Consider the following 41,653-nt stretch of genomic DNA (forward strand, 5'->3'; position numbering starts at 1 on the left):
GAGTTAGTTGGAAGGATTAAGTGATTAATCATCAAATTTTTGACCTAAAATATTACCTTTAAAATCTGTATAAATTTCCATCATATTGTTTGTTCTGAATTTATAACCATTGATTTTTTTATCTACTTCTACAATAGCTGCATTTGGTTGTGCTGCTTGTACTTTTGCAATAACTTCTTTTGGGATAAATCCTGTTGGAATTGCTTTATATTTTCCATCAACTTCTTTCCAGTCTCCATTAATGATAAAATCAATTTCAGTTCCATCAACTAAATTTACTTCATAAGAATCTACATCTTGCTTTACATAACCTACATTTACACCTTTAAAATGAGTGTTTAAAAATTCTTGAGCCTTTTGAGGTAAAGCATTTGGGCTAACAACCATATCTGCAAACATAGAACTTGCACAAACTAAACTAGCTACCATTAATTTCATTTTCATTTTTTCTCCTTTAGATAAAAATTGAAAGAATGATATTGTTTGCTTGTGAAATTTGTGTGAATTTTAATTTTTAAAGCCAACTATCTTATTTTTATCAAAAGAAGATTCTATTTCCTTTTCTATAGTGTGTAAAAAATCGCTCATTTTAAAAACACCATCTTTAGAAATAGCTGCTTTTAAAGCTGTATTTTTAATCACCATTGCAATTTGAGCTCCACTTAATTCATATGAAGCTAATTTTTTTAAATCAAAACTATCATCAAATTTAGCATTTTTAGGCAAAGCTTTTTGCCATATCATTAAGCGTTGTTCATAATTTGGCTTTTTAAATTCGATTTTATACTCAAACCTTCTTGAAAAAGCCACATCTAAACTTTCTAAAAAGTTTGTTGTAGCTATGATAACTCCACTAAAACGCTCAATTTGCTCTAAAAAAATATTTTGCATTTGATTATGCATTTTATCAGCACCAGCGCTGCTTTCTACTCTAGTACTTAAAAACTGATCCGCTTCATTTAAAAGCAAAATAGGACTTTGCTTACTTGTTTGACAAAGTTCTTTATAAGTATCAAAAATCTTTCTTACATTTTGCTCACTCTCGCCCACATATTTACTTAAAATTTTTGAGCAATCAAAACTTAAAATAGATTTTTTCATAGCTTTTGCCATGCTTAATGCGCTCATAGTCTTACCTGTACCAGCAGGACCATAGAAAATTATCTTAGCTTCTATGTTTTTATTAGTTTTTATACCCCATTTATTTAATCTTTCTAAAACCTTTTTATCTTGTTGTTTTAATATACTTTCTAACAAATCTTTAGTACTTTGGGGCATAATAACATCATCTATATTGATATTTGGCTCGATTAGCTCAAAGATATCTTGTTCTTTAACTAAATTTTGAAGTTTAATTTTTTTATTTTTCTTTGGCTCTTTGAAATTAATAATTCTTTGTAAAATATCATCACTTAAATAAAAAATCTTAGTTATATCACCCAAAGAATTAACAAATTCATCATATTCTAAAAGATTTGAACTAAGTAGTTTAGAATCTTCTTCTAGCAAAGCTTTGTTTTCTTGCTTTTGCGCATCATCTTCACTAATTAAATGAAGTAAAAAATTAAAATCTCTACTATAAGAATTTTCAGTATTTAGCAAATACTCTTCTTTTAACAAACTAATAAATATCAAACATTCATTATCATTTAAAGCATATTCTTTAAAAATATCTGCTAAAACATTAGAAATTTTACTTTTCTTTAAACGCTCTTTAATGTATGCTTCAAAGGTGGTTATATCTTTTTTAATATTCTTACTTTGAGAGCTTTTAGCAAAAAAACGCAATCTTTGATAAAGCTCTATTTTAAAAAATTCATCTTTTAAATACGCAATATGATCTTCATAAATTTGATCTTGCATATAATCTTGTATGGTTTTATTTTCTAAAACTTGTAAGAAAACTTCACTTAAACTTAACTCACATTGTAATAAATTTAAAAGTAAGCTTGAATTTTTACTCGATTTAAAATCAGAAAAAAATTGAACAATAAAACCTTTTTCTATAAGATTTTTAAGATCTTTTAAATGATCTAAATACTCATATTCATCATTTTTAAAAACTTCGCTAAGAAGATTATAAGCATTAATGCTTGCATTTGCTCGCAAATAATTTTTGCATAAATGCTTTAAAATTAAAATTTCATCTTCACTGCATTGTAAGTTTTTATAAATATTGCTTTTAAAAGTATCATTAAGAAAAAGTTTTAAATCTTTCATATTTTCCTTTATATTGATTTTATGCTAAATTTGATTTTGGATTTTTTATCATTAAAACTCATATTTTTATCACAAACCTCATAAAAAATATCATAATTTTTACTTATAATCTTTTGAGTAAAACCACAAGAGGTAATTTGTTTATTTTTTCCATAAAAAATAGGCTTTTTATAGATTAGATCTTGCAAAAAATCATCATAATATTCATTATTAAAAAATCTTTTATTAAAATATGTTTTTGCATAACAAACACCATTAACACAAATTTTATCGCTAATTTTTAACTCAAGTAAGGCTTTAGAAGCGCTATAAAGCTCTAAACTTGTAAAATTTTTTCCCTCATATAAAAAACCATAATCAGCAAATTTAAACTCTGAGGTTTTTAAAATAATATAAGCACTTTGTGCTTGTGTTTTGCTTTTTAAAGCACAAGAGCTTAAAAAAACACACACAAAACACAAAAAAACTATTTGAGGTAAATTTTTCATTTAAGATTTTTAAAACTAAGATTAAGTTCTAAATTGAGTTCTTTTACTATTTTCATCACACTTTGCAAGTCATCAATTTGCTTACCAACTACGCGAATTTCATTACCTCTAATACTTGAAGTTACCTTTAGCTTGCTATCTTTTATAGCTTTGTTAATCTTCTTAGCACTATCAGCATCAATAGCGTCATTAACTTTTAAATTTAGTTTAAAATTTGCCCCACTTTCTCTGCTTAACTCCTTAATACCATTAGGGTTTATCCCTCTTTTAATAAGCTTTGAAATAACAATATCTTTTAACACTTCAAGCTTTGCTTCGCTAGAGCAAATAAGTTTATAAACACTTTCTTTTTCATTTAACTCTATTTCACTTTTAATGCCTTTTAAATCATATCTGCTATCAAGCTCTTTTTTAGCTTGTTCTAAAGCATTTTTTAACTCTTGCTTGTCAATTTCACCACTAATATCAAAACTATGTTCACTTGCCATTTTCTATAAACTCCTTAAGATTATTAAATACAATTTGGACTAAATTTTGTATGGATTCTTCACTTGCCCATGCAACATGTGGAGTGATGATTAAATTTTCTTTATTTTTTATACTAAGCAAAGGATGATTTTTAACCATAGGTTCTATTTCAAGCACATCAAGTCCTACTTTGATATTTTTCTCATTCATAACTTGAGCTAATTCTGCTTCATTGATGATTCCACCACGCCCTACATTAATCAAAATAGCCTCATCTTTTAAAAGCATTAGTTCTTTTTTACTTAATAAATTTTTTGTCTTATCATTTAAAGGCGCATGTATGCTAATTACATCACAAGTTTTTAAAAGCTCTTCAAGGCTTACTTTTTCATATTCATCATTATTATTAGTCCCTGAGGTAGAATAATAACAAATTTTAGAACCAAACATTTGAGAAACCCTAGCTACTTCTTTACCTATAGCTCCAAGTCCTATAATACCATGTTTTTTACCGGTTAAAGTATGCAAAGTCTTACTAAAATCACAAAACATTTTACTCTCACACCATTTACCTTCTTTGCTCCATTTATCATAATATGGAATTTGATTTAAAAAAGCGAAAAGCAAGGCAAAGGTATGGCTTAAAACACTTTTTGTAGAATAACTAGCGGCATTTTTTACCACTATACCTTTAGAATTTGCATAAGCTACATCTATATTGTTTACCCCTGTACCAAGTTGTAAAATAAGCTTTAAATTAGTGTTATCTATCACTTCTTTATCAATGATGATTTTATTTATCATCACAACTTGTGCATTAGCTATTCTTGCAATAACCTCATCTTTAGAAGTTAAGTCGTAACTTACAAACTCGCCAAGACTTTCAAAAACCGTTAAATCCGCTCCACCTAAGGTAGCAGCATCTAAACATACTATTTTCATTAATCTTTTACTATATGTCCTACAAATTTAGAATAATTATCAAGCACCAAACCACCTTTTCTAAAACCTAATCCACAACCCTCATAAGCAAAGAAAACTCCTGCTTGATAATAATCATTTTCATTTTTATTAAACTCAGCAAATTCTTGATATACAAAGCGATTATTTTGATAATCTCCCTTTGTTTCAAAACTTACATCTCCATTAGCTTCTATAATGGAAACATTTGCTCCTTCTCTACCAAAAACAGGTTTTTTAACACATTTTTTACCCACTAGAGGCTCATCACTTGTTTCAAGCAATAAAGGATGATTTGGATAAAGCTCCCATAAAATTTTCATTATACCTTTGCTTTGAAAAAGTAAAGTATAAGCAGGGTTTAAAATGATTGCTTTTTGATTTTGCATGATTTGCGTTAAAAGCATAGCAAGCTCACCCTCTTCTATGGCTATGCTTTCCCAAGGAATGAGCTTGAAAAAATACTCAAAATTTACATCATTTTTAAAAATACCTTCAGGCGAAAATTCAACCTCATCAATATAAGAAAACTCACTCTCAAAACCTGCTTCACTAGCAATGTGTGCTAAAAGTTTGGTTGTAATCATATCCTCATCGCTACCTGCGATTGAAGAAAATAATATCTTCCAACCCTCATAATACTTTTCAAACTCGCTTACATCTTCTTCTAAAGTGATAAGTCTTTTAAAATTATCTTTTAAGGCTTCATATATATTATTAAATTGCGAACTTTCATCTAGGTTATTTTGCTTTAAAATAGCCCATTGTAAAATAGCGCTTTCAAATAAAGATGTTGGAGTATCAGCATTAAATTCTATTAGCTTTATAGGCTTGCCATCAAGCCCACCTGCTAAGTCAAACCTTCCATATAAATGCCAATGCACATCATTTTCCCAACTCATCTTAATCGCATCAACTAAATTAAAAGGAATTCCAAGCTCATCAAAACGATCATTATCAATCACTTCTTGCGCAGCAGCTACAAACATATCATAAAGTTCATTCACTGCTTCATAATATGCATTTGCTTCATTTTCTCTCACACAAACTAAATTAGAATCTAAATAATCACTTCCATCATTATCTGTATGCCATGAAAAACCTATTTGTTCTAAGTAAGATTTTTCTAAAGGATTTACTTTTAAAAAATTCATTTTACACCCTTAAGATCCAAAAGAGCTAGAAGAACTTGAAGTGGCCTTAGAACCACCGCCAAAAAAGCCTGATTTTTTCGCGCTCGAGCTTGAAGTAGCACTTGTACTTGCTTTATTAAAACTATTTACACTTCTTTGGTAAGCACTTTGATTTGAAAATGCACCCCTTTGTTGATTTGCAAAATTTTGGTTATTAAAAAGTTTTGAACCTATCCAGCTACCAAGTATAGCTCCAGCTGCACTCGCAAGCAGTGTTTCACCTAAAGAAAGTCCTCCACTGCTCATTTGAGCATTGTTTGGATTTGTTAAATTTGAAGTACCATTGTCTATTTTAGCAGCTTCTTCTTGGATTAATTTATCCATTTCTTCTTTACTTAAAACTCTTTCTGTACCATCAAGTTGTTTTAAAACTACCCTAGTTTCATCACTTGGAAATTGATCTTTGATTTTGTATTGATTTGGAGCAGTTTCTTCGATGATAACAAAAGCACCTTGAGTATTTGCTGCTTGACTTAATGCATTATTAGAATCACTTGCATTGCTACTACATGCACTTAAAGCGCCTGCACTTATTGCAGCAATACCACTTATCATACTAAGTTTAAGTATAGTTTTAATGTGTTTCATAATCTTTCCTATAATTTAATAAGTTTAACTTAAATAAGATTTTAACAAAAAAAGTATTAATAAAAATTAATTGCTTTAATTTATCATAGTCATTAAATTGCTACTTAAAATAAACACAGCAAAAGCAAAAAATATAAAAGCACTTAAATAATCAATGAGTTTTAAATTCTTTTGATAAATTCTTACCATGAAAGGTTTTGAAAATAATAAAGAAATTAAAGAAAAATAAATTATGGTTTCTAAAATCAAAACAAAAATTAAAACTATCAACATCCACCGCATTTGGGCAAAATCAAAACTTGCAAAAACGCTAGCAAAATAAAAAATAACTTTTGGATTAGATAAATTTGTAATCATCCCACTTAAAAATGCAGATATATGAGTTTTTTGGACTTTTATATTACCTATTTTTGCATTTTTATAAATTCCATAAGCTAAATACAAAAGATAGCAAGCTCCAAAACTTGATAAAGCAATTTGCAAAAATGGAAATTGATGAAAAATCACACTCAAACCAAGTATGGAAAGTATAATCCACACACTCATGGCCAAACTCACACCCAAACTTGCTTTTAAAGCACTTTTAATACCCTCTCTTAAGGCATAAGAACTTACTAAGAAAAAATCAGGTCCTGGTAAAATAAGTCCAAAAAAATGAATGATTAAAATCCAAAGAAACATAAAAATAATCGAAGAAAAGCCGAAAATTCGGCTTTTGGTATTAGAGTCTTGACTCGTAGCGTCTAAGCATATAAAGTCTTTTAAGCATTTTTTTGCGAGCTGAAATTTTTTGTTTTTTGCGAATTTCAGTCATAGGCTCAAAAAATCTTCTTGCACGAACTTCAGTAACAACTAGATTTCTATCTACTTGTTTTTTGAATTTTCTATACGCTTCATCAAAAGACTCATTAGGATGTACCTTAATTCCTGGCACGACCCTCACCACCTTTCTTAAATAAAATTAAAAAAAGGATTATATCACAATTTCACTTGAAAATAAAATTTATTTTTGTAATAATTACATAAATAAAAATTAAACATAAATTCTTAATTAAAACAAAGTTTGGTTTAATTTTTCTAGTACTACAATTAAAAAAATATTTCTCAAGGAAAATAATAATGAGTGCTTGTATTACCAATTATACTAAAAAAAGGTATATAGCTTATATCATTTCTATGATTATTTTCATAGCGTTACCTTTTGTCAAAATCAATGGAAATCATTTCTTTTTATTAAGTTTTGACCATAAAAAACTTAATTTATTTTTTATTGCTTTTGATACCCAAGAGCTTTATTTAATGCCTTTTGTTATCATGGGTATGTTTTTAACTATACTTTTTGTTACCACTCTAGCAGGAAGAATTTGGTGTGCTTGGAGCTGTCCTCAAACCATTGCTAGAGTTATTTATAGAGATTTATTGCAAACAAAAATCTTTAAAATTCACAAAAGCACCGCAAACAAACAAAAACAAGCTGAGGGATTTTTTGTTCAAAAAGTTTTAAGTATTATGATTTTTTATCTTTTTTCTCTATTAATGATGAGTGCTTTTTTATGGTATTTTGTACCACCTGAAGATTTTTTTGTATATATTCAAAACCCTGCTGATCATTTATTGCTTTTGGGGATTTTATTTTGTGCTTCTTTGGCCTTTACTTTTGATATAGTGTATTTGGGTGAAAAATTTTGTGTTTATGTATGTCCTTATGCAAGAATTCAATCTGTAATGTTTGACAATAATACCGTTCAAGTTATCTATGATGATAAAAGAGGCGGTGTGATTTATGATGGACATACCAAACTTTATCAAAAACCACCACAAGGTGAATGCATAGGTTGTGAAGCCTGTGTAAAAATTTGCCCTACTCATATAGATATACGCCAAGGAATGCAACTTGAGTGTATTAACTGTCTTGAATGTGCTGATGCTTGTTCAAAAATTCAAGCTAAATTTGATCGCCCTAGTTTGATTAACTGGACTAGTGCAAAAGCTATTGAAACAAGAGAAAAAGTAAAATATTTTAGATTTAGAACCATCGGGTATTTAGTAGTTTTATGTGGTGTTTTTGCAGCCTTAGTTTTAATGGGTAGCAAAAAAGAAAATATGCTTTTAAATATCAATCGTTCCAGTGAGCTTTATCAAGTAAGAAAAACACATGATGGAGATTTATTAATCACTAATGCTTATGTATTTTTATTCCAAAATACAGATAATAAAACTCATGAGTATTATTTTGATGTGAAATTACAGGGAATTGATGATGGTTTAGAAATCATTAGACCAAAAAAATCTTTTAAATTAAAAGCCGGTGAAAAAGATAAACAAATAGTTGTTTTAAAAGCTACCAAAAAACTAGCAAATAATGATAGAAAAGATACAGTAATACCTTTAACCATTAAAGCTTATGCGCTTGATGATAAAAATATCATTATTACAAGAGAAAGTAATTTTGTCTATCCAAAAAATTCTGTTTTAAAGCACAAAAAACATTAAAAATGAAAAAAAAACTTTCTACTAAATCTCAAGCAAGACTTGAGAAAATCAAACAAATTGCTTCAGAATCATTTTTAAAAAATGGTTATGAAGCAACCAATCTTAAAGACATTATTAAACAAACCGGTGGATCTTTTTCTAGTGTTTATGAGCACTTTAAAAGTAAAGAAGGTTTATTTGAAGATATACTAAATGATTTTGCCGAAAATCATTTCTTAGCTAATTTAAAAAAAAATATGAAAATCACGAATGAATTAAGCTTAGAAGAATATTTATATCAGTATTCCTTGGCTTATTTAAAAATTTTCAACAACAAAAAAACCATTTCTATAGTAAGACTTCTATACTCTCAAATTTATAATGATAAATTTGATTTTTCCTCATGGTTTAAAGGTAATAATCGCAAAGAAGTTGAAAATGTTTTACGAAAAAGATTTGAAATGGAAAATGAGCATTTAGCTAACAATGCTGAATTTTTAAGTGTTACATTTTGTGCTATGTTAAGAGGAACTTTTTTTATGCAAAGTATTTTTGGAAATAAAGTACTAATGAATAAAAAAGAGCAAGAAGAGCATGCATCAAAAATCGTAAAACTTTTTATTAGTGGGGTTATTAACTTTAATTAACTATATATTGATAGAATAATTATGCATATATTTTTGTAATATAAATTACTTTTTTATTGAGCTAAATAAATAATTTTAAGGAAACCAATGAAAACAAAACTTTTAACTCTAGCTTGTGCTTCACTTATCTTTGTAGCATGTTCAGATGATAAAAACGCACAAGTTAAACAACTCCCTCCCCAACCTGTAAGCATTATGACTATGCAAAGTGCTAACTTACCTTTAGAATTTACCTATCCTGCAAGATTAAGCACTGAATTAGATGTGATAATCAAGCCAAAAGTAAGCGGTGAAATCAAAGCAAAATATTTCAAAAGTGGCCAAGCTGTTAAAAAAGGCGATAAACTTTTTCTTATAGAACCTGATAAATATCAAGCAAGCGTAAATATGGCTTATGGAGAAGCCTTAGTTGCAAGAGCAAATTTTGATGATGCTGAAAAAAATTTCAAAAGAGATCAAATTCTAATAGAAAAGAATGCTATTTCACAAAAAGAATTCGATGCAAGTTTAGCTAAATTTAACTCCACAAAAGCTAATTTAGAAAGTGCTAGAGCAAAACTTGCTAATGCAAGATTAGACTTAAAATACACTGTAGTAAGCGCTCCATTTGATGGAGTTTTAGGAGATGCACTGATGGATGTAGGTGATTATGTAAATGCTTCATCAACTGAGCTTGTACGCATTACAAATATTAACCCTATCTTTGCAGATTTTTATATTTCTGATGTAGATAAAATTAATATGAATAAAAATATTCAAAGCGGTAACTGGCAGTTAGAAAATATCCAAGTACAAGCTAATGTCGGCGGTGAACTTTTTAATGGAAAATTATATTTTATAGATAGCGTTATAGACACTCGCAGTGGCGGGGTAAAAGCAAAGGCTATTTTTGACAATAATAACTCAAGTTTAATGCCTGGTTCTTTTGCAAATGTTCATGTTAGTGGTTTTGTTCAAAAAGATGGGTTTGAAATTCCTCAAGTTGCTCTTTTACAAGACGATAGTGCTACTTATGTTTATACTTTAGTAGATGGAAAAGTGGTTAAAACCATTGTTAATGTTATCTATCAAACCCCTGATAGAGCAGTTATTGACAAGGGATTAAAAAATGGCGATAAAGTGATTTTAAATAACTTCAAAAAAATCCGTCCCGGTGCAAGTGTTAGCGTAATGGAGAATAAATAATGTTTTCTAAATTTTTTATAGAAAGACCTGTATTTGCTTCTGTTGTAGCTATTATCATTTCTTTAGCAGGGATTATAGGCCTTTATTCTTTGCCTGTAGAACAATACCCTTCTCTAACTCCACCTGTTGTAAAAGTAAGTGCAAATTACTCAGGCGCTGATGCTCAAACGGTGGCTCAAACGGTGGCTATTCCTCTTGAAGATGCAATCAATGGGGTTGAAAATATGATTTATATGGATTCAACCTCAAGTTCTTCAGGTGATATGAGTTTAAGTGTGTATTTTAACATAGGTACAGATCCTGACCAAGCAACAGTTGATGTTAATAATAGAATTTCAGCTGCTATGGCAAAACTACCTGAAGATGTTAAAAAAACTGGTGTTAGCGTAAGAAAAACTGGTTCAAGTATTTTAGAAGTTGCTACTTTATATTCCCCTGATGGTTCTATGGATTCACTTGAAGTATATAATTACGCTGCATTAAATATCTTAGATGATCTTGCAAGGGTTCCTGGCGTGGGTAATGCTGTGGCTATTGGCTCAAGAAATTATTCTATGAGAATTTGGCTCAATCCTGATTTATTAAACAAATACCAAGTTACTGCAACTGATGTTATCGCTGCAGTTAGTGAGCAAAATGCTCAATATGCTACTGGCAAGATAGGTCAAGAACCTGTAGTAGAAAGATCTCCTTATGTGTATTCAGTAACTATGCAAGGGCGGTTAAAAAATACCAAAGAATTTGAAGAAATTATCATAAGAGCAAATAGCGATGGCTCTTTTTTAAGACTTAAAGATGTGGCTGAAGTTTCTTTGGGCTCAAGAGAATATACATTCAATGGTAGATTGAATGGAAATGATGCAACTCCTATTTTGATTTTCTTACAAACTGGAGCAAATGCAGTAAGTACAGCTGAATTAGTACAGAAAAAATTTGAAGAACTAGCAAAAAACTTTCCTGAAGGTTTAACTTATAAAGTACCTTATGATACAACTATATTTATTAAAGCTTCTATTAAAGAAGTGGTAAAAACTTTTTTTGAAGCACTTATTTTGGTTGTAATTGTAATGTATTTATTCTTAAAAAATTTCCGCTCAACTATCATACCTATGATTGCTGTGCCTGTTTCTATTTTAGGAACTTTTGCAGGATTATATGTCTTAGGTTTTAGTATTAACTTGCTTACACTTTTTGCCTTGGTACTCGCCATTGGTATTGTTGTTGATGATGCGATTATTGTGGTTGAAAATATCGATAGAATTATGCATGAAGATCCTAATATAAGCATAAAAGAAGCAGCTATTAAAGCAATGGATGAAGTTGCTGCACCTGTTGTATCTATCGTTCTTGTACTTTGTGCAGTATTTATACCTGTTTCATTTATATCCGGTTTTGTGGGCGAAATTCAAAAACAATTTGCTATAACCCTAGCAATTTCAGTTACAATTTCAGGTTTTGTAGCTTTAACACTAACTCCATCTTTATGTGCGATTTTTTTAAGAAGAAATGAAGGGGAGCCATTTTATTTAGTTAAAAAATTCAATCATATTTTTGATTGGTCTACTGAAGTTTTTGGAGCCGGTGTAGCTTATATACTTAAAAGAACCGTGCGATTTGTTATAATATTTTTTATTCTAATAGGTGGTTTATATGGACTATTTAAATTAGTACCTAATTCACTTGTTCCGCCTGAAGATCAAGGAAACTTCTTAACTATTGTTAATCTACCAGCAGCATCTTCGCTTAATAGAACTACTCAATCAATGGATGCTATGGCAGAAGAATTGCGTAAAAATGAAAATATAACAAATGTAGTAGGACTTATAGGTTATGATCTTTTTACAGGCTCTTTAAAAGAAAATGCTGGAGCAATGTTTGTAAATCTAAAAGATTGGAGCAATAGAGATACTAGTAGTTTTGATTTAACAGGAATGTATAATAAACAATATTTCTTAAATCCAAATTTCCAAACTTTCTTTGTTAATCCACCACCAATCCAAGGTTTAAGTTTAACCGGTGGTTTTGAAATGTATGCACAAAATCGTGGTGGTAAAAGCTATGATGAAATTCAAGCAGATGTAAATAAATTAGTTGAAGCAGCAAATAAACGTCCTGAACTTAACAATGTAAGAACGACACTTGATACTAATTTTCCACAATTAAAATTAGAAATTGATCGTGACAAAGTAAAACTTTATGGTTTAAATTTAGCAGATGTATTTAGCACGCTAAATGCTACTATAGGAACTTATTATGTGAATGATTTTTCTATGCTTGGGAAAAACTATCGTGTAAATATTAGTGCAATTGGAGATTTTAGAAATACACAAAATGCTTTAAAAAACATCTTTGTTAGGGCAAATGATGGTTCTATGATAGCCTTAGATAGCGTTTTAACCCTTCATAGAGGTGTTGGACCTGATGATGTAAAACGCTTTAATATGTTCCCATCAGCACTAGTGCAAGGTGATCCTGCTCCAGGCTATACCTCAGGACAAGCCATTGATGCTATTGCACAAGTTGCCAAAGAAACTTTAGGAGAGGATTATTCTATTGCCTGGGCAGGTTCAGCTTATCAAGAAGTTACAAGTAGTGGTGCAGGACAAATAGCATTTATGTTAGGACTTTTATTTGTATTTTTGATTCTAGCAGCTCAGTATGAAAGATGGCTCATGCCTTTAGCAGTAATCACTGCTGTGCCTTTTGCGGTGTTTGGTTCTTTACTTCTTGTATGGCTTAGAGGTTTAGAAAATGATATATATTTTCAAACAGGGCTTTTACTTTTAATAGGTCTTTCAGCTAAAAACGCCATTTTGATTGTTGAGTTTGCTATGGAAGAACACCTTAAAAAAGGAAAAAGTATTTTTGAAGCTTCTATTAGTGCAGCTAAGTTAAGATTTAGACCTATTGTAATGACTTCATTAGCATTTATTTGTGGTATTTTACCTTTATATTTTGCTTATGGAGCAGGAAGCGCAAGTCGTCATGCAATAGGTACAGGTGTCATAGGGGGTATGATAGCAGCTTCTACTATAGCCATTTTCTTTGTACCTTTATTTTTCTATTTACTAGAAAGTTTTAATAAATGGCTTGATAAAAAAAGAGGTAAAATCAATGCGTAAGTTAATAATTTTTGCAAGTTGTTTTTTAATAACAGCTTGCAGTTTAAAACCAAATTTAGAAATCAAAGATGTAAATTACACTAAAAGTTTAGATCAAAACATTAGCATTAATAAACAGTGGTGGAAAGCTTTTGATGATAATTATTTAAATACCTTAGTCGATCAAGCTTTAAAAAATAATAACGACTTGCAAATTGCATATATGAATTTACAAAAAGCTTATGAAACTTTAGGTATAGCAAGAAGCGATTTGCTTCCTAAGCTTGATGGAAGTGCTAGTGGAGCAAGAGGAAAAACTAGCATTAATGCTCCAAGTAATAAAAGCAATGAGTTTGCTTATGGTAACGATTTTAATATTGGTTTAAATTTAAGCTATGAAGTAGATTTATGGGGTAAATACAGAGATACTTATGGTGCCTCAAAAGCAAAATTGCAAGCTAGTGAGTTTGACTATGAAAGTGCGAGATTAAGTTTAATTTCTAATGTAGTAAAAACTTATTTTAACCTAGCAAGCTTAAGCGAGCAAGTAAAAATTTTAGAAGAAACAACCCAAAGTTATCAAAAAACTTATGAGTTAAAATTAGAGCATTTTAAACTTGGAGTGATTAGTGAGTATGAGCTTAACAAATTTAAAGCTGAACTTGAAAATTCAAGAGTTTTGCTCACAAATGCTAAAATTCAAAAAGAAGCTAACGCCAAAGCTTTAAAAATATTAACTTCAAATGATATTGATGATATACTTTATAATAGCATAGAGTATAAAAAAATAGGACAATACGAACTTAGCATACCTGAGGGCATTGGTAGTGAAATTTTACTTCAAAGACCTGATGTACAAGCTAGTTTAAAAACTTTAGAAGAAAAAAACTATCTTGTTGGAGTAGCTAGAACTGCATTTTTACCAAACCTTTCTTTAACAGGACTTTTGGGTTTTCAAAGTAATGATTTAGATCTTTTAGTCAAACATGGAAGCAATACTTGGAATGTAGCTGGAAATTTTGCAATGCCGATTTTTCATTGGAGTGAGATTATGAATAATGTTAATATCGCAAAACTTACCAAAGATGAAGCTTTTTTGCAATATGAAAACACCTTAAAAACAGCCTTTGGAGAAATAAGACTTGCTTTATTTAACCGCCAAAGCTATTATGAAAATGAGCAAAATTATAAAAATTTATTTCTAGCTCAAAGTAAAATTTATGAAATTTCTACCTTAAGATATGAAAATGGTGTGATTAACTTGGCTGATTTTTTACAAGATCAAAGAAATTATTTAAATGCTAAACTTTCTTATACTAACTCATCTTATGAGCTTGCAAATTCCATTGTAGATGTTATGAAAGCCTTTGGTGGAGGATTTAACGCTAAAGAAGAATCAAAAGAAAACATCAAAGCTATGGAAGAAAACTTAAAGGAAAACTTTTATAACAACTAAGTCTTTAAGGCTTAGTTGTTAATGCATTTGAATTTGAATTCTTTGATTAAAATTATTATTTCCTCTATCTTTTGGGCTATTATGCTCAAAGCGATAACGCATACTACCTGAAACATTAACATCTTGGAAAATTTCATCTAAAGGCGCAGAATTTGACACGCTTATAAGCCCTAATAAAAATACAAAAAATGCTATAAAAATCTTTTTCATTATAAAGCCTTTGTAAAAATATGATACAATTATAGTCTTTTTAAATAACTACAAAATGAAATTTTTAGGAAAAATATGAATTTTTTACAAAACTTAGCTCTTTCTTACTCACACAAGGCTATGCAAAAATCTTTAGAGAATGGTTTTAATGTTAAACTTTTAAAAGAAGGACAAGAAAAAAAAGTTAATCCAAAAAAATCTTATATGCTTTATGCTCACATACCATTTTGCCATACTTTTTGCCCATATTGTAGTTTTCATAAGTATTATTACAATGAAGATTTAGCAAAAAGATATTTTGAAAGTTTAAGAGAAGAAATCAAACAAATCAAAGACAAAGGATTTGATTTTACTTCTATGTATGTGGGTGGTGGTACTACTTTAATCAACGAAGAAGAGCTTGCTAAAACTTTAGAACTTTGCAAAAAATTATTTAACATCAAAGAAATTTCTTGCGAAACCGATCCAAACCATATTGACCCAAAAAAATTAGAAATGTTTAAAGGGCTAATAGATCGCTTAAGCTGTGGTATACAAAGTTTTGATGATGATACTTTAAAAAAAGTAGCAAGATATCATAAATTTGGCTCTAGTAAAGAACTTCAGGAAAAACTCTCTAAAGCCATAGGTGTGCTTCCTATTATGAGTCTTGATTTGATTTTTAATTTTCCTTCTCAAACTAAAGAACAATTACTCAATGATTTAGAAATAGCCAAAAGTTTAAAACCTCAACAAATCACAACTTATCCTTTGATGAAATCAAACCTCACAAAAGATAATATCGCAAAAACTCTAGGAGTAAGTTTTAAAGATAATGAATTTGAGTTTTATAAAATCATTGTAGATTTTTTCAAAGATTATGAAAGAAATAACGCATGGTCATTTTCTTTAGAAAAAAGTAGCTTTAATGATGAGTATGTAAGTAGCCATCATGAGTATTTAGGCGTGGGAAGTGGGGCTTTTAGTTTTTTAGATGGAGAACTTTTAATCAATGCTTTTAATTTAAATGATTATTCCAAACTCATCAAAGAAAAACAAAATGCAAATATTGCTAAAGCTAATTTTGGTAAAAAAGAAATCATCAAATATGTCTTTTTAACCGAAATGTTTACTGGTAAAATCGAAATTGATAAATTTAACAAAACCTTAGATTGTAATTTAGAAAAAGATCTTTTCATCGAGCTTTTAGGCCTTAAATTAAGTAAAGCTATAAAAAAAGAAAACAATACCTTATATACAAGTGAATTTGGACGTTATTTGTTTATGGTATTGATGAAAGACTTTTACACAGGTATGGATTTGGTGCGTGCTGTATTTAGAGATGATAAACGCTTACAAGATAAAGAACGCATTAATATCATGCAAGAAAATGTTGATCCACTTGATTTTAAAAGTATGGAGTTTAAAGGATAAAAAGCCTTAAAAAAGGCTTTTTATTAAAACGGTCTTACCACCATCATAATAGCGATGATTATAAATAATATCGTTGGAATTTCATTATAAGCTCTAAAGAATTTTCCACTTTTTTGGCAAGTATCATTTTGAAGTTGTCTATAATAATAATAATTTTGCAAATGATAAATGATCAAAAGTAAAGCACAGGTTAATTTAGCATGCATATATCCACCTACCATTAACACATCTTTATTGGCCATCATCATTAAACTTCCAGTGATTGCAGTAGCTATCATAGCAGGAGTTTGGATATAAAAATACAATTTTCTTTCTTGAATTTTCACCACTTCCACAAAGCCTTTATTATCTTTATGTTCTGTATGATAGACAAAAAGTCTTGGTAAATAAAACATTCCAGCCATCCATGAAACAAAAGCCAAATAATGCACCATTTTAATCCATAAATACCATTCATTCAAAAAATCTAACATTTTTCTCCTTTTTTATTAAAAATTTCTTTTATTAAAATCAAAGCTACGCTAATGTTAATCATCACATCAGCAAAATTAAACACAGCAAATTCAAACCACTTGTGCCAAAATACAAAATCCACCACGCCTATATGCATAAAGCGATCAAGTAAATTTGAACACCCAGCAGATAGCATAATAGCAAAAGCAATCAAATGTGTTTTAAAAAACTCTTTTTGATAAAGTAAATACCCAAACAAAGCTAAAATAAAAACAAGCTGTATATATTTTAAATACTCTCCTAAAAATGCAAACATTGAAAAGGCCACACCGGTATTATAGGTTAAAACTAAATCAAAAAATTCACCCTTATACTCAAGCCCTTGTAAAAACAAATACTTGCTTGCTTGATCTAATATAAAAATCAAAGCAAAAACAAGCCAAAATTTTAAAGGCAAGATTTTAAGCATTCAACGCTTTCATAAAAAAGCTTTCCACAACTTTCATTTCTTTTTCTAAAAGCTTAATGTCTTTTGCTTCAAGCAATAAGCGTATTAAATTTTCTGTACCTGAATACCTAAACAAACTAGCAATTCCTTTTTTTTCTAAATTTTTTTTCAACTCTTCCAAACCTGCAAGCTTACTTAAGTCTTTTTTCTCTGAAATTTTAAGATTATGCAAAAGTTGTGGATAAGGCTTAACTTGATTTAAAATTTCACTTGCACTTTTTGCTTCACTTAGCATTAAAGCACTAAATTGTAAAGCAGCTACCAAACCATCTCCAGTTTTTGCATAGTCACTAAAGATAATATGCCCACTTTGCTCTCCACCAAAATTTCCACCGCATTCTTTGAGTTTTTCAAGTACATATTTATCGCCTACATTGCAAGTTTCATGTGTGATTTTATGTTTAGTTAAAAACTCTTTTAAAGCACCATTGCTCATTATAGTGCTAACTACGCTTGATTTTAACTTGCCTTGTTTTTTCAAAAATAAAGCTAAAACACCCAAAAGACTATCTCCATGGGCTACTTCGCCTTTTTCATCCACAACAACCAAACGATCCGCATCCCCATCAAAAGCAAAACCCACATCTGCTCTAAATTTCTTTACTTCCAAAGCCAAATTTAAAGGATGTAAAGCTCCACAATTTTCATTGATATTTAAACCATTTGGCTTATCATTGATCACAATCACATCTGCACCAAGTTCTTTAAAAACCGTAGGCGCTACCTTATAAGAAGCCCCATGAGCCACATCTAAAACAACGCGCAAAGACTTTAAAGTCAGCTCTTTAGGAAAAGAATTTTTTATAGAAACAATATATCTTCCTATCACATCATCAATTCTTTTTGCTTGGCCAATTTGTGATTTTGTTGTTCTTGCTTCTTCTATGAGTTTATCATTAAAATAAATTTCTTCTATTTTTGCTTCTGCTTGCTCATCAAGTTTATTTCCATGTGCATCAAAAAATTTAATACCATTATCATAGTAAGGATTATGCGAAGCTGATATCATAATCCCTGCATCACAACGCATATCTTCAGTTAAAAACGCAATAGCAGGTGTTGGCATAGGACCTATTTCTATAACATTATATCCTATAGAAGTAAGCCCTGAAACGATAGCATTTTCTATCATATAACCGCTTCTTCTTGTATCTTTTCCTACTAAGATATTATTTGTAAGGGCTTTGTCTTTAAAATAAATTCCAGCAGCCATAGCTAAACGCATAGCTAAAAATGAATCCAAAAATTCCCCTGCTTTACCGCGTACTCCATCTGTTCCAAAAAGTTTCATTTTTTTACCTTTGATTTTAAATAGTGCAATTATAAGAAAAAAAGTTAAGTAATGTATAAATGTGAGAATTTTATAAACATTAGTTAGTAATAAAAATATATAATTTTTAAAATTTCACTTAAGGAAAATGAATGAAAAAAATCATCGCAGGGGTTGTAGTAGTAGTTTTACTAGCTATAGGGTTTTTTGCCTCAGCTTCTTACATTAACTCAATCAATGGAAAAATATTTGCTCAAATGAGCCAAGATACAGCATATTATAGTGTTGAAGATGCTAACTATACCAAAGGACTTTTAAACTCCAAAGGAAGTTTTATAGCTACACTAAATGACTTGCCTTATAGTTTTAAAGTGAATGTGGATTTTTCTAATAATTTTTTTGCAAGTAATAATGCTATCGTTTCTATTTTAAATGAAAATGAAGACTTAAAAGGCATTTTCCCAAATGAAGAAATCTTTAAAATCTTAGTTAGTGCAAAAGGTGGAGACATTAACATCGATGCAAAAATAAATGATATTAATTTTACCCGCAATGATACAAATTTAGTTTTAAATAATACATCTTTTAAGATTACAGGTTCTGAGGAATTTGTAAAAAATATGGAACTTAATCTAGGTTATGTTTTATTAGAACAACTATCTCATGAAGAAAAATTAGAAGCAAAAAATATCAAAATTTCTGAATTTCCTATACAAAAATTAAGTTTTAGTGATATTTTTAGCCCTAGTAGAAATAGTGAGCAAAACATAAGCATTGATAGTGCTAATTTTATAAGTTCTATTGCTTTTGACTTTGATAAATTAAAAATTTTTGCAAAAACAGCTCAAAATGCTCAAAATGATTATGATAGTGTTTTAAAACTAGATTTAGCTAAATTTAATCTTGCAAATGAAAACTTTATGCTAAACAACATTAATTTAGATATGAATTTTAATAATCTTTCTAAAAAAGCTTATGATAGCTTAATGCAAAACTCAAATACTGATATTTTTTCTATGATGCTTTTAGCAAGTCAGTTTTTAAAAGCAAACCCACAAATCATCTTAAATAACCTAAGCTTTGAAAAAGAAGGTAAAAAATTTGACGCAAATGGACAAACTATTTTCACTGAAAATAATATAAAATCACAATTTCACGCAAACACAGAAATTCTTCCTAGTCAAATTTGGCCTGATTTTGCAAATTTTGATACTTATTTCGTAGATAATAATGGCTCTTATGTGCTTGATTTTATCTATGATGATTCTAACAAAAGTGATGTTACAACTATCATTAATGGTGAAAGACTAACCATAAATCCACAATGACAAATTTAAGCTTAACTTTTCGTCCTAAAACTTTAGATGAGGTTTTAGGACAAGAAAATTTAGTAGAAATTTTTAAAAAATTCATACAAGTTTCAAAACTCCCTCATAGTGTATTTTTTGGTCCAGCAGGTTGTGGAAAAACCTCTTTTGCAAGGGTTATAGCGTATGAGTATAAACTAGACTTTTATGAGTTTGATGGAGGAAATTTTAAACTTGAAGAGCTTAGAAAAATACTAAGTAATTATGAAAATTCTTTATACAAACCTTTGATATTTATTGATGAGGTGCATAGGCTTTCAAAAACCCAGCAAGAAATGCTTTTAATCCCTTTGGAAAATCAAAAATGCCTTTTCATAGGTGCAAGCACTGAAAACCCTTACTTTACTTTAACTTCAGGCATAAGAAGTAGAAGTATGCTTTTTGAATTTAAAGGTTTAGAGTATAAAGACTTAGAAAAACTTGCCACAAAGGTACAAGAAAAACTCCAATGTAAAATCGATGATGATGCCAAAGACTTTTTAATCACTTCTAGCGCAAATGATGCAAGAAGCTTTTTAAATTTATGTGAGTTTGCTTTAGCTTTAGATAGTACTCATATCACGCTTGAAACTTTAAAAAAATTAAGAGCAAATGTTTTAAGCGATGGCACTTCAAGTAAAGATACACACTATAGACTAGCTAGTTCTATGATAAAAAGTTTAAGAGGAAGTGATGTGGATGCGAGCTTGTATTATCTTGCAAGGTTGATTGATGGGGGCGAAAGTGCGGATTTCATCGCTAGAAGATTAGTGATATTTGCAAGTGAAGATATCTCAAATGCAAACCCACAAGCACTTAATCTAGCCACAAGCACACTCATAGCAGTAAAAAACATAGGCTATCCTGAAGCTAGGATCATCTTAGCTCAATGTGTGGTATTTTTAGCAAGTTCGCCCAAGTCAAACTCAAGCTATCTTGCTATAAATGAAGCGCTAAATTATGTGCAAAACAATCCTGCGTTAAAAATACTCCCTTATCTTGATAATAATAACCCACAAAGAAAAAACTACCTTTACCCACATGATTTTGGTGGCTGGGTTAAGCAAAGATACTTAGAAAAAGATTTGAAATTTTATCATAGTAAAGGCATAGGCTTTGAAGCACAGCTAGACTTATGGCTAAATGATATGAAAAAAATTAAAAAGTGATTTTAAGCACAATGTAAAAATATTTTTATATAATTTTCATTTTTTGGTTCCGTAGCTCAGTTGGTAGAGCACCACCTTGACATGGTGGTGGTCGTTGGTTCAAGTCCAATCGGAGCCACCATTTTTTATTTCTTTCGATTTCTTTTATTTAAAGCACAGATTTAAAACTATTTATAAGATTTTTATTGATGATTTTATATAATATATTATAAATAAAAACAAAAGGAAAACATCATGAATCAAAGTCAATTCCAACCCATTATCAACTTCATATGGAGTGTGGCAGATGATTTACTTCGTGATGTTTATGTAAAAGGCAAATACCGCGATATTATTTTACCTATGACGATTATAAGAAGAGTAGATGCAGTTTTAGAACCTACAAAAGTTAAAGTTCTCGAAACTTACGACACTTATAAAGATAAATTTGAAAATTTAGATTTTATACTAGGTGGAAAACAAGGAAACAACCTAGGCTTTTCTAATTATTCTAAATTTAGCCTACAAACCCTTCTAAATGATCCAAAAAATATCAGAATAAATTTTGAAAATTATTTGGATTGTTTTAGTGAAAATATCAAAGATATCATCTCAAAATTCAAATTCAAAAACCAACTTGACACCCTAGAAGAATCAAACATACTTTTTGGAGTGATAGAGAGATTTTGCTCACCTAGGGTAAATTTTGGCATAGAAGATATCTTAGATGAAAAAGGAAATGTTATCCACAAAGGCTTAAGTAACCTTGGAATGGGATATGTTTTTGAAGAGCTCATTCGTAAATTCAACGAAGAAAACAACGAAGAAGCCGGAGAGCATTTTACTCCAAGAGAGATCATAGAGCTTATGACCCACCTTGTATTTTTACCCGTAAAAGAACAGATCAAAAAAGGGACATGGCTTATTTATGATAATGCTTGCGGAAGCGGTGGAATGCTCACAGAGTCAAAAGAATTCATCACAGATCCTGATGGCCTTATACAATCAAAAGCAAACATCTATCTTTACGGACAAGAAATCAACCCCGAAACCTACGCTATATGCAAAGCAGATATGCTAATAAAAGGCGAAGATCCAGATCATATAAAATTTGGCTCCACTTTAAGCAATGATCAACAAGATAAAAAATTTGATTTCATGCTTAGCAATCCGCCTTATGGCAAGTCTTGGGAAAATGATCAAAAAATTCTAGGCGTAGAAAAGAAAGGTTCAAATTCAACTTGCAATGACCCAAGATTTAGCGTAGGTATGACAAGCAAAAGCGATGGGCAAATGATGTTTTTGCTCAATATGCTTAGCAAGATGAAAACGGATACCCCTTTAGGCTCTCGCATCGCAAGCGTGCATAATGGCTCATCACTTTTTAACTCAGATAGTGGCATGGTAGCCATAAGAAAACACATCATAGAAAAAGACTATCTTGAAGCTATAGTCGCTCTACCTACAAATATGTTTTACAATACAGGAATTCCTACTTTCATATGGATCATCACCAACAAAAAGCCAGAACATAAAAAAGGCAAAGTCCAGCTTATAAACGCTACAAGCGAAGAGTATTTTTCTAAGATGAAAAAGTCTTTAGGCTCTAAACAAAATGAAATGACAAAAGAACATATAGAAAAAATCACTAAGTTATTTTTAGATAATATTTCTAACAAAGACTGCAAAATTTTTGACAATGAAGACTTTGGCTATATTAAAATCACCATAGAAAAACCAAAAAGTATAGAAGTTTTAAAAGATGATGAAAAATTTGCAAAATTCAAAGACAAAGACAAAGACAAAATCTTAGAAAAATTACAAGAGTTAGAGCAAAACCCGCAAGATTTTGAAGATAGAAACGAATTCATAAGCTTTTTAGGTGTAAAACTCAAAAAAAGCGAAGAAAACCTCATCATCGATAGTGACAAAATCAACAACACCGAAAAAATCCCACTCAAAACAAACATACAAAGCTACTACGACACAGAAGTAAAACCCTATGTGAAAAATTCTTGGATAGCTTGGGATAGTGCCAGTGTGGGTTATGAAATACTTTTTAATAAATACTTTTATACCTATACTCCACCAAGAAAGCTAGAAGAAATAAACAGCGAATTAGAAAAGCTAGAAAAAGAAGTACAAGATCTTTTAAAAGAGATCATGCAATGAAAAATTTCAAAGATAGCGGTATAGAATGGCTTGGGGAGATTCCGGAGCATTGGGAGGTGGTGAAAATCAACAAGATAGTAACTTTTGTAAATGGATATGCTTTTGAAAACTTTGATTTAAATCCAACTTTTGAAATTCCTGTGATTCGTATCGGAGATATACAAAAGGAAAAAATTTTATATGACAATTGCTTAAAAACAAAAGAAAAAGAAAAATTGAAACAATTTTTAATTAGTAATAATGATATTTTAATTGCTTTAAGTGGAGCAACCACAGGAAAAATAGCATTTTGTGATACTGATAATAAAGCTTATATCAATCAAAGAGTTGCCATTGTTAGAAGTAAATTAAAACTTGTAAAATATTATTTTTTAACTAGAGGATTTTCATTACTTATTGAGCTTGCTTGTAATGGATCTGCACAACCAAATATTTCAACCAAAGAAATAGGGGAATTTAAAATCCCACTTCCACCATTAAAAGAACAAGAACAAATCGCAAATTTTTTAGATGAAAAATGCGAGCAAATTAAAAATTTCATAGAGAAAAAAGAAAAACTCATTAGCCTTTTAAAAGAACAAAAGCAAGCCTTGATAAACGAAACCATCACAAAAGGACTTGATAAAAATGTAAATTTCAAAGATAGTGGCATAGAATGGCTTGGAGAAATTCCACAGCATTGGGAAGTAGTTAGGCTTGGATTAATATTAAAAACAGGTAGCGGTACCACTCCAGATAGTGGCAATGATAAATATTATAAAGAAGGAAAAATTGCTTGGATTAACTCCGGAGATTTAAATGATGGTTTTTTGAAAGATAGCAAAAGAAAAATAACCCAAGATGCTCTTTATGATTATCCGACTTTAAGAATTTTTGATAAAAATTCTTTAATTATAGCAATGTATGGTGCAACTATTGGAAAAACGGCTATATTAAAAATAAATGCTTGTGTTAATCAAGCTTGTTGTGTATTAGAAAAAAGCCTTTGGTATAATAATTTTTATTTATTTTTTTGGTTTAATGGATATAAAAAAGAACTTATTTCAATGGGTAGTGGGGGTGGGCAACCAAATATTAGTCAAGATATAATTAAAAATCTTAAAATTCCACTTCCACCCCTAAAAGAGCAAGAACAAATCGCAAATTTTTTAGATGAAAAATGCGAAAAAATAGATTTATTGATAGAAAAAACTGAAAAACAAATAAAACTCATAAAAGAATACAAAACCACACTCATAAACCAAGCCGTATGCGGTAGGATTAATTTATAAAAGGAGAAAAGATGGGTGAATTAATCAATAAGTTGTCAAATTATAATATTTTTAACTACTTATTTCCTGGTGTTATTGTTTGCTATTGTTTAGAAAAACTTAGTATTTATAACATATTTCATAAAGAAATTATTGTAAATGCTTTTATATGTTATTTTGTAGGATTATGTATAAGTAGAATATCATCATTAATAATAGAACCTATTTTAATAAAAACAAAAATTTTACCAAGAGAAGATTATAAAAAATATATTGAAGCATCAAAAATAGACAACAAGATAGAATTATTTAGTGAAATTAGCAATTCATATAGAACATTAATGATAAGTTTTCTTGTGATACCAATTATTAATGCATTTATGATTTATCCAAATAAATGGCAAGCTAATGATTGGAAAATTTTAATTGTATTTGTATTGCTTTCAATTCTATTTTTGTTTTCACATATAAAGCAAAACTCATATGTAATAAAAAGAATTAATAACACATTAAACAATAAGGAGAAAAAATGACAATTATAAAATCATTTTCTGTAGGAAATGGCGATATGTTTGCTATTAGACATCATAGCGATAATTTTACGATAATTGATTGCTGTATATGTGATGACAATAGAGAGCAAATATTTAACGATATAAAAATAATGTCTCGCGATAAAACAATCCATAGATTTATTTCAACTCATCCTGATAAAGATCATATTATGGGTTTGGAAAGCTTAGATAAAAAATTTAAAATATTAAATTTTTATTGTGTTGAAAATGAAGCTGAAAAAGAAGATTCCGACAAAGACTTTGAATATTATTGCACATTGCGAGATTCTGAAAAAGCTTTTTATATTAAAAAAGATTGCACAAGGCGTTGGATGAATCTAAATAGCAATGAAAGAAAATCAGCGAATATTAATATTTTATGGCCTGATATAAATGACGAACATTTCATAGATGAACTAGAAAAAGTAAAAAATAAAGAAAGTCCTAACAATATATCTCCCATTATTTTATTAGAAGCTCATGGATTTAATTTTATGTGGATGGGTGATTTAACGACAGATTTTATGGAAAAAATAAATATATATTTGCCAAAAGTTGATGTACTATTTGCACCCCATCATGGGAGAAAAAGTGGAAGAATACCTAAGAAATTACTTGAAATGTTATATCCTGCTTTGATTATTATTGGAGAAGGATCTTCAAATCATTTATTTTATGATTATTCTAAAAATTTTAATACAATTACTCAAAACAATGCTGGTGATATAACATTTGAAGTAGATAATGATGAATGTAGAATATATGTATCAAAGGAAAATTATTCTACGAAAATTCTAAATGGTAACACATTGAAAGCTGATGAAAAATTAACATATATAATAGGAGATATTTTTCTTGATGGATATTTTTTGGGAAAAATTTCAAGGACTAACAATGACTAACTACACAGAAAAGAGGCTTGAAGATTTCATAGAATCATATTTGTTAGAAAACCATGCCTATATCAAAAGAACAAATGAAAATTACGATAAAAATTTATGTTTAGATGTAGAGCTTTTTGAGAATTTTTTACAAGCTACGCAAAGTGTAGCATTAGAAGAGCTTAAAAAGCGTTGTGGACAAAACTATAAAAAAGAATTTTTTAATCGTATTTTCTCACAGATTAAAACCAAAGGCATAGTCAAAGTCTTACAAAGTTATGTGGAGATCAAAGGCATTAAAATTTACCTAGCCTTTTCAAAGCCAAACACTAGTGCAAACGAAGAAAGCGTGAAAAAATACGAGCAAAACACCCTTTCTATCATACGCCAACTTCACTATAGCACGCAAAATAAAAACTCCCTTGATATGGTGATCTTTTTAAATGGCTTGCCCCTTATCACTATAGAACTTAAAAGCCATTTCACAGGACAAAATGTCTTTCATGGCATAGATCAGTATAAAAAAACCAGAAACCCAAAAGAAGCTATATTTAGCCTTACTATAGTGCATTTTGCACTAGATAATGATCTTTGCTATATGAGTACAAAATTAGATCAAGATGCGACTACGTTTTTGCCTTTTAATCTTGGTTTAAACAATGGTAGTGGCAAAATAGGCTTAGCAAATGGAGCAGGTAACCCACCAAGTGATGGTATAAAAACAGCTTATTTATGGGAGAAAATCTTTAAAAAAGATACTTTGCTAAATTTATTTTTTAATTTTGTACAAGTTGTGAAAAAGGAAAACGAAGAAATCATCATATTTCCTCGATACCATCAATTTGATGTAGTAGAAAAACTACTCGCCCATGCAAAAGAAAACGGCACAGGGCAACGCTACTTGATCCAGCATAGTGCAGGAAGTGGCAAGAGTAATTCTATATCTTGGCTTGCACATAATCTCGTAAGCTTGCATAGACTTGAAAAAAATATCTTTGATTCTATCATCGTAGTAACCGATAGAAAAGTGCTTGATAGACAAATAAGAGAAAATGTAAAATCTTTTTCACAGAAGACAAAAGACCTAGTCGAAGCCATCACTCATGGAAGCAAACAGCTTAAAAATGCTTTAGAAGAAGGTAAGAAAATCATCATCACAACCATACAAAAATTTCCTTTCATTTTAGATGAGATCAAAACCTTAAAAAGCAAAACTTTTGCTATCATCATCGATGAAGCACACTCTAGCCAAAGTGGAAGCAATGCTCAAAAAATGGCTGAAGTCATAAGAAGCAAAAGCTATGATGAAAATCAAAATTTAGATGATGAAATTTTAGAAATCATAAAAAATAAAAAACTCCAAAGTAATGCTTCTTATTTTGCATTTACCGCTACGCCTAAACCAAAAACCTTAGAAATGTTTGGTATGCCTTGTGATGTTAATGGAGAACAAATGTTTATCCCTTTTCATCTTTACTCGATGAAACAAGCCATAGAAGAAGGTTTTATACTTGATGTATTAAAAGGCTATACAACGTATAAAAGTTACTATAAACTCATATCTTGCACAAATGACAACCCAAAATATGATAAAAAAAGAGCAAACGCAAAACTAAAAGCCTATGTCCAAAACAATATCAAAACAATCGAACAAAAATCACAAATCATGTGTGAGCATTTTTTCCAAAATAGCTTTAAAAAGATAAATGGCAAAGCAAAAGCTATGGTTGTAACAAGCTCAAGAGAAAATGCTGTGAAGTATTATCTTGTTTTTAGAGAGTATTTAAGAAAAAATTATCCACATTTTAAAGCTATAGTAGCTTTTTCAGGTGAAGTAAATTTAGAAGGTGAAATTTATAGCGAAAGTGGTTTTAATGGTTTTTCAGAAAATGCTTTAAAAGATGAGTTTAAAAAAGATGAGTATCGTTTTTTAATCGTTGCAGAAAAATACCAAACTGGCTTTGATGAGCCATTATTACATACAATGTATGTAGATAAAGCATTAAGCGGAGTAAGTGCAGTGCAAACTCTATCAAGACTAAACCGAACTTGCAAAAACAAAGAAAATACTTTCGTACTAGACTTTGTAAACACCCATGAAGATATAGCAAAATCTTTTAGTGTATTTTATGAGCAAACTTACTTAAGTGAAGCTACAGATGATAATAGAATTTTTGATTTAAAAGCAAATCTAAATGAATATGAAATTTACACCCAAGAAGAAATAGATGATTTTACAAATGCCATTTTAAAAAATGAAAAAGAAAATATCATTCATTCAAAATTAGACACAATGTTAACTAGATTTGATCAAAAAAGTGATGATGAAAAATTAGATTTTTATAATAAAGCAAGGACTTATCTTAAAGAGTATTCTTTTTTAGCTCAAATATTACCCTATGAAGATATAGAACTTGAAAAGCTTTATATACTGCTTAAAAAACTTACCAGTAAGATTATCTTACCTAAATCAGAGGACTTAGCTAAAGGAATTTTAGATAATGTGGATTTTGATAGTTATCGCTTACAACTTGATAAAACGCAAGATATCATTTTACAAGGAAATGGAGAGCTAAAACCTTCTTTTGCAGATGGTTCGAGCAAAAGTGCTGAAGCTGAATTAGAAGAGCTTTCAAACATCATTAAAGATTTTAACAACAAATACGCAAATATAGACTTTAACGAAAGCGACAAAATAGCTAAAATCTTATATGATATAAAAGATGATATAGCAAAAAATGAAGAAATACGCGAAACCTTTAACAAATCAGGTATGCAAAATTCGCGCATTAGATTTGATGAAATTTTAGAAGACAAAATTCAAGATCTTTTAAATTTAAATTTAGAGCTTTTTAGACAATTTACTCAAAATAATGATTTCAAAGACAAAATAGCAAATACAATGTTTAATATGATCTATGAAAATGCAAAATGATATCTAGGTAGTTTTACCAAACTACCTATTTTTACATATACTTTAACAAATTCGTAAATTCTTGAATTTCTTTTTCTTGATCTAAGATGATTTTTTTAGCAATATCAGTGATGGTTTTGTCTTTAGAGTAAAATAAAATTTGTTTTGAAGCATCTACCGCGCCTTGATGATGTGCTATCATCGCTTCTAGAAAGTCTTTATTGATGTTTTTGCTTTCTTTAACCGAGCTCATTAAAATCATCATTTTTTGCATTAACTCTTTTTCTTCTTGAACGAATTTTTTATAAGTTTCTTCATCAATTTGAGTTTTTGTATAAAGATTTTTATCTAAAATTTCTTGAAATTCTTGAATTTCTTTTTCTTGAGCTTTGATGATATTTTGAGCGATTTTTTTCATCTCTTCACTTTTAGTATGTTCTAACAAAATCTTAGATGAGTCAATAGCACCTTGATGATGTGGAATCATATTAGCTAAAAAATCTCTTTCTATATCATTGCTTTGTACTAAAGGATTTTTCATCATAGGTTCATGCATACTCATCATGATTTGTGATGAAATACTTCCAGAAGCTCCATGATGAGCATGGTGAGAATTTGCAGCAAATAAAGCACTTGCCAAAACTAAACTTGAAACTATAGTTTTTATTTTCATTTTTTTCCTTAAACTTTTAATTTAAAATCAAAAATATATAAAAATATCACAAACTAAAATTAACAAAAAAATTCAATTTTTTTTTGTTATAATTTATTTAAAAATACACAAGGATGGAAAATGCTTAGAGAACTACTTGAGATAAAAAAAGAAATGGAACCTATAATTCATGATTGTTCAGTAAAAATTCAAGTAGCCGCAAGAGAAGTAATCGTAAGAAAAAGAGAATATGAAATTTATGGGCCTATGATAGATAGAGTATATCTTGATAATGCCATTTATATTAAAATTTTTGGTAGTGGGCGTGATACAAAAAGCACTAAAGTAGATATTAAAAACGGCCTTTATATGGTGTATGTAGCTCCTGATAAACCAACTAATCAAGAAATCATGAATAAATTAAAAATCGCATTTGAAAGTATAGATAATAAATTCATCTCAAGAATTTTAGAACTCAATAGAAGAATGAAAGAAGTGATCAATAAAACCCAAGCAACCCTAGCAAAAGCATCAAACATGAATGTTTTAATAGAAACTAATCTAGGCGAAGCAAGTGCTGCACATAAGTTTGTAATCACTATCAAATATTTAAAAGATAATCAAAAATTAGAATTAAAAAATTCAAAATCTGCAGGTAGCTTTAGAGATACCAAAAATCACATCAACCTAGTAGTAGAAAAAAGCACTGATTCAGCTATATGTGAAAAACTTTTACATGATGTTGAAATTTATTTTATAGGAAATGGAAAATAAAATTACTTTTTTACTCTCAAATTTGCTAAATGTGTCAAAGCCACCGCAATAGCATCTGTAATATCAAGTGGCTTGATATCTTTTGAAATTCCAAGCAATCTTTTTACCATGAAAGCTACTTGCTCTTTAGTAGCTTTTGCTTTACCTGTTACGGTTTTTTTCACTTGCAAAGGCGTGTATTCTGCAAATTCTCCATGAGTTTGTAAGATTTTTAGACTCAAAGCTCCACGAAATTGTGCTAGTTTTAAAACCGTTTTTGGATTATAAGCAAAAAATATATCTTCTATAGCTACCTCATCAAATTGATGATTTTTAAAGATTAGATCAAGCCCTTCACATAATTCTGTGATTTGATACTGCAAATCATTAGGTTTGATTTTGATAAGCCCTGCTTCTATGAGTTGATTTTTATTATTAATTCTTTCTACAATAGCATATCCACAATACCTAGAACCAGGATCTATCCCTAAAACTTTCAAACTTTTCACCTTTTTATTCACATAGATGTGAAATTTAAATTTTTATGTGAATAATTTTAACCATTTTTTATAAAAAATAAGCTAGAATTTTAAGTTTTACATCATAATTTATAAGAAAAATAATGAATATAAAAGATTTTTTACTTGAATTTAAAACTGAAATTAGCAATAACGAATACAATACTTACATTTCTCACTTACAATTTAGTGAAAAATTAAGTAAAAATAATATCTTAGTATTTATCGCACCAAATCATTTTTTAGCTAAATTTATACAAACAAAATACGCACAAAAATTAGCTTATTTTTATGAAGTAAAAACAGGAATTAACCCTCAAGTTAAAATCATCACAAATGATCAAAAGGTAGAGAAAAAACATTTTTCTACAGATATTTCACAGATTAAATTTCAAAGTACTATTTTAAACCCTTCTTTTACTTTTGAAAGTTTTGTTGTAGGAGATTCTAATCAATTTGCCTATGCAACCTGCAAAGCCATTACCGATAAAAGCAAACTTGGAAAATTATACAACCCTATCTTTATCTATGGCCCTACAGGACTTGGAAAAACTCACTTGCTTCAAGCTGTCGGAAATGTGTGTTTGGATAATGGATATAAAGTTATTTATGCTACTAGTGATAATTTTATCAATGATTTTACCATGCATTTAAATAACAAAACCATGAGTAAATTCCATGAAAAATACAAAAATTGTGATGTTTTACTCATCGATGATGTGCAGTTTTTAGGTAAAACTGACAAAATTCAAGAGGAATTTTTCTTTACTTTTAATGAAATCAAAGAAAAATTTGGACAAATCATCATGACAAGTGACAATCCTCCAAATATGCTAAAGGGCATAACAGAACGCTTAAAAAGCCGTTTTGCAAATGGGATCATCGCAGATATCACTCCACCTCAGCTTGATACAAAAATCGCAATTATCAAGAAAAAATGCGAATTTAATGCTATTTATCTTAAACCTGAAGTTATAAGCTACATCGCTACTTCAATGGGAGATAATATCCGAGAAATAGAAGGCATGATTACAAATTTAAATGCTCAAGCAAGGCTTTTTAACCAAGAAATCACTTTAGAAATTGTTAAAAGCTTTATGAAAGATCACATTAAAGAAACAAAAGAAAATATCAGTGTTGAAGATATACTTGCTGATGTTTCAAAAAGCTATAATCTTAAACCTAATGATATAAAATCAAACAAAAAAACACAAAATATCGTTATGGCAAGAAGGGTTGTGATATATTTAGCAAGAGAACTTACAACTATGTCTATGCCTCAACTTGCTAGATTTTTTAATATGAAAGATCATACGGCCATTTCACATAATATTAAAAAAATTCAAGAGCTAATGAGTGAAAATGAAAACTTAAAAGCCATAGTAGAAGAATTAAGAAATAAAATTTTGACAAAAATAAAAAGCACCCTGTGAATAAAAGTGAAAAACAAAAAATTTTATTCTATGAGTAAAATTTCTATAAAAAAAGACTTTTAAAAAGCATTTCACATTTTCACATTGCTTATTATTATGATAAAATAAATTTAAAAAAAACAAAGGAAGTAAAAATGAAAATTAGCATTAATAAAAACACTTTAGAATCTGCCATAGTTTTAACTAATTCTTATGTAGATAAAAAAGACTCAAGCAATATCGCTTCTCACTTACTTTTTGAAGTAGTTGAAGATAAACTAATCATAAGAGCAAGTGATTATGAAATAGGTATTAATTATAAAATCAAAAAAATTAAAGTTGAAAGTGCAGGTTTTGCAACTGCTAATGCTAAAAGTATTTTAGATATTATAAAAAGTTTAAATAACGAAGATGTAGTCTTAGAAACCATAGAAAATTTCCTTTTTATTAGACAAAAAGGAACTAAATATAAACTTCCTATGTTTAATTATGAAGATTTTCCAAATTTCCCAAGTACTGAAGGAAAAGATAAATTTGATATTGATTCAAGTGATTTAAGTAGATCTTTGAAAAAAATTCTACCTGCAGTTGATACAAATAATCCAAAGTATTCTTTAAATGGTGCTTTACTTGATATAAAAACTACTCACATTAGTTTCGTAGGAACAGATACTAAACGCTTAGCAGTTTTCACGCTAAATAAAACAAATGAAAAAGAATTTAACCTTTGTATTCCTAAAAAAGCTATTTTAGAAATGCAAAAAATCTTTTTTGAAAAAATTGAAATTTATTATGATGAAAATATATTGATTGCAAAAAATGACAATTTTGAGTTTTTTACAAAACTTATTAATGATAAATTCCCTGATTATGAAAGAGTAATTCCAAAAAATATCACAAAAGAATTTATTTTTAAAACAGAAGAATTTATGGATGCATTGAAAAAAATCAATGTAATCACTGAAAAAATGAAATTAAATTTCCATAAAGATAAACTTGTATTTGAAGGTATTAGTTTAGATAATATGGAAGCAAAAACTGAACTTGAAATGGAACTTAATATAGATGAAGAATTTAATCTTTGCATTAAAAATAAATTTATCACTGACTTTTTAAATTCTATTGAAAGTGAAACATTCAAACTTAGCATAAATGAACCTCATATGGCGTTTTTAGTTTCAAGTGAAGAATTACAAACTGTAATTATGCCAGTTATTTTATAAGGAAAATAAATGCAAGAAAATCAAAATTACGGCGCAGGAAATATTAAAGTTTTAAAAGGCTTAGAAGCTGTTAGAAAACGCCCTGGTATGTATATAGGTGATACCAATATAGGCGGTCTTCATCATATGATTTATGAAGTAGTGGATAATTCTATCGATGAAGCTATGGCAGGTTTTTGTGATACGATCAATGTAGAAATTACCACAGAAGGCTCTTGTATAGTAAGTGATAATGGTAGAGGGATTCCTGTGGGAATTCACCCTACTGAAAATATTCCTACTTTAACTGTAGTTTTAACCGTACTTCATGCAGGTGGAAAATTTGATAAAGATACTTATAAAGTTTCAGGTGGTTTACACGGGGTTGGTGTGAGCGTTGTAAATGCTTTATCAAAAAAATTAGTTGCTACAGTACATAGAGATGGAGAAATTTATCGACAAGAATTTTCAGAAGGTAAAGTCACAAGTAATTTTGAAACCATAGGTAAAAGTAAAAAAACAGGAACAATCATAGAATTTTGGCCAGATGATCAAATTTTTGAAGTGACTGATTTTGATTATGAAATTTTAGCTAAAAGATTTCGTGAACTTGCATATTTAAATCCAAAAATTACTATAAATTTTAAAGATAACCGTATAGGAAAAGCAGAAAGCTTTCATTTTGAAGGTGGTATAAGCCAGTTTGTTACAGATTTAAATAAAAAACAAGCTCTAACTAAGGCAATATTTTTCAATGTAGATGAAGAAGATGTAAATGTTGAAGTAGCATTGCTTTATAATGATAGTTATAGTGAAAATTTACTTTCTTTTGTCAATAATATTAAAACTCCAGATGGTGGAACGCACGAAGCAGGTTTTAGAATGGGCTTAACTCGTGTTATTAGCAATTACATTGAAGCAAATGCTAGTGCTAGAGAGAAAGACTCTAAAATCACAGGTGATGATGTAAGAGAAGGTTTGATAGCAGTTGTAAGTGTAAAAGTACCTGAGCCACAATTTGAAGGACAAACTAAAGGAAAATTAGGTTCAAGCTATGTTAGACCTATAGTTTCTAAGGCTTCTTTTGAATATTTGACAAAATATTTTGAAGAAAATCCTATCGAAGCAAAAGCTATCATGAATAAAGCCTTGATGGCAGCTCGTGGTAGAGAAGCAGCTAAAAAAGCTAGAGAGCTAACAAGAAAAAAAGAAAGTTCAAGTGTAGGGACTTTACCAGGAAAATTAGCTGATTGTCAAAGTAAAGATCCAAGTGAAAGTGAAATTTATTTAGTTGAGGGTGATAGTGCAGGAGGTTCTGCAAAACAAGGTAGAGAAAGAACTTTCCAAGCGATTTTACCTTTAAGAGGTAAAATACTCAACGTAGAAAAAGCAAGACTAGATAAAATTTTAAAAAGTGAACAAATTCAAAATATGATCACAGCCTTTGGTTGTGGGATCGGTGATGAGTTTGATATAGAAAAACTAAGATATCATAAAATCATTATCATGACCGATGCTGATGTGGATGGTTCTCACATACAAACTTTGCTTTTGACATTTTTCTTCCGCTTTATGAATGATCTTGTAACAAATGGACATATTTATTTAGCTCAACCACCTTTATATCGTTATAAAAAAGGACAGAAAAAAGAAATTTATCTAAAAGATGAAAAAGCTTTAAATGATTATTTGATTGAAACAGGTATAGAAAGCTCTACTTATGAGGGCATAGGATTAAATGATTTAAAAGATTTTCTAAAAATCGTTGCAGCTTATAGAAGTGTTTTAAAAGAATTAGAAAAAAGATTTAATGTGATTTCAGTGATTAGGTATTTGATAGAAAATCCTGATTTGATAAAAGCTTCTAATGAAGAATTATTTAAAGTCATAAAAGAATTTTTAGAAAAACAAAATCATAATATATTAAATTCATATATCAATGAAAATGAAATTCGTGTTTATGTACAAACTGAAAATGGTTTAGAAGAGCTTATTATCAATGATGATTTATTTGCTAATCCTTTATATGAAGAGGCAAATTATATTTATCAAAAAATCAAAGATAGAGATTTAAAATTTGATAAAGATATTTTAGAGATTTTAGATGAAGTTGAAAAAAATGCTAAAAAAGGTGCTTATATACAACGCTATAAAGGTCTTGGTGAGATGAATCCTGAACAACTTTGGGAAACAACTATGGATCCAAGTAATCGTCGTTTATTAAAAATCACCATAGAAGATGCTCAAAGAGCAAACGATACTTTCAACCTTTTCATGGGTGATGATGTAGAACCACGCCGTGAGTATATACAAGCTCATGCTAAAGATGTTAAACATTTAGATGTTTGATTTTTAAAATGAAAATTTTTTTACAAAATATTCCAAAAGTAGAATTGCACTTACACATTGAAGGCTCATTAGAGCCTAAAATGATGTTTGAATTAGCTAAAAGAAATAACATTGCTTTAAAATATAAAAGTGAAGATGAGATACAAAAAGCTTATAATTTTTCAAATTTACAAGATTTTTTAGATATATATTATCAAGGTGCAAATGTCTTACAAACCAAGCAAGATTTTTATGATTTAACCTTTGCTTATATGAAAAAGTGTAAAGAGCAAAATGTAGTTCATACTGAAATTTTCTTTGATCCTCAAACTCATACTGCTAGAAATATACCTTTAAAAGATGTTATAGAAGGAATTTGGCAAGCTTTACAAAAAGCAAAAGAAGAATTTGGAATTTCAAGTTTTTTAATCGCTTGTATTTTAAGGCATTTAAGCGAGGATGAGGGTTTAAAAACTTTAGATGAGCTTTGTTTATATAAAGATAAGCTCAAAGCCATAGGACTTGATAGTTCTGAACTTAATAATCCTCCTTTTAAATTTAAAAATTTATTTCAAAAAGCTAAAGAAGAAGGCTTTTTGTTAGTTATGCATGCGGGTGAAGAAGGAAGTAGTGAGTATATTAAACAAGCTTTAGAACTTGGTGTAAGTAGAATAGATCATGGTGTTAAATGTGAGCATGATAATATGCTTTTAAAAGAAATTATTCAAAAACAAATTCCGCTAACAATTTGTCCTTTATCGAATGTAAAATTAAAAGTTTTTCAAAATATGCAAGAACATAATATTTTAAAACTTTTACAAAAAAATGTTTGTGTTTGTGTAAATTCAGATGATCCAGTGTATTTTGAAGGATATATTTTAGAAAATTTTATAGCCTTAGATGAAACTTTTAAACTTAGTAAAGATGAGGTTAAAAAACTTTGTATTAATGCCATTAATGCTTCTTTTTTACAAGAAAATGAAAAAGAAAATTTAAGAAAGCTAATTTTTAATTTTCAAGAATGATTTTTTTACTTGGGGGAGAAAGTCACACAGGTAAGACCTTGCTTGCTCAAAAACTTCTTGAAAAATTTTCTTATCCTTATTTGAGTTTAGATCATCTAAAAATGGGTTTGATTAAAGGAATGAAAAATTTTCCTTTTAAAGTAGATGAGGATGAAAAAATAGCTGAGTTTTTATTTCCTATTGTAGATGGTATAATTCAAACTTGTATAGAAAATAAACAAAATTTAATCATTGAAGGAATTTATCTTACTCCAAAAAAGCTAAAAAAATTTCAAAATCATTCTGATGTTAAAATACTTTATATCATTTTTTCAAAAGAATATATTTTACAAAATTATGCATTAATCTATCAAAATGAAAATGCTATAGAAAAGCGTTTATTTAGTGAAAAAGAAGAAATAAACACTCTTATTTTAAATCATCAAAAACTTAAATCTCAATGTGAAAATTTAAATCTTCCTTTTATAGAAATTCAAAAAGACTATGAAGCTGAACTAAAAAATGCAATAGATTTTTTGCCTAAAAGCAAGTAAATAGTTATATAATATCTAAAAAATTATAAGGATTAAAATGCATTTTACTCAGCAGCAATTGCAACGATTAATGCTTCATTACGCAGGGAAAATAGCTAAAGATAGAAAAGAGCAAAAAATAAAATTAAATTACAATGAAGCTTTAGCTTATATATGTTATGAATTAATGGAACTTGCAAGAAAAAATTTAAGTGTAAGTGAATTGATGAGCATAGGAAAAACTTTACTTACAAGTGAAGATGTGATTGATGGTGTTGCAAGTATGCTTGATGAAATTCAAATAGAACTTCCTTTTGAAGATGGCACAAAATTAGTTACTATACATGAACCTATAGCAAATGATGATAAAATAAAAGCTGGAGAGATATTTTTATCATCAGAATTTATTGTGCTTAATGAAAATAAAACTTCTATAGAAATCAAAGTAAGCAATAAAGGTGATCGTCCTATACAAGTTGGTTCGCATTTTCATTTCTTTGAAGTGAATCGCTTTTTGTCTTTTGATAGAGAAAAAGCTTATGGTAAAAGGTTAAATATCGCTTCAGGAACAAGTGTGAGATTTGAACCAGGTGAAGAAAAAACAGTAAGTTTAATAGAATTTGGTGGTTTAAAAAAGGTTTTAGGTTTTAATAATCTTTGTGATGATTTTATCAATGATGAAAATAAAACTAAAGCTTTATCAAAAGCAAAAGAGAAAGGATTTCTTTGATTAAGATTAGCAAAAAAGACTATGTGAATATGTATGGTCCAACAACTAATGATAGAGTAAGATTAGCAGATACAGATTTAATTTTAAGAGTAGAAAAAGATTATACTTTATATGGTGAAGAAGTTAAATTTGGTGGTGGTAAAAATATCAGAGATGGTATGGCTCAAAGTGTGAGTGAGGGAGACTTTCCGGATTTAGTTTTAACTAATGCTTTGATTGTTGATTATACCGGTATTTATAAAGCAGATATTGGGATAAAAAATGGCTATATAGTAGGTATAGGAAAAGCAGGCAATCCTGATATACAAGATGGAGTTGATCCTAGCTTAATTATAGGCACAAGTACAGATATTATCGGTGCAGAAGGTTTAATAGTAACTGCAGGTGGTATTGATACTCATATACATTTCATTTCCCCAACTCAAATTGAATGTGCTTTATATAGTGGTGTTACTACTATGATAGGAGGTGGCATAGGACCAAGTGAGGGAACAAATGCTACAACTTGCACAAGTGGGGCTTATCATATACATTCTATGTTAAAAGCTACGCAAAATTACCCTATGAATTTTGGCTTTTTAGGTAAAGGAAATTCAAGTAATAAAAATGCTTTAAAAGAACAAATTATAGCTGGTGCATGCGGCTTAAAAATTCATGAAGACTGGGGTGCTACTTCTAGTGTGATTGATGTTAGTTTAAATATAGCTGATGAAATGGATATACAAGTAGCTATCCATACAGATACTTTAAATGAAGCAGGTTTTGTAGAAGATACGATTAAAGCTATTAATGGTAGAGTTATCCATACTTTTCACACTGAAGGTGCAGGTGGTGGCCATGCTCCTGATATTATTAAAATGGCAGGTTTTGAAAATGTTTTACCTGCAAGTACTAATCCTACTATGCCTTTTACTAAAAATACCATTGATGAGCATTTAGATATGCTTATGGTTTGTCATCATTTAGATAATAAAATCAAAGAAGATGTTGAATTTGCTGATAGTAGAATTCGTCCTGAAACTATAGCAGCAGAAGATAAACTTCATGATATGGGTGTTTTTAGCATTATGAGTAGTGATTCTCAAGCTATGGGACGCGTAGGTGAGGTGATTTTAAGAACATGGCAAAGTGCTGATAAATGTAAAAAAGAATTTGGTGCCTTGAAAGAAGATAATGATTTAGATGATAATTTTCGTATTAAACGTTATATAGCAAAATACACTATAAATCCTGCTATTGCACATGGGATTGATAGTTATGTTGGTTCTATTGAAGTAGGAAAATTTGCTGATTTAGTGCTTTGGCAACCTAAATTTTTTGGAGTAAAACCAAAGCTTATTTTAAAAGGTGGCTTGATAGTAGGTGCAAAAATAGGCGATGCTAATGCTTCTATCCCAACACCTGAGCCTATTATCTATGAAAAAATGTTTGGTGCAAATTTAAATGAAAATGCCTTACATTTTGTTTCTAAAGTTTCTTTAGAAGCTAATATTCCTGAAAAATTAAGCTTAAAAAGAAAATGTGTTGCAGTAAAAAATTGTAGAAATATCACTAAAAAAGACTTGAAATTTAATGATAAAGTTCAAGATATAGAAGTAAATCCACAAACTTATGAAGTAAAAATAAATGGTGAGCTTATTAGCTCTAAGAGTGTTGATTCTTTAGCTTTAGCTAGAAAATATTTTATGATTTAATGATTTTACTTCAAAATAAAATAACGCATTATGATTTAAACAAAGAATGCGATTTTTTAGAGCTTAGTTGGTTTGATACTTTTAAAAAGATATTAAGAACAACGACTTTAAAAGGACTAGATGTCGCTATAAAAATGCCTGATAATAAAGGTTTAAATCATAATGATTGTTTATATGATGAGGATTTTTTGATTTTAGTAAAAATTAAACCTGAAAAGGTTTTAAAAATTCACATAGAAAATGAATACAACCTTGCTTTAATAAGTTATCAAGTGGGCAATATGCATTTAAATTTATTTTATAAAGATCATAAACTTCTTACTTTAGAGCAAAACTCTATCATAAGGTTTTTAGAAAAATTTAATATAAAATACGAAAAATGTGAGGAAATTTTAGAGCCAAAATATATGCTTGATATGCCAAGTTTTATCCAAGTTGATCCAAATTTTAAACTTATTAAAGAATAAAGATGAATAAATTAAATTTTTTACTTTTACAAATTAGTGATTCTTCTTTTCCTATAGGAGCTTTTTCACATTCTTTTGGTTTAGAATCTTATGTGAATTTTGCTTATATAAAAAATATAGAAGATGCTAAAAAAGTTTTAAAAACTCAGCTTTATTCTAATATTTTGTATTTTGAGCTTTTAGCTTTGAAAATAGCTTATGAAAATGCAAATGATGTAAAAAATTTACTAATTTATCAAAGAAAATTTTTATCAAGTATAGTTGCAAAAGAACAAAGTCAAGCTTATGTTTTTTTAGCTAAACGCTTTGTAAAAAATGTCAGTCTTTATGGATTATTAAATCCTTTATTAAATCAATACATTAAAGGAAATCAAACTCCTATTTATCCTTTTGTGTATGCTTTATTTTGTAAAGATAATGAGCTTGATTTTATGTATGAAAGTTTTTTATTTGCTTTAATGAGTAATTTTATTAATATTCTTGTGAAAATTGTGCCTTTATCACAAAATGAAGGGCAGATTTTACTTTTTCAACTACAGCAAGATTTTCAAAAGGTTCTTTCTAAATTACAAAATTTAACTTTAAAGGATTGGTGTGAAAATCACAATATCTTAAATGATTATTTGGGTATAAAACACCAAAATTTAGCATTTAAAATTTATATTTCTTAAAAGGGTTATAATGGTTAAAATAGGCATAGGTGGTCCTGTAGGTAGTGGTAAAACAGCTTTAGTATTAAATTTATGTCAAGCTTTAAAAGATGAGCTTTCTTTGGCTGTGATTACAAATGATATTTATACAAATGAAGATGCAAATTTTTTAATCAAACAAGGCGTTCTTGAAAAAGAAAGAATCATAGGCGTACAAACTGGAGGTTGTCCTCATACAGCTATTAGAGAAGATGCTTCTTGCAATCTTGAAGCTGTTGAACTTTTACAAGAGCGTTTTAGTGATTTAGATCTTATTTTTATAGAAAGCGGTGGAGATAATTTATCGATGACTTTTTCACCTGAACTTGTGGATTTTTTTATCTTTGTTATAGATGTTGCTCAAGGAGAAAAAATTCCACGCAAAGGTGGTCCTGCTATTTGTAGATCTGATTTAATGATTATCAATAAAATAGACTTAGCTCCTTATGTGAATGCTTCTTTAAAAATCATGCAAGAAGATACTTTAAAAATGCGTGGAGATAGACCTTTTATCATGAGCAATCTTCAAACTAAAGAAGGTTTAGATGAAATCATTACTTGGATTAAAAAATACACACTTTTAAAGGATTGATTTGTTTGCTCAAAAGAGTATTTTTAAACTTACATTAGATACTATCAATGAAAAAACTATTATAAAAAATTCTTTTTTCACACCTCCTTTTAAGCTTATGAGGAATTTTTATGATAAAAAATTAACTAGTATATATGTTTTAAACTCTAGTGCTGGAATTTTCAAAGAGGATCATTTAAGTT

General features: G+C 29.2%; 39 protein-coding genes, 1 tRNA gene and 1 pseudogene. 26 read left to right on the forward strand and 15 right to left on the reverse strand.

The features are described 5' to 3' along the window. Nucleotides 1-24 precede the first annotated feature (24 nt). From L8W68_RS05970 to rpsU, 9 genes are all read right to left on the reverse strand, one after another. Nucleotides 25-444, reverse strand: coding sequence for a PepSY-like domain-containing protein (locus L8W68_RS05970; protein ID WP_039619466.1), 420 nt, complete (start codon nucleotides 442-444; stop codon nucleotides 25-27). A gap of 63 nt (nucleotides 445-507) precedes the next feature. After that, nucleotides 508-2,220, reverse strand: coding sequence for an ATP-binding protein (locus L8W68_RS05975; protein WP_263675377.1), 1,713 nt, complete (start codon nucleotides 2,218-2,220; stop codon nucleotides 508-510). A gap of 8 nt (nucleotides 2,221-2,228) precedes the next feature. Continuing rightward, nucleotides 2,229-2,708: a hypothetical protein gene (locus L8W68_RS05980; RefSeq protein WP_263675378.1), complete on the reverse strand. Its 480-nt coding sequence runs from the start codon at nucleotides 2,706-2,708 to the stop codon at nucleotides 2,229-2,231. Next, entirely contained in the window at nucleotides 2,705-3,196 is a 492-nt protein-coding gene (locus L8W68_RS05985; protein WP_263675379.1) for a YajQ family cyclic di-GMP-binding protein, read from the reverse strand. Before L8W68_RS05985 ends, L8W68_RS05980 begins: the two co-directional genes overlap by 4 nt. Next, nucleotides 3,186-4,118: a D-2-hydroxyacid dehydrogenase gene (locus L8W68_RS05990; RefSeq protein WP_263675380.1), complete on the reverse strand. Its 933-nt coding sequence runs from the start codon at nucleotides 4,116-4,118 to the stop codon at nucleotides 3,186-3,188. The genes L8W68_RS05985 and L8W68_RS05990 overlap by 11 nt, the downstream gene beginning before the upstream one ends. After that, nucleotides 4,118-5,290: a glutathionylspermidine synthase family protein gene (locus L8W68_RS05995; protein ID WP_263675381.1), complete on the reverse strand. Its 1,173-nt coding sequence runs from the start codon at nucleotides 5,288-5,290 to the stop codon at nucleotides 4,118-4,120. The genes L8W68_RS05990 and L8W68_RS05995 overlap by 1 nt, the downstream gene beginning before the upstream one ends. 9 nt (nucleotides 5,291-5,299) lie before the next feature. Next, nucleotides 5,300-5,917 carry a UPF0323 family lipoprotein gene (locus tag L8W68_RS06000; RefSeq protein WP_258108466.1) on the reverse strand — a complete coding sequence of 206 codons (618 nt, stop codon included), beginning with the start codon at nucleotides 5,915-5,917 and terminating at the stop codon, nucleotides 5,300-5,302. Between the two features lie 75 nt (nucleotides 5,918-5,992). Then, entirely contained in the window at nucleotides 5,993-6,598 is a 606-nt protein-coding gene (locus tag L8W68_RS06005) for a LysE family transporter (RefSeq protein ID WP_263675383.1), read from the reverse strand. 40 nt (nucleotides 6,599-6,638) lie between these two features. After that, entirely contained in the window at nucleotides 6,639-6,851 is a 213-nt protein-coding gene (gene rpsU, locus L8W68_RS06010) for a 30S ribosomal protein S21 (protein WP_002780697.1), read from the reverse strand. Between the two features lie 185 nt (nucleotides 6,852-7,036). On the opposite strand from rpsU, the gene ccoG reads away from it, so the two are divergent. The 5 genes from ccoG to L8W68_RS06035 all read left to right on the forward strand — a co-directional run bounded on the left by ccoG (nucleotide 7,037) and on the right by L8W68_RS06035 (nucleotide 14,778). Further along, entirely contained in the window at nucleotides 7,037-8,410 is a 1,374-nt protein-coding gene (gene ccoG / locus L8W68_RS06015) for a cytochrome c oxidase accessory protein CcoG (protein ID WP_257938982.1), read from the forward strand. Between the two features lie 2 nt (nucleotides 8,411-8,412). Next, a complete protein-coding gene (locus L8W68_RS06020; protein ID WP_039619488.1) occupies nucleotides 8,413-9,036 on the forward strand; it encodes a TetR/AcrR family transcriptional regulator in 624 nt (207 codons plus the stop codon). An 87-nt stretch (nucleotides 9,037-9,123) separates the two neighbouring features. Then, a complete protein-coding gene (locus tag L8W68_RS06025; protein WP_039629236.1) occupies nucleotides 9,124-10,221 on the forward strand; it encodes an efflux RND transporter periplasmic adaptor subunit in 1,098 nt (365 codons plus the stop codon). Then, nucleotides 10,221-13,343 carry an efflux RND transporter permease subunit gene (locus L8W68_RS06030; RefSeq protein ID WP_263675387.1) on the forward strand — a complete coding sequence of 1,041 codons (3,123 nt, stop codon included), beginning with the start codon at nucleotides 10,221-10,223 and terminating at the stop codon, nucleotides 13,341-13,343. The genes L8W68_RS06025 and L8W68_RS06030 overlap by 1 nt, the downstream gene beginning before the upstream one ends. Next, the gene (locus tag L8W68_RS06035; RefSeq protein WP_263675388.1) at nucleotides 13,336-14,778 is read left to right on the forward strand and encodes an efflux transporter outer membrane subunit; all 1,443 of its coding nucleotides are present in this window, start codon (nucleotides 13,336-13,338) and stop codon (nucleotides 14,776-14,778) included. Before L8W68_RS06030 ends, L8W68_RS06035 begins: the two co-directional genes overlap by 8 nt. Nucleotides 14,779-14,796: 18 nt before the next feature. Here the strand turns inward: L8W68_RS06035 and L8W68_RS06040 are convergent, their stop codons facing one another. Then, nucleotides 14,797-14,988, reverse strand: a complete 192-nt coding sequence (locus tag L8W68_RS06040; RefSeq protein ID WP_039627274.1) for a mini-MOMP protein — start codon at nucleotides 14,986-14,988, stop codon at nucleotides 14,797-14,799. A 75-nt stretch (nucleotides 14,989-15,063) separates the two neighbouring features. On the opposite strand from L8W68_RS06040, the gene L8W68_RS06045 reads away from it, so the two are divergent. Next, entirely contained in the window at nucleotides 15,064-16,401 is a 1,338-nt protein-coding gene (locus tag L8W68_RS06045) for a coproporphyrinogen III oxidase family protein (RefSeq protein WP_263675389.1), read from the forward strand. A 23-nt stretch (nucleotides 16,402-16,424) separates the two neighbouring features. On the opposite strand, the gene hemJ is transcribed toward L8W68_RS06045, so the two are convergent. Genes hemJ through glmM form a run of 3 tightly spaced genes read right to left on the reverse strand, consistent with a single transcriptional unit; the run spans nucleotide 16,425 to nucleotide 18,653 of the window. Then, nucleotides 16,425-16,874 carry a protoporphyrinogen oxidase HemJ gene (hemJ, locus tag L8W68_RS06050; protein WP_039627278.1) on the reverse strand — a complete coding sequence of 150 codons (450 nt, stop codon included), beginning with the start codon at nucleotides 16,872-16,874 and terminating at the stop codon, nucleotides 16,425-16,427. Next, a complete protein-coding gene (gene lspA, locus L8W68_RS06055) occupies nucleotides 16,868-17,323 on the reverse strand; it encodes a signal peptidase II (protein WP_263675390.1) in 456 nt (151 codons plus the stop codon). Before lspA ends, hemJ begins: the two co-directional genes overlap by 7 nt. Further along, nucleotides 17,316-18,653, reverse strand: coding sequence for a phosphoglucosamine mutase (gene glmM / locus L8W68_RS06060; RefSeq protein WP_263675391.1), 1,338 nt, complete (start codon nucleotides 18,651-18,653; stop codon nucleotides 17,316-17,318). Before glmM ends, lspA begins: the two co-directional genes overlap by 8 nt. 131 nt (nucleotides 18,654-18,784) lie before the next feature. On the opposite strand from glmM, the gene L8W68_RS06065 reads away from it, so the two are divergent. From L8W68_RS06065 to L8W68_RS06100, 8 genes are all read left to right on the forward strand, one after another. After that, nucleotides 18,785-19,960 carry a YdgA family protein gene (locus L8W68_RS06065; RefSeq protein WP_263675392.1) on the forward strand — a complete coding sequence of 392 codons (1,176 nt, stop codon included), beginning with the start codon at nucleotides 18,785-18,787 and terminating at the stop codon, nucleotides 19,958-19,960. After that, complete coding sequence (locus tag L8W68_RS06070; protein ID WP_263675393.1) at nucleotides 19,957-21,147, forward strand: replication-associated recombination protein A; 1,191 nt, start codon at nucleotides 19,957-19,959, stop codon at nucleotides 21,145-21,147. The genes L8W68_RS06065 and L8W68_RS06070 overlap by 4 nt, the downstream gene beginning before the upstream one ends. A gap of 45 nt (nucleotides 21,148-21,192) precedes the next feature. Then, a tRNA-Val gene (locus tag L8W68_RS06075) sits at nucleotides 21,193-21,268 on the forward strand. 113 nt (nucleotides 21,269-21,381) lie between these two features. Beyond that, nucleotides 21,382-23,298 (forward strand): type I restriction-modification system subunit M, encoded by a 1,917-nt coding sequence (locus tag L8W68_RS06080; protein WP_263675394.1) that lies wholly within the window; start codon nucleotides 21,382-21,384, stop codon nucleotides 23,296-23,298. Beyond that, a complete protein-coding gene (locus L8W68_RS06085) occupies nucleotides 23,295-24,569 on the forward strand; it encodes a restriction endonuclease subunit S (protein ID WP_263675396.1) in 1,275 nt (424 codons plus the stop codon). Before L8W68_RS06080 ends, L8W68_RS06085 begins: the two co-directional genes overlap by 4 nt. An 11-nt stretch (nucleotides 24,570-24,580) precedes the next feature. Next, the gene (locus L8W68_RS06090) at nucleotides 24,581-25,081 is read left to right on the forward strand and encodes a hypothetical protein (RefSeq protein WP_263675397.1); all 501 of its coding nucleotides are present in this window, start codon (nucleotides 24,581-24,583) and stop codon (nucleotides 25,079-25,081) included. Beyond that, nucleotides 25,078-26,004, forward strand: a complete 927-nt coding sequence (locus L8W68_RS06095; RefSeq protein WP_263675398.1) for a hypothetical protein — start codon at nucleotides 25,078-25,080, stop codon at nucleotides 26,002-26,004. The genes L8W68_RS06090 and L8W68_RS06095 overlap by 4 nt, the downstream gene beginning before the upstream one ends. Beyond that, nucleotides 25,997-28,918, forward strand: a complete 2,922-nt coding sequence (locus tag L8W68_RS06100; RefSeq protein ID WP_263675399.1) for a type I restriction endonuclease subunit R — start codon at nucleotides 25,997-25,999, stop codon at nucleotides 28,916-28,918. The genes L8W68_RS06095 and L8W68_RS06100 overlap by 8 nt, the downstream gene beginning before the upstream one ends. Nucleotides 28,919-28,949: 31 nt before the next feature. Here the strand turns inward: L8W68_RS06100 and L8W68_RS06105 are convergent, their stop codons facing one another. Then, complete coding sequence (locus tag L8W68_RS06105) at nucleotides 28,950-29,570, reverse strand: DUF305 domain-containing protein (protein ID WP_214115518.1); 621 nt, start codon at nucleotides 29,568-29,570, stop codon at nucleotides 28,950-28,952. A 120-nt stretch (nucleotides 29,571-29,690) separates the two neighbouring features. Between L8W68_RS06105 and L8W68_RS06110 the strand changes: the two genes are divergently transcribed. After that, nucleotides 29,691-30,323, forward strand: coding sequence for a hypothetical protein (locus tag L8W68_RS06110; protein WP_257938969.1), 633 nt, complete (start codon nucleotides 29,691-29,693; stop codon nucleotides 30,321-30,323). 2 nt (nucleotides 30,324-30,325) lie between these two features. On the opposite strand, the gene ruvC is transcribed toward L8W68_RS06110, so the two are convergent. Beyond that, nucleotides 30,326-30,802 (reverse strand): crossover junction endodeoxyribonuclease RuvC, encoded by a 477-nt coding sequence (gene ruvC / locus L8W68_RS06115; RefSeq protein WP_039619511.1) that lies wholly within the window; start codon nucleotides 30,800-30,802, stop codon nucleotides 30,326-30,328. A gap of 122 nt (nucleotides 30,803-30,924) precedes the next feature. Between ruvC and dnaA the strand changes: the two genes are divergently transcribed. From dnaA to L8W68_RS06170, 11 genes and pseudogenes are all read left to right on the forward strand, one after another. Then, nucleotides 30,925-32,253 carry a chromosomal replication initiator protein DnaA gene (dnaA, locus tag L8W68_RS06120; protein WP_039617029.1) on the forward strand — a complete coding sequence of 443 codons (1,329 nt, stop codon included), beginning with the start codon at nucleotides 30,925-30,927 and terminating at the stop codon, nucleotides 32,251-32,253. A 134-nt stretch (nucleotides 32,254-32,387) separates the two neighbouring features. Continuing rightward, nucleotides 32,388-33,455, forward strand: coding sequence for a DNA polymerase III subunit beta (dnaN, locus tag L8W68_RS06125; protein ID WP_039617031.1), 1,068 nt, complete (start codon nucleotides 32,388-32,390; stop codon nucleotides 33,453-33,455). A gap of 9 nt (nucleotides 33,456-33,464) precedes the next feature. Further along, on the forward strand, nucleotides 33,465-35,783 hold the full coding sequence (gyrB, locus tag L8W68_RS06130) for a DNA topoisomerase (ATP-hydrolyzing) subunit B (RefSeq protein WP_263675400.1): 2,319 nt from the start codon (nucleotides 33,465-33,467) through the stop codon (nucleotides 35,781-35,783). Between the two features lie 8 nt (nucleotides 35,784-35,791). Then, complete coding sequence (locus tag L8W68_RS06135; protein WP_263675402.1) at nucleotides 35,792-36,787, forward strand: adenosine deaminase; 996 nt, start codon at nucleotides 35,792-35,794, stop codon at nucleotides 36,785-36,787. Next, nucleotides 36,784-37,320: a hypothetical protein gene (locus tag L8W68_RS06140; RefSeq protein ID WP_263675404.1), complete on the forward strand. Its 537-nt coding sequence runs from the start codon at nucleotides 36,784-36,786 to the stop codon at nucleotides 37,318-37,320. The genes L8W68_RS06135 and L8W68_RS06140 overlap by 4 nt, the downstream gene beginning before the upstream one ends. A 37-nt stretch (nucleotides 37,321-37,357) precedes the next feature. Then, nucleotides 37,358-38,029, forward strand: a complete 672-nt coding sequence (gene ureB, locus L8W68_RS06145) for an urease subunit beta (RefSeq protein WP_039617037.1) — start codon at nucleotides 37,358-37,360, stop codon at nucleotides 38,027-38,029. Beyond that, the gene (ureC, locus tag L8W68_RS06150) at nucleotides 38,026-39,723 is read left to right on the forward strand and encodes an urease subunit alpha (RefSeq protein ID WP_263675406.1); all 1,698 of its coding nucleotides are present in this window, start codon (nucleotides 38,026-38,028) and stop codon (nucleotides 39,721-39,723) included. Before ureB ends, ureC begins: the two co-directional genes overlap by 4 nt. After that, on the forward strand, nucleotides 39,723-40,190 hold the full coding sequence (locus tag L8W68_RS06155) for an urease accessory protein UreE (RefSeq protein ID WP_052243344.1): 468 nt from the start codon (nucleotides 39,723-39,725) through the stop codon (nucleotides 40,188-40,190). The genes ureC and L8W68_RS06155 overlap by 1 nt, the downstream gene beginning before the upstream one ends. 2 nt (nucleotides 40,191-40,192) lie before the next feature. After that, nucleotides 40,193-40,861 (forward strand): urease accessory protein UreF, encoded by a 669-nt coding sequence (locus L8W68_RS06160; protein ID WP_263675409.1) that lies wholly within the window; start codon nucleotides 40,193-40,195, stop codon nucleotides 40,859-40,861. Nucleotides 40,862-40,871: 10 nt separating this feature from the next. Then, entirely contained in the window at nucleotides 40,872-41,471 is a 600-nt protein-coding gene (gene ureG / locus L8W68_RS06165) for an urease accessory protein UreG (RefSeq protein ID WP_214125663.1), read from the forward strand. 1 nt (nucleotide 41,472) lies between these two features. Continuing rightward, nucleotides 41,473-41,653, forward strand: a pseudogene (locus tag L8W68_RS06170) (urease accessory protein UreD); the annotation flags it as partial.

Source organism: Campylobacter sp. FU_497 (assembly GCF_025772425.1).
Taxonomy (GTDB): Bacteria; Campylobacterota; Campylobacteria; order Campylobacterales; family Campylobacteraceae; genus Campylobacter_D; species Campylobacter_D lari_C.

Bases quoted from the DNA above. Each gene is read 5' to 3' on its own strand.
- L8W68_RS05970 (WP_039619466.1), bottom strand. From the start codon at position 444: ATGAAAATGAAATTAATGGTAGCTAGTTTAGTTTGTGCAAGTTCTATG.
- L8W68_RS05975 (WP_263675377.1), bottom strand. From the start codon at position 2,220: ATGAAAGATTTAAAACTTTTTCTTAATGATACTTTTAAAAGCAATATT.
- L8W68_RS05980 (WP_263675378.1), bottom strand. From the start codon at position 2,708: ATGAAAAATTTACCTCAAATAGTTTTTTTGTGTTTTGTGTGTGTTTTT.
- L8W68_RS05985 (WP_263675379.1), bottom strand. From the start codon at position 3,196: ATGGCAAGTGAACATAGTTTTGATATTAGTGGTGAAATTGACAAGCAA.
- L8W68_RS05990 (WP_263675380.1), bottom strand. From the start codon at position 4,118: ATGAAAATAGTATGTTTAGATGCTGCTACCTTAGGTGGAGCGGATTTA.
- L8W68_RS05995 (WP_263675381.1), bottom strand. From the start codon at position 5,290: ATGAATTTTTTAAAAGTAAATCCTTTAGAAAAATCTTACTTAGAACAA.
- L8W68_RS06000 (WP_258108466.1), bottom strand. From the start codon at position 5,917: ATGAAACACATTAAAACTATACTTAAACTTAGTATGATAAGTGGTATT.
- L8W68_RS06005 (WP_263675383.1), bottom strand. From the start codon at position 6,598: ATGTTTCTTTGGATTTTAATCATTCATTTTTTTGGACTTATTTTACCA.
- ccoG (WP_257938982.1), top strand. From the start codon at position 7,037: ATGAGTGCTTGTATTACCAATTATACTAAAAAAAGGTATATAGCTTAT.
- L8W68_RS06020 (WP_039619488.1), top strand. From the start codon at position 8,413: ATGAAAAAAAAACTTTCTACTAAATCTCAAGCAAGACTTGAGAAAATC.
- L8W68_RS06025 (WP_039629236.1), top strand. From the start codon at position 9,124: ATGAAAACAAAACTTTTAACTCTAGCTTGTGCTTCACTTATCTTTGTA.
- L8W68_RS06030 (WP_263675387.1), top strand. From the start codon at position 10,221: ATGTTTTCTAAATTTTTTATAGAAAGACCTGTATTTGCTTCTGTTGTA.
- L8W68_RS06035 (WP_263675388.1), top strand. From the start codon at position 13,336: ATGCGTAAGTTAATAATTTTTGCAAGTTGTTTTTTAATAACAGCTTGC.
- L8W68_RS06040 (WP_039627274.1), bottom strand. From the start codon at position 14,988: ATGAAAAAGATTTTTATAGCATTTTTTGTATTTTTATTAGGGCTTATA.
- L8W68_RS06045 (WP_263675389.1), top strand. From the start codon at position 15,064: ATGAATTTTTTACAAAACTTAGCTCTTTCTTACTCACACAAGGCTATG.
- hemJ (WP_039627278.1), bottom strand. From the start codon at position 16,874: ATGTTAGATTTTTTGAATGAATGGTATTTATGGATTAAAATGGTGCAT.
- lspA (WP_263675390.1), bottom strand. From the start codon at position 17,323: ATGCTTAAAATCTTGCCTTTAAAATTTTGGCTTGTTTTTGCTTTGATT.
- glmM (WP_263675391.1), bottom strand. From the start codon at position 18,653: ATGAAACTTTTTGGAACAGATGGAGTACGCGGTAAAGCAGGGGAATTT.
- L8W68_RS06065 (WP_263675392.1), top strand. From the start codon at position 18,785: ATGAAAAAAATCATCGCAGGGGTTGTAGTAGTAGTTTTACTAGCTATA.
- L8W68_RS06070 (WP_263675393.1), top strand. From the start codon at position 19,957: ATGACAAATTTAAGCTTAACTTTTCGTCCTAAAACTTTAGATGAGGTT.
- L8W68_RS06080 (WP_263675394.1), top strand. From the start codon at position 21,382: ATGAATCAAAGTCAATTCCAACCCATTATCAACTTCATATGGAGTGTG.
- L8W68_RS06085 (WP_263675396.1), top strand. From the start codon at position 23,295: ATGAAAAATTTCAAAGATAGCGGTATAGAATGGCTTGGGGAGATTCCG.
- L8W68_RS06090 (WP_263675397.1), top strand. From the start codon at position 24,581: ATGGGTGAATTAATCAATAAGTTGTCAAATTATAATATTTTTAACTAC.
- L8W68_RS06095 (WP_263675398.1), top strand. From the start codon at position 25,078: ATGACAATTATAAAATCATTTTCTGTAGGAAATGGCGATATGTTTGCT.
- L8W68_RS06100 (WP_263675399.1), top strand. From the start codon at position 25,997: ATGACTAACTACACAGAAAAGAGGCTTGAAGATTTCATAGAATCATAT.
- L8W68_RS06105 (WP_214115518.1), bottom strand. From the start codon at position 29,570: ATGAAAATAAAAACTATAGTTTCAAGTTTAGTTTTGGCAAGTGCTTTA.
- L8W68_RS06110 (WP_257938969.1), top strand. From the start codon at position 29,691: ATGCTTAGAGAACTACTTGAGATAAAAAAAGAAATGGAACCTATAATT.
- dnaA (WP_039617029.1), top strand. From the start codon at position 30,925: ATGAATATAAAAGATTTTTTACTTGAATTTAAAACTGAAATTAGCAAT.
- dnaN (WP_039617031.1), top strand. From the start codon at position 32,388: ATGAAAATTAGCATTAATAAAAACACTTTAGAATCTGCCATAGTTTTA.
- gyrB (WP_263675400.1), top strand. From the start codon at position 33,465: ATGCAAGAAAATCAAAATTACGGCGCAGGAAATATTAAAGTTTTAAAA.
- L8W68_RS06135 (WP_263675402.1), top strand. From the start codon at position 35,792: ATGAAAATTTTTTTACAAAATATTCCAAAAGTAGAATTGCACTTACAC.
- L8W68_RS06140 (WP_263675404.1), top strand. From the start codon at position 36,784: ATGATTTTTTTACTTGGGGGAGAAAGTCACACAGGTAAGACCTTGCTT.
- ureB (WP_039617037.1), top strand. From the start codon at position 37,358: ATGCATTTTACTCAGCAGCAATTGCAACGATTAATGCTTCATTACGCA.
- L8W68_RS06155 (WP_052243344.1), top strand. From the start codon at position 39,723: ATGATTTTACTTCAAAATAAAATAACGCATTATGATTTAAACAAAGAA.
- L8W68_RS06160 (WP_263675409.1), top strand. From the start codon at position 40,193: ATGAATAAATTAAATTTTTTACTTTTACAAATTAGTGATTCTTCTTTT.
- ureG (WP_214125663.1), top strand. From the start codon at position 40,872: ATGGTTAAAATAGGCATAGGTGGTCCTGTAGGTAGTGGTAAAACAGCT.